General features: G+C 64.9%; 39 protein-coding genes, 1 other RNA gene and 2 pseudogenes. 18 read left to right on the top strand and 24 right to left on the bottom strand.

Annotated features, from left to right (window positions below):
* From sucB to HMPREF3067_RS00255, 7 genes are all read left to right on the top strand, one after another.
* Positions 1 to 1,047: 2-oxoglutarate dehydrogenase, E2 component, dihydrolipoamide succinyltransferase (gene sucB / locus HMPREF3067_RS00285; protein ID WP_070767754.1), on the top strand; the 1,047-nt coding region annotated here is incomplete at its 5' end.
* A 330-nt stretch (positions 1,048 to 1,377) separates the two neighbouring features.
* The gene (gene gcvP / locus HMPREF3067_RS00280; RefSeq protein ID WP_070767753.1) at positions 1,378 to 4,233 is read left to right on the top strand and encodes an aminomethyl-transferring glycine dehydrogenase; all 2,856 of its coding nucleotides are present in this window, start codon (positions 1,378 to 1,380) and stop codon (positions 4,231 to 4,233) included.
* The gene (gcvT, locus tag HMPREF3067_RS00275) at positions 4,234 to 5,346 is read left to right on the top strand and encodes a glycine cleavage system aminomethyltransferase GcvT (protein ID WP_070767752.1); all 1,113 of its coding nucleotides are present in this window, start codon (positions 4,234 to 4,236) and stop codon (positions 5,344 to 5,346) included.
* A gap of 57 nt (positions 5,347 to 5,403) precedes the next feature.
* A complete protein-coding gene (gene gcvH / locus HMPREF3067_RS00270) occupies positions 5,404 to 5,793 on the top strand; it encodes a glycine cleavage system protein GcvH (protein ID WP_070767751.1) in 390 nt (129 codons plus the stop codon).
* Between the two features lie 173 nt (positions 5,794 to 5,966).
* Positions 5,967 to 6,803 carry a lipoyl(octanoyl) transferase LipB gene (gene lipB / locus HMPREF3067_RS00265; protein WP_070767750.1) on the top strand — a complete coding sequence of 279 codons (837 nt, stop codon included), beginning with the start codon at positions 5,967 to 5,969 and terminating at the stop codon, positions 6,801 to 6,803.
* 105 nt (positions 6,804 to 6,908) lie between these two features.
* Entirely contained in the window at positions 6,909 to 7,961 is a 1,053-nt protein-coding gene (lipA, locus tag HMPREF3067_RS00260) for a lipoyl synthase (RefSeq protein ID WP_070767749.1), read from the top strand.
* A gap of 114 nt (positions 7,962 to 8,075) precedes the next feature.
* Entirely contained in the window at positions 8,076 to 8,861 is a 786-nt protein-coding gene (locus HMPREF3067_RS00255) for a DUF4191 domain-containing protein (protein ID WP_070767748.1), read from the top strand.
* Positions 8,862 to 8,958: 97 nt separating this feature from the next.
* Here HMPREF3067_RS00255 and HMPREF3067_RS00250 read toward each other — a convergent pair whose 3' ends face one another.
* Positions 8,959 to 9,432: an RDD family protein gene (locus tag HMPREF3067_RS00250; protein WP_070767747.1), complete on the bottom strand. Its 474-nt coding sequence runs from the start codon at positions 9,430 to 9,432 to the stop codon at positions 8,959 to 8,961.
* Positions 9,433 to 9,607: 175 nt separating this feature from the next.
* Here HMPREF3067_RS00250 and glnA point away from each other — a divergent pair, with 175 nt between their 5' ends.
* Complete coding sequence (gene glnA, locus HMPREF3067_RS00245) at positions 9,608 to 11,044, top strand: type I glutamate--ammonia ligase (RefSeq protein ID WP_070767758.1); 1,437 nt, start codon at positions 9,608 to 9,610, stop codon at positions 11,042 to 11,044.
* Between the two features lie 279 nt (positions 11,045 to 11,323).
* Here the strand turns inward: glnA and HMPREF3067_RS00240 are convergent, their stop codons facing one another.
* The 4 genes from HMPREF3067_RS00240 to HMPREF3067_RS00230 form a co-directional block, all read right to left on the bottom strand.
* A complete protein-coding gene (locus HMPREF3067_RS00240) occupies positions 11,324 to 12,091 on the bottom strand; it encodes an NAD-dependent deacylase (protein ID WP_070767746.1) in 768 nt (255 codons plus the stop codon).
* A gap of 366 nt (positions 12,092 to 12,457) precedes the next feature.
* On the bottom strand, positions 12,458 to 13,072 hold the full coding sequence (locus HMPREF3067_RS11190) for a hypothetical protein (RefSeq protein WP_141759290.1): 615 nt from the start codon (positions 13,070 to 13,072) through the stop codon (positions 12,458 to 12,460).
* Positions 13,069 to 14,436, bottom strand: a complete 1,368-nt coding sequence (locus tag HMPREF3067_RS00235) for an AAA family ATPase (protein WP_070767757.1) — start codon at positions 14,434 to 14,436, stop codon at positions 13,069 to 13,071. Before HMPREF3067_RS00235 ends, HMPREF3067_RS11190 begins: the two co-directional genes overlap by 4 nt.
* A gap of 75 nt (positions 14,437 to 14,511) precedes the next feature.
* Positions 14,512 to 15,730, bottom strand: a protein-coding gene (locus HMPREF3067_RS00230; protein WP_141759289.1) for an IS3 family transposase whose coding sequence is annotated in 2 segments (ribosomal slippage) — positions 14,512 to 15,454 and positions 15,453 to 15,730 — 1,221 coding nt in all. Because the reading frame shifts where the segments join, the coding sequence is not laid out codon by codon here.
* A gap of 770 nt (positions 15,731 to 16,500) precedes the next feature.
* On the opposite strand from HMPREF3067_RS00230, the gene HMPREF3067_RS00225 reads away from it, so the two are divergent.
* Entirely contained in the window at positions 16,501 to 16,725 is a 225-nt protein-coding gene (locus HMPREF3067_RS00225) for a DUF2188 domain-containing protein (protein ID WP_070767744.1), read from the top strand.
* A 61-nt stretch (positions 16,726 to 16,786) separates the two neighbouring features.
* Complete coding sequence (locus HMPREF3067_RS00220; protein WP_070767743.1) at positions 16,787 to 17,050, top strand: hypothetical protein; 264 nt, start codon at positions 16,787 to 16,789, stop codon at positions 17,048 to 17,050.
* Between the two features lie 96 nt (positions 17,051 to 17,146).
* On the opposite strand, the pseudogene HMPREF3067_RS00215 reads toward HMPREF3067_RS00220, so the two are convergent.
* A pseudogene (locus tag HMPREF3067_RS00215) lies at positions 17,147 to 18,158 on the bottom strand (IS256 family transposase); the annotation flags it as partial.
* 72 nt (positions 18,159 to 18,230) lie between these two features.
* Here HMPREF3067_RS00215 and HMPREF3067_RS10865 point away from each other — a divergent pair.
* Positions 18,231 to 19,425 (top strand): annotated as a pseudogene (locus HMPREF3067_RS10865) (IS3 family transposase).
* A 158-nt stretch (positions 19,426 to 19,583) separates the two neighbouring features.
* Here HMPREF3067_RS10865 and HMPREF3067_RS00210 read toward each other — a convergent pair.
* Positions 19,584 to 21,230, bottom strand: coding sequence for an ABC-F family ATP-binding cassette domain-containing protein (locus tag HMPREF3067_RS00210; protein WP_246819176.1), 1,647 nt, complete (start codon positions 21,228 to 21,230; stop codon positions 19,584 to 19,586).
* Positions 21,231 to 21,532: 302 nt separating this feature from the next.
* Positions 21,533 to 24,304: an exonuclease domain-containing protein gene (locus HMPREF3067_RS00205; RefSeq protein WP_070767742.1), complete on the bottom strand. Its 2,772-nt coding sequence runs from the start codon at positions 24,302 to 24,304 to the stop codon at positions 21,533 to 21,535.
* A gap of 323 nt (positions 24,305 to 24,627) precedes the next feature.
* Between HMPREF3067_RS00205 and HMPREF3067_RS11300 the strand changes: the two genes are divergently transcribed.
* Positions 24,628 to 24,774, top strand: a complete 147-nt coding sequence (locus HMPREF3067_RS11300) for a hypothetical protein (protein WP_168166930.1) — start codon at positions 24,628 to 24,630, stop codon at positions 24,772 to 24,774.
* On the opposite strand, the gene HMPREF3067_RS00200 is transcribed toward HMPREF3067_RS11300, so the two are convergent.
* Genes HMPREF3067_RS00200 through thrC form a run of 4 tightly spaced genes read right to left on the bottom strand, consistent with a single transcriptional unit; the run spans position 24,761 to position 27,790 of the window.
* A complete protein-coding gene (locus HMPREF3067_RS00200; protein ID WP_070767741.1) occupies positions 24,761 to 25,291 on the bottom strand; it encodes an NUDIX hydrolase in 531 nt (176 codons plus the stop codon). The genes HMPREF3067_RS11300 and HMPREF3067_RS00200 overlap by 14 nt on opposite strands.
* A gap of 27 nt (positions 25,292 to 25,318) precedes the next feature.
* A complete protein-coding gene (locus HMPREF3067_RS00195) occupies positions 25,319 to 26,230 on the bottom strand; it encodes a trypsin-like serine protease (protein WP_141759288.1) in 912 nt (303 codons plus the stop codon).
* Positions 26,211 to 26,345: a hypothetical protein gene (locus HMPREF3067_RS11590; protein ID WP_256381260.1), complete on the bottom strand. Its 135-nt coding sequence runs from the start codon at positions 26,343 to 26,345 to the stop codon at positions 26,211 to 26,213. Before HMPREF3067_RS11590 ends, HMPREF3067_RS00195 begins: the two co-directional genes overlap by 20 nt.
* A gap of 2 nt (positions 26,346 to 26,347) precedes the next feature.
* Positions 26,348 to 27,790 (bottom strand): threonine synthase, encoded by a 1,443-nt coding sequence (thrC, locus tag HMPREF3067_RS00190; protein ID WP_070767740.1) that lies wholly within the window; start codon positions 27,788 to 27,790, stop codon positions 26,348 to 26,350.
* 130 nt (positions 27,791 to 27,920) lie between these two features.
* Here thrC and HMPREF3067_RS00185 point away from each other — a divergent pair, with 130 nt between their 5' ends.
* A complete protein-coding gene (locus tag HMPREF3067_RS00185) occupies positions 27,921 to 29,252 on the top strand; it encodes an MFS transporter (RefSeq protein WP_070767739.1) in 1,332 nt (443 codons plus the stop codon).
* A gap of 48 nt (positions 29,253 to 29,300) precedes the next feature.
* Here HMPREF3067_RS00185 and HMPREF3067_RS00180 read toward each other — a convergent pair whose 3' ends face one another.
* From HMPREF3067_RS00180 to HMPREF3067_RS00155, 6 genes are all read right to left on the bottom strand, one after another.
* Positions 29,301 to 30,056 carry an AAA family ATPase gene (locus tag HMPREF3067_RS00180; RefSeq protein ID WP_070767738.1) on the bottom strand — a complete coding sequence of 252 codons (756 nt, stop codon included), beginning with the start codon at positions 30,054 to 30,056 and terminating at the stop codon, positions 29,301 to 29,303.
* Positions 30,057 to 30,074: 18 nt separating this feature from the next.
* The gene (locus HMPREF3067_RS00175) at positions 30,075 to 30,344 is read right to left on the bottom strand and encodes a hypothetical protein (protein WP_070767737.1); all 270 of its coding nucleotides are present in this window, start codon (positions 30,342 to 30,344) and stop codon (positions 30,075 to 30,077) included.
* A 128-nt stretch (positions 30,345 to 30,472) separates the two neighbouring features.
* Positions 30,473 to 30,997 (bottom strand): hypothetical protein, encoded by a 525-nt coding sequence (locus HMPREF3067_RS00170; RefSeq protein WP_070767736.1) that lies wholly within the window; start codon positions 30,995 to 30,997, stop codon positions 30,473 to 30,475.
* A gap of 74 nt (positions 30,998 to 31,071) precedes the next feature.
* Positions 31,072 to 31,395 carry a hypothetical protein gene (locus tag HMPREF3067_RS00165; RefSeq protein ID WP_070767735.1) on the bottom strand — a complete coding sequence of 108 codons (324 nt, stop codon included), beginning with the start codon at positions 31,393 to 31,395 and terminating at the stop codon, positions 31,072 to 31,074.
* A 210-nt stretch (positions 31,396 to 31,605) separates the two neighbouring features.
* Positions 31,606 to 34,779: a bifunctional [glutamine synthetase] adenylyltransferase/[glutamine synthetase]-adenylyl-L-tyrosine phosphorylase gene (locus HMPREF3067_RS00160; RefSeq protein WP_070767734.1), complete on the bottom strand. Its 3,174-nt coding sequence runs from the start codon at positions 34,777 to 34,779 to the stop codon at positions 31,606 to 31,608.
* A gap of 34 nt (positions 34,780 to 34,813) precedes the next feature.
* Positions 34,814 to 36,151, bottom strand: coding sequence for a glutamine synthetase family protein (locus tag HMPREF3067_RS00155; RefSeq protein ID WP_070767733.1), 1,338 nt, complete (start codon positions 36,149 to 36,151; stop codon positions 34,814 to 34,816).
* 228 nt (positions 36,152 to 36,379) lie between these two features.
* On the opposite strand from HMPREF3067_RS00155, the gene HMPREF3067_RS00150 reads away from it, so the two are divergent.
* Together HMPREF3067_RS00150 and HMPREF3067_RS00145 are read left to right on the top strand one after the other, a co-directional pair.
* The gene (locus tag HMPREF3067_RS00150) at positions 36,380 to 37,417 is read left to right on the top strand and encodes a DUF2786 domain-containing protein (protein WP_070767732.1); all 1,038 of its coding nucleotides are present in this window, start codon (positions 36,380 to 36,382) and stop codon (positions 37,415 to 37,417) included.
* 149 nt (positions 37,418 to 37,566) lie between these two features.
* Positions 37,567 to 39,303 (top strand): CYTH and CHAD domain-containing protein, encoded by a 1,737-nt coding sequence (locus tag HMPREF3067_RS00145; RefSeq protein ID WP_070767731.1) that lies wholly within the window; start codon positions 37,567 to 37,569, stop codon positions 39,301 to 39,303.
* Between the two features lies 1 nt (position 39,304).
* Here the strand turns inward: HMPREF3067_RS00145 and HMPREF3067_RS00140 are convergent, their stop codons facing one another.
* Positions 39,305 to 39,517 (bottom strand): hypothetical protein, encoded by a 213-nt coding sequence (locus HMPREF3067_RS00140; protein ID WP_070767730.1) that lies wholly within the window; start codon positions 39,515 to 39,517, stop codon positions 39,305 to 39,307.
* A gap of 218 nt (positions 39,518 to 39,735) precedes the next feature.
* On the opposite strand from HMPREF3067_RS00140, the gene HMPREF3067_RS00135 reads away from it, so the two are divergent.
* On the top strand, positions 39,736 to 41,007 hold the full coding sequence (locus HMPREF3067_RS00135) for a galactokinase family protein (RefSeq protein ID WP_070767729.1): 1,272 nt from the start codon (positions 39,736 to 39,738) through the stop codon (positions 41,005 to 41,007).
* A 24-nt stretch (positions 41,008 to 41,031) separates the two neighbouring features.
* On the opposite strand, the gene HMPREF3067_RS00130 is transcribed toward HMPREF3067_RS00135, so the two are convergent.
* The 5 genes from HMPREF3067_RS00130 to HMPREF3067_RS00110 all read right to left on the bottom strand — a co-directional run bounded on the left by HMPREF3067_RS00130 (position 41,032) and on the right by HMPREF3067_RS00110 (position 46,045).
* A complete protein-coding gene (locus HMPREF3067_RS00130) occupies positions 41,032 to 42,444 on the bottom strand; it encodes an RNB domain-containing ribonuclease (RefSeq protein WP_070767728.1) in 1,413 nt (470 codons plus the stop codon).
* A gap of 73 nt (positions 42,445 to 42,517) precedes the next feature.
* An RNA gene (gene rnpB / locus HMPREF3067_RS00125) (RNase P RNA component class A) lies at positions 42,518 to 42,934 on the bottom strand.
* Positions 42,935 to 42,977: 43 nt separating this feature from the next.
* Entirely contained in the window at positions 42,978 to 44,162 is a 1,185-nt protein-coding gene (locus tag HMPREF3067_RS00120; protein WP_070767727.1) for a bifunctional RNase H/acid phosphatase, read from the bottom strand.
* A 12-nt stretch (positions 44,163 to 44,174) separates the two neighbouring features.
* On the bottom strand, positions 44,175 to 44,894 hold the full coding sequence (locus HMPREF3067_RS00115) for a zinc ribbon domain-containing protein (protein WP_070767726.1): 720 nt from the start codon (positions 44,892 to 44,894) through the stop codon (positions 44,175 to 44,177).
* A 5-nt stretch (positions 44,895 to 44,899) separates the two neighbouring features.
* Entirely contained in the window at positions 44,900 to 46,045 is a 1,146-nt protein-coding gene (locus HMPREF3067_RS00110) for a Nif3-like dinuclear metal center hexameric protein (protein WP_070767725.1), read from the bottom strand.
* A gap of 111 nt (positions 46,046 to 46,156) precedes the next feature.
* On the opposite strand from HMPREF3067_RS00110, the gene HMPREF3067_RS00105 reads away from it, so the two are divergent.
* Both HMPREF3067_RS00105 and HMPREF3067_RS00100 read left to right on the top strand, forming a co-directional pair.
* On the top strand, positions 46,157 to 46,651 hold the full coding sequence (locus HMPREF3067_RS00105; protein ID WP_070767724.1) for a low molecular weight protein-tyrosine-phosphatase: 495 nt from the start codon (positions 46,157 to 46,159) through the stop codon (positions 46,649 to 46,651).
* Between the two features lie 53 nt (positions 46,652 to 46,704).
* On the top strand, positions 46,705 to 47,664 hold the full coding sequence (locus HMPREF3067_RS00100) for an SURF1 family cytochrome oxidase biogenesis protein (RefSeq protein WP_070767723.1): 960 nt from the start codon (positions 46,705 to 46,707) through the stop codon (positions 47,662 to 47,664).
* Positions 47,665 to 47,756: the final 92 nt, after the last annotated feature.

Here is a 47,756-nt window from a genome sequence, read left to right as displayed (position 1 = left end):
AAGGCCGAAGAGCCGAAGAAGGAAGAAAAGAAGGAAGAGTCCCCGAAGAAGGACGAGTCCGCGGCTAAGAACACCTCCGCGAAGGTCAACAACGGCGACAACGTCCCGTACGTGACCCCGCTGGTGCGCAAGCTGGCTGACAAGCACGGCGTTGACCTGAACTCCGTGGAAGGCACCGGCGTCGGCGGCCGCATCCGCAAGCAGGACGTGCTGGCTGCTGCCGGCGAGGGCGAGGCCCCGAAGTCCGGCTCCGACAAGGCTGCCTCCGGCAAGTCCGGCGAGCGCGCCAACTGGTCCACCAAGTCCGTGGATCCGGAGAAGCAGGAGCTCATCGGCACCACCCAGAAGGTCAACCGCATCCGCGAGATCACCGCCTCCAAGATGGTCGAGGCCCTGCAGATTTCCGCGCAGCTGACCCACGTGCAGGAAGTCGACGTCACCGCGGTGGCCGACATGCGCAAGAAGAACAAGCAGGCGTTCATCGACAAGTACGGCGCCAACCTGTCCTACCTGCCGTTCATCGTGAAGGCCACCGTCGAGGCGCTGGTCTCCCACCCGAACGTCAACGCCTCCTATAACCCGGAGACCAAGGAGATGACCTACCACGCGGACGTGAACGTGGCCATCGCCGTGGACACCCCGCGCGGCCTGCTCACCCCGGTCATCCACAAGGCGCAGGACAAGACCCTGCCGGAGATCGCCCAGGCTATCGCCGAGCTGGCCGACAAGGCCCGCAACAACAAGCTGAAGCCGAACGATCTGACCGGTGCTACCTTCACCGTGACCAACATCGGCTCCGAGGGCGCCCTACTGGACACCCCGATCCTGGTTCCGCCGCAGGCCGGCATCCTGGGCACCGCGGCCATCACCAAGCGCCCGGTAGTCGTCAATGACGACGGCCAGGACGCCATCGCCATCCGCCAGATGTGCTACCTGCCGTTCACCTACGACCACCAGGTGGTCGACGGTGCTGACGCGGGCCGCTTCATCACCACCATCAAGGACCGCCTGGAGACCGCGGACTTCGAGTCTGACCTGGCTCTCTAAGCCAGCTAAGACGTGGCCTTGAGTCGCCGGCCTTACCGGGCCGGCCCGAGCCCCCGTTGTCTTTTCCTATGACTTTAGGGAAAGGCAACGGGGGCTTCGTCTTTGGCCAACTACCCCCGCGACCCCCTTGTGGGGCAGATTTGGTCACAGTGTTTTGGTCCAGTTGGAGATGTCACTAACCCCCGCACGCGGGGCCGACGTCCCCGAGGCGTGGCGAGGCGTATTTAACGCGCTGTGGTTGGGGGTGAAAAAGGCCCGGGGGTGCGGCGCGCAACAATATACTGGTGTTCCGTATGGCCGTTTTGCCTACCCAATCAAGGAGTAACGCTAATGGAATTCATCTCCCGTCACCTCGGGCCAGATGCCACCGAACAATCTAGGATGCTGGAGGCGGTGGGTTATTCCACCGTTGAAGACTTGGTCGACGCCGCTATCCCGGCCAAAATTCGGGCCGACCAGCGGCCGGAGCTGCCGGGCCTGCCGGAACCGCTCAGCGAGCACGACGCCCAGGAACGCCTGCGCGAGCTGGCTGGCAAGAACCACCTGCTAAAGTCCTTCTACGGTCAGGGCTACAGCGACACCATTACCCCGCCGGTCATCCGCCGCGGCCTCCTCGAGGACGCCGGGTGGTACACCGCTTATACCCCGTACCAGCCGGAGATTTCCCAGGGCCGCCTGGAAGCGCTCCTCAACTTCCAGACTATGATCCAGGACCTGACCGGCCTGCCGATCGCGAACGCCTCTCTGCTGGATGAGGCCTCCGCCGTGGCCGAGGCCGTCGGCCTGATGTCCCGCGCGGTCAAGAAGGGCCGCCGCGTGGTCCTGGACGAGCGCCTCCACCCGCAGGTGCTCAACGTCGCCGCCGAGCGCGCCCGCGCCATCGAACTGGAGGTCATCGTCGCGGACCTGACCGACGGCCTGGCCGGCGAGGACATCGTCGGCGTGGTCGCGGCCTACACCGGCACCGAGGGCGATATCTTCGACCCGCGCTCGGTCATCGAGGAGGCCCACTCCCGCGGCGCCCTGGCCGCCGTGGTCGCCGACCCGCTCTCCCTGACGCTGTTGGAGGCCCCGGGCGAGATGGGTGCCGACATCGTCACGGGCAGCTCCCAGCGCTTCGGCGTGCCGCTGTTCTTCGGCGGCCCGCACGCCGCGTTTATCTCCGTCACTGACAAGCTCAAGCGCCAGATCCCGGGCCGCATCGTGGGCGTGTCCAAGGACGCCGAGGGCCGCCCGGCCTACCGCCTAGCCCTGCAGACCCGCGAGCAGCACATCCGCCGCGAGCGCGCCACCTCCAATATCTGCACCGCCCAGGCGCTGCTGGCCAACGTCGCCTCCATGTACGCGGTCTACCACGGCCCGCGGGGACTGAAGGCAATCGGCGAGCGCGTGCACGGCCTGGCCTCTACCTTCGCCGCCGCCGTCAAGGGCGAGGGCCTGGATCTGGCCGCCGAGGACTTTTTCGACACCGTCACCATCACCGGCGTGGACGCCGCCGCCATCAAGTCCTCCCTGCAGGAGGCCGGCTATCTGGTCCGCGCCATCGGCAGCGACAAGGTCTCGGTCTCCTTCGGCGAATCCGCTACCCATGCCGACGTCGAGGCCCTCGCCAAGGCCTTCGGCGGCGAGGTCGCGGACACCGAACCCTTCGCCCTGCCGGAAGCCCTCCAGCGCTCCACCCCGTTCCTGGAGCACGAGATCTTCAACTCCCTGCACTCCGAGACCCAGATGATGCGCTCCCTGCGCGAGCTGGCCGACAAGGACCTAGCACTCGACCGCAGCATGATCCCGCTGGGCTCGTGCACCATGAAGCTGAACCCGACCGCGGCGATGGAGCCCATCTCTTGGCCGGAGTTCGCGGGTATCCACCCTTACGCCCCGGAGGAGACCACCGCCGGCTGGCGCGAGCTCATCACCCAGACGGAGGACTGGCTGGCTGCGCTTACCGGTTACGCCAAGGTCTCCATCCAGCCGAACGCGGGCTCCCAGGGCGAGCTCGCCGGCCTGCTGGCCATCCGCCGCTACCACGTGGCCAACGGCGACAATGGCCGCGACGTCGTGCTCATTCCGGCGTCTGCCCACGGCACCAACGCCGCCTCGGCGACCCTTGCCAACCTGCGCGTTAGCGTGGTCAAGACCGCCGACGACGGCTCGATTGACCTGGCGGACCTGGACAAGAAGATCGAACAACACGGCGAGCACATCGCCGGCATCATGATCACCTACCCGTCCACCCACGGCGTCTTTGACCCCGAGGTCCGCGAGGTCTGCGACAAGATCCACGCCGCCGGCGGCCAGGTCTACATCGACGGCGCGAATATGAACGCCCTGACCGGCTGGGCCCAGCCGGGCCAGTTCGGCGGCGACGTCAGCCACCTGAACCTGCACAAGACCTTCACCATCCCGCACGGCGGTGGCGGCCCGGGTATCGGCCCGGTGGCCGTAGCCGAGCACCTCATCCCGTTCCTGCCGTCCAACGCCGCCGACCCGGCTCACGATGCCACCGAGGCCACCCCGGTCGGCGAGGGCGTGCCGATCACAGCCAGCCAGTACGGCTCCGCCGGCGTGCTGCCCATTTCCTGGGCCTACCTGGCCATGGCCGGCTCCCAGGGCCTGCAGCAGGCCTCCGCGCACGCCATTCTGGGCGCGAACTACCTGGCCCACGAGCTGCACGATTCCTTCCCGATCCTCTACACCGGCAACGCCGGCCTGGTCGCGCACGAGTGCATCCTGGACCTGCGCGAGCTGACCGACAAGTCCGGCGTGACCGCCGCGGATGTGGCCAAGCGCCTCATCGACTTCGGCTTCCACGCCCCCACCCTGGCCTTCCCGGTCGCCGGCACCCTGATGGTCGAGCCGACCGAGTCCGAGGACAAGGGCGAGCTGGATCGCTTCATCGAGGCCATGCGCACCATCCGCGCCGAAATCCAGGAGATCATCGACGGCAAGGTCGCCTACGAGGATTCCGTCATCGCCCACGCCCCGTTCACGGCGCTGTCCGTGTCCAGCAACGACTGGGCTTACGGCTTTAGCCGCGAGCAGGCCGCCTGGCCGGTGGACACGCTGCGCCGCGGCAAGTACTTCGCCCCGGTCCGCCGCCTGGACGAAGCCTACGGCGACCGCAACCTCGTCTGCTCCTGCCCGCCGCCGGAGGCTTTCGAGATGACCAACGAAAAGGAGAGCTAAATGTCCGAACTAAGCAATTCCCCGCTGCATGCTGAGCACGAGAAGCTCGGCGCCACCTTCACCGCCTTCGGACCGTGGAACATGCCGCTGAAGTACGCCAACGAGCTGGACGAGCACCGCGCCGTGCGCGAGGCCGCCGGGCTGTTCGACCTGTCGCACATGGGCGAAATCTGGGTCACCGGCCCGGACGCGGCCAAGTTCCTGTCCTACGCGCTCATCTCCAACCTGGAAACCGTCAAAGTGGGCAAGGCCAAGTACTCCATGGTCGCCGCCGAAGACGGCGGCATCATCGACGACCTCATCTCCTACCGCTTCGAGGAGGAGAAATTCCTGGTGGTGCCGAACGCCGGCAACACCCAGGCCGTCTGGGAGGCCTTCCAGGAGCGCGCGAAAGACTTCGACGTGCAACTCAAAAACGAGTCTCAGGACGTGGCGATGATCGCCGTCCAGGGCCCGAAGGCTGCCGAGATCCTCGTCCCGCTGGTCGAGGACAATAAGCAGGACGCTGTCTATGAGCTCGGCTACTACGCCGCCACCATGGGCAAGGTGGCCCGCAAGTTCGCCATCGTCGCCCGCACCGGCTACACCGGCGAGGACGGCTTCGAGCTCATCGTCTACAACGCGGACGCCCCGGAGCTGTGGAACGAGCTCCTGCGCGCCGGCGAGGAATACGGCATCAAGCCCTGCGGCCTGGCTGCGCGCGACTCCCTGCGCCTGGAGGCCGGCATGCCGCTCTACGGCAACGAGCTGTCCCGGGATATCACCCCGGTCGAGGCCGGCATGTCCCGCGCCTTCGCCAAAAAGGAAGCGGACTTCGTGGGCGCGAAAACCATGCGGGCGCGCGCCGCCGAGGGCCCGCAGCAGGTCATCACCGGCCTGGAGTCTTCCCAGCGCCGCGCGGCCCGCTCCGGCGCCGAGGTCTACGTGGGAGATACCCACGTGGGCACCGTGACCTCCGGCCAGCCCTCCCCCACGCTGGGCCACCCGGTCGCCCTGGCGCTGCTGGATACCTCCGCGGGCCTGGAGCCCGGCGCCGAGGTCGAGGTCGACATCCGCGGCAAGCGCTACCCATTCACCGTAACGGCCTTGCCGTTTTACAAGCGGGACAAGTAAAACCGTTCTAAGATAAAGCTCGATAACGCCCGATCCTTTCAGAAAGGACTTTTACCCATGGCCAACCTGCCTGATAACTACTCCTACTCCGAGGACCACGAGTGGCTGGCTGCCGCTCCGGACGACGTCGTGGGCAAGACCGTCCGCGTGGGCATCACCTCGGTCGCCACTGAGCGCCTGGGCGAGGTCGTCTTCGCCGAGCTGCCTGCCGTCGGCGACTCCATCACTGCGGGCGACTCCTGCGGCGAGGTCGAGTCCACCAAGTCCGTCTCCGACCTGTTCGCTCCGGTCACCGGCACCGTGACCGCCGTGAATGAGGGCGTGCACGATGACTACTCCGTCATCAACAACGATCCCTTCGGCGACGGCTGGCTCTTCGAGGTCGAGGTCTCCGAGGCCGGCGAGCTGATGAGCGCCGCCGACTACGCCGCCGCCAACGGTATCTAAGACCCATCTCAGCCGCGCGCTGGCCCCTGCCAGCGTCCCGCGCCCCCGGCAAGACCCGGTAGCCCGCCCGTGGATGTACACGGACGCGCTTCCGCGTGCTGGGGGTGCTTTTGTATACCCAGTTGGGCATCCGCCCGCGACCTAGCGGCCGAGGCGAATTACAATGGGTATCTATGACTGCACCGCGCGATCCTTTCTTCCCCGCCGACCGCTCCATTCGCGCCGACAACGCGCCCTTGGACATCCGCCACCTGGGGCGGATGGACTACCAGGAAGCTTGGGACCTGCAGGCCGATCTGGCCAAGCAGCGCGCCCAGGGGGATATCGGGGACACAGTGCTGGTGGTCGAGCACCCCAGCGTTTACACGGCCGGCAAGCGCACCATGGAATCCGACATGCCGGATAACGGCCAGCCCGTCATCACTGTCGACCGCGGCGGCCGGATCACCTGGCACGGGGAAGGCCAGCTCGTGGTCTACCCCATCATCCGCCTGGCCGAGCCCGTCGACGTGGTCGACTACGTCCGCCGTCTGGAGGAGGCCACCATCCAGGCCGTGCGGCAGATGGGGGTCACCACCGCCGGGCGCATCGACGGCCGCTCCGGGGTCTGGGTGCCGTCCACCACGGAGCCGAAGGACCCGCAGGCCCCGCACCGCGACCGCAAGATCGCCGCGCTGGGCATCCGCATTACCCGCGGGGTGACCATGCACGGCCTAGCCCTGAACTGCTGCAACACGCTCGAGTTCTACGAGCACATCGTGGCCTGCGGCATCGACGACGCCGACGTGACCACGTTGTCTCTTGAGCTCGGCCGCCACGTCGGCCTAGAGGAAGCCACCGAGCCGTTGCTGGGTGCGCTTGACGATGCCCTCTCGGGCCGCCTCGTCGTCGCCGACCACACCTTCGGTTCCGCGCCGGATCCGACCAAGCTAGCCAACGAGGCCCGCCGGCGCGCCCGCCAGCAGGCCGCCACCCCCGAACGAACGACCCCGGAAGCCAACCAGGAATGATCACACCGCTTTCGTGGTTGTGACTGAGACATCCCCGGAGTGCCGGACGCCCCGAAAAACCGGACATTTTCCACTTCGCCAACTCAACGACGTAGGGTAGACAACGTGACTATTAAGCCTGAAGGACGCAAGCTGCTACGCATCGAGAAAAAGAATGCGGAATCTCCGATCGAGCAGAAACCCCGATGGATCCGTAACCAGGTGCGCACCGGCCCTGGCTACGAAGATATGCGCAACCGCGTCGCCGGCGCCTCCCTGCACACGGTCTGCCAGGAGGCCGGTTGCCCCAACATCCACGAATGCTGGGAATCCCGCGAGGCCACCTTCCTCATCGGCGGCGACTCCTGTACCCGCCGCTGCGATTTCTGCGATATCAAGACTGGCAAGCCGGACGCCTTGGACACGGACGAGCCGCGCCGCGTGGCCGAAAACATCCGGGAGATGGACCTGAACTACACGACCATCACCGGCGTGACCCGCGACGACCTGCCGGACGAGGGCGCGTGGCTCTACGCCGAGGTGGTGCGCAAGATCCACGAGCTGAACCCGCACACCGGCGTGGAAACCCTCACCCCGGATTTCTCCGGCAAGCCGGACCTGTTGCAGGAAGTCTTCGAGGCCGAGCCGGAGGTCTTCGCCCACAACCTGGAGACGGTCCCGCGCATCTTCCGCCGCATCCGACCGGCCTTCCGCTACGAACGCTCCCTGGACGTTATCCGCCAGGCGCACGACTACGGGCTTATCACCAAGTCCAACCTCATCCTCGGCATGGGCGAGACCGCCGAGGAGATCGAGGAGGCCCTGCGCGACCTGCGCTCGGCCGGCTGCGACATCATCACCATTACCCAGTACCTGCGTCCCGGCCCGCGCTTCCACCCCATCGAGCGCTGGGTCCGCCCGGAGGAGTTCGTCTCCCACTCGAAGCTCGCTAAGTCCTTGGGCTTCGGCGGCGTCATGTCCGGCCCGCTGGTGCGCTCCTCCTACCGCGCCGGCCGCCTGTATGTTCAGGCCATGGAGGCCCGCGGCCGCGAGCTGCCCGCCCACCTGTCCCACCTGGCCGAGACCTCGAAGGGCGCTACCGCCCAGGAGGCCTCCACGTTGCTGGACAAGTACGGCCCGTCCGAGGAGACCCCGGTGACCGCTCGCGTCAAGAGCTAAGCCACTGCCAGGCACTCACCTGTCTACCTTTAGCTGACTTCGTACTGTTGCGGGGCCGCGCCACAGCGCGGCCCCGTTTCCAGTTTGCGGGCACAACCCTTTAGAGTAGAGGGCATGGCACAGGGAAATACTAAGGCCGATCTCAAGGCCGCAAAGAAGGCAGAGAAGAAAGCCAAGCGCGAAAAGGGCAAGCAGACGCGCCGCCAGATGTGGCAGGCGTTCCAGATGCAGCGCAAGCAGGATAAGGCGCTTATCCCGCTGATGCTGCTGGCCTTCTTGGGGCTGGGCCTGCTCTTCTTCCTCATCGGCATGCTCTTCAACGGGCAGTGGTTCATGCTGCCCATCGGCCTGGCGCTGGGCGCGCTTTTGGCCATGTTCATCTTCACTCGCCGCCTCGAGCGCGACATGTACAAAAAGGTCGAGGACCAGAAGGGCGTGGCCGGCTACGCGCTGGAGAACCAGCTGCGCAACACCGTCGGCATCGCCTGGAAGGTCGAGCAGGGCGTCGCGGTCACCCGCCACCAGGACCTGGTCCACCGGGTCATCGGTAACCCGGGCGTCGTGCTGGTCTGCGAGGGCGACAAGAAGCGCCTGTCCGCTACCGTGGGGCAGCTGAAAAAGCGCATCGACAAGCTCGCCGCCGGCGTGCCGGTCTACGAGGTCTACGTCGGTGAAGGCGAGGGCGAGGTGCCGCTGGCCAAGCTGCGCAGCCACATCATGCGCCTGCCGCGTAACTACAACAAGAACGAGGTCTACGCCAACGCCCGCCGCATCGAGGCCATGGATTCCCTGCCGGGCCAGATGCCGGGCGTGCCCAAGGGCCCCATGCCCCAGCAGGCCCGCAACATGTCCGGCATGAACCGCCGCATGCGCCGCGCCGCCGGCCGCAAGAAGAAATAAGGTTCCCGCGCCAGATAAAAACGGCGCCCGCCTCCTACCCCAAACTTTCTCGGGCTGGGAGGCGGGCGCCGTTGTTTTTGCGGGCCGGGGCTGGAAATTAAGCCATGATGACCGTGGTGCCGGTGCCGCGGTCGTGCATTCCGCGCCCGTCGGCGTCGACCATGGCGGCCGGGAAGAAGACGGCCGTGAGCAACGTGCGCACGGCCGCGCGCCAGAAGCCCACGCGGGTGCCGGGGGCGTCGACGCGGGCCACGCCCATGCCCAGCACCGCCATTCCGGGGGTACGGGCAAAGAGCCAGCCGCAGACGATGCCCAGGATGATCCAGATGCCGTACCCCAGGGTAGCGGCCGCGCCGAGGGCGTCGGTGAACTGGGTGATGATGATGGCCAGGACCATGCTAATGCCCCAGTCGATCAGCACCCCGCCGGCGCGGCGCATGACCGAAGCCTGCGCGCCGGAGCCGCTTTTCGGCAGTCCAAGCAGCTCCCCGGGCCACCGGGAGACTGCCTCGGCGGAATCATATTCACCGGGGATGCTGGGGCCGTCCAGCCACGTTTTCTTTTCAGCCATGCCCACTAATTTAGCGGGGTTGGAAGGCAGAGGAAAACCCCGCCCGGAAATCCCAAAATCTATCAGGTAATAGGTGATTTGTTAAAGTAGTAAGGCAATCTCTCATATGTCTCAAGGCAGCGCGTAAAATCTTTGCCTAGAGCCCATTTTTATCTCAATATTCAGGAGCATGACCATGGCTTTCGAGACCGTTCAGGACATCGTAAAGTTTATTCAGGACGAAGACGTCCGCTTTGTCGATATCCGCTTTACCGATGTCCCGGGCATCGAGCACCACTTCAGCATCCCCGCCTCCGAGTTCGACGAGGACGCCGCCGCCGAGGGTCTAGCCTTCGATGGCTCTTCCATCCGCGGGTTCACCTCCATCGACGAATCCGACATGACCCTGCTGCCGGATCCGTCCTCCGCCATGATCGACCCGTTCCGCACCGAGAAGACCCTGAACATCAAGTGCTTCGTGCACGACCCGTTCACCCTCGAGCCCTTCTCCCGCGACCCGCGCAACATCGCCCGCAAGGCCGAGGAGTACCTCAACTCCACCGGTATCGCCGACACCTGCTTCTTCGGCGCGGAGGCCGAGTTCTACATCTTCGACTCGGTGCGCTACTCCACCGACGTCCACGAGGGCTTCTTCAAGGTCGACTCCGACGAGGGCTGGTGGAACCGCAGCGCCGAAACCAACATCGACGGCACCCCGAACACCGGCTACAAGACCCGCGTGAAGGGCGGCTACTTCCCCACCGCGCCGTACGACAAAACCGGCGAAGTCCGCGACGCCATGGTCCGCAACCTGCAGGACGCCGGCTTCGACGTCGAGCGCTTCCACCACGAGGTCGGCACCGGCGGTCAGAACGAGATCAACTACCGCTTCAACTCCATGCTGCACGCGGCTGACGATGTCCAGACCTTCAAGTACATCATCAAAAACACCGCCGCGGCCTTCGGCAAGACCGCTACCTTCATGCCGAAGCCGCTGGCCGGCGACAACGGCTCCGGCATGCACGCCCACATGTCCCTGTGGAAGGACGGCACCCCGCTCTTCCACGACGAGTCCGGCTACGGCGGCCTGTCCGACACCGCCCGCTACTACATCGGCGGCATCCTGCACCACGCCGGCGCGGTTTTGGCCTTTACCAACCCGACGCTGAACTCCTACCACCGCCTGGTGCCGGGCTTCGAGGCCCCCATCAACCTAGTCTACTCGCAGCGTAACCGCTCCGCGGCCATCCGCATCCCGATTACCGGCTCCAACCCGAAGGCCAAGCGCATCGAGTTCCGCGCCCCGGACCCCTCCGGCAACCCGTACCTGGGCTTCGCCGCCATGATGCTGGCCGGCATCGACGGCGTGAAGAACCGCCTGGAGCCGCACGCCCCGGTCGACAAGGACCTCTACGAGCTCCCGCCGGAGGAGGCCGCCTCCATCCCGCAGGCCCCGACCTCCCTGGAGGCCTCCCTGGAAGCCCTACGCAACGACATGGACTTCCTGACCGAAGGCGACGTCTTCACCGAGGACCTCATCGAGTCCTACATCAAGCTCAAGGAAGACGAGGAAATCACCCCGGCCCGCCTGCGCCCGACCCCGCTCGAGTACGAAATGTACTTCGACTGCTAAGCCCTTGGGCTAGCAGGTCCGCGCGCTGGGCCCTGCGGCCGGCGCACAAGCCCCAAGCGCTCCACCGACATCCCGCATGAACCCGCCTTAAACTGGGCGCTTCATGCGGGATCTGGTTTTCCCACTCCCCAAGTCCCCTGTGCGATCCAGGAAATTTGTTGGGCCAACCCGCGACCGTACGCTGGCCTGCACACAGGCGCGCAACATGGTTCTAGGCCGCGGGCCCAGTAATTAGTCCCGGACACATCAGGACGATGCTTCTAGTTGCAGACGGTGATCCTAGGCTCCTGCAGGTGCGCTGTCACTTGTGATTCGCCCCGCGAGGATGCGCGGCAGCGCCTGTGCTGCTGTGGCGGTGACCACCACGGTGGCCAGCGGCGAGAGATCTGTGGGCTGCGGGGTGACTTCCACGATGGGGATGCCGCGAGCGTGCGCCAGTTGCGGCAGGCCGGCGGCGGGATAGACCACGCCGGAGGTTCCCACGATGAGCAGCGCGTCAGCGGTGGACATGCGGCGCTCGGCCTCCGTCCACTCATCGTTTGGCAGGACCTCGCCGAACCACACCACGCCCGGCCGCACGAGCCCGCCACACACAGGGCACTCCGGTGGCGTGATGGATTCGACAGGTGTGGCCGGGAGCGCAATGTCACCGTCATAAGGTGTCTCGCAGTCGGCGCAGCGGAAGGAAAACAAGGAGCCGTGCAGATGGACCACCCCCTCACTTCCGGCGCGCTCGTGGAGGTTGTCAATGTTTTGCGTGGTCACGGTCACGCCATGGGCGGCGGCGATGGCACGGTGCCCGGCGTTCGGCTCCGCCTGCTGCACCAGCTGGGCGCGCCACAGGTACCAGGCGAACATAGGCTCAGGGTCACTGCGCCATGCGCTGATCGAGGCCATCGCCACCGGGTCGACGTTCTCCCAGATGCCTGTCTGCGCGTCGCGGTAGGTAGCAATACCGCTGTCGGCGCTCATGCCGGCGCCGGTGAACACCTCGACGCAGGCGGCATCAGTAAGGATCGACCGTGCGCGGTCAAACAGGTTTTCCATACCCCTAGAATACGGCGATGAGCAGATAAAATGTCAGAGATACACTAGCCGGCAATGCCCCTGCACATCGGTCCCCTTAGACCGTTCCCAACAGCCTGCGGTTGCGTAGTCTGCGCCACAGATGGCGTCTGCCTGCGCAGACAGGATCTGGTTTATGCCGCTGCTCTCGGCCGTTTCCCGCGAAATGCAACCACGTAGCAGGTGCTAAACGTGGTACAGAAGATGAAGCAGACTGATGACCTCATCGATCCGAATTACCTGCACAAAAAGTTGTGTCCGGAATGCTGGCCGACTGGCTACGCCGGCTCGAGTAAGCGTCTGCGGAGCACGCCTTCCCGCAGCAGCTATGGGCGGGGGGAGCGGGGGCTAAAGATGGAGATCGCGGATGGCTTGTCTGACGCGTTCGAAGGAAGTACAGCCTTCAAGAAACGAAACGTCGGTAATCTGTTCCACCCAGCGGGACCGATCGGTGGTAAACCGATCCGGACTGGATCGCTTCCTCCGCCGACGCCCTTCCGATAATGCTGCGTGTATCTCATGTAGGCGATCTTTAGCGGCCACACCTGGAATATTGTCTTGCTTTGGCAACTTGTCCAATGGGCCCTTGAAATCAATCTTTCGTCGGTATTCTTTGTTGTGGAGCGCATGCAGCACCCACGCTTCCGTCATTTTCACCGGCACCACCGGAACCACCGCGAAAGTTGGCGCAACCTCCGCATAAGCGTCAGAAATCTCAGTTTCGCGCAATTCGTGGCCGTCGTTGTCCGCATCCCGATGCACAAACACAATGTCCGGTGTCTGTCCCTCATCACAAATGCGCCGAAGCACATCCACCGTACGCTTCGACCCCCCGTTGGCTTGCGGCAATATTTGACTGTTTGGGTTGTAACCTAGGTCGATAAGTAACGCGGTCAAAGGACTAACCAGCCCGTCATCACTTGTGCCTTCCCGCACCAATAAGCAATATAATTCTCTATTCATAACTTCCCCCTGTGCGATCGTCTCGGCGCAGCAAGTTCCTGAAAATCAACCTCCGGGAAGGCTTCCCGCAACAGCTCCGCAATGTTTTCAGTAGACAACTTGACCTTGGATGCCCGCCAAGAATCCTTCGCTACCACCGGCGTAAACACGAAGGAACCATCAACCGCGTTTAGCGAACCCAGCAACAACTCGTCAAAATCTTCGCTATGCAACGCAACAAAGGCAGGTGAGTGCGTATTCACGATAATCTGCCGCAGCGGGTTTTCAGGACCTACCCCCTCCTCGCCGCTTGCGCTCAAGTCATGCAAAAGAGCATACATAGCCTGGATCTTCAGCGGATGGATACCGTTTTCCGGTTCTTCGAAGCAGATAAGTCGGCTGCCCTGCGTATCGAGCATTAACGTTCCGAGAACCAAGAACCTCAAGGTACCGTCCGAGAGGGATCGTGCAGGTACTCTTCCAGCATTCCCCACACGAGCTTGCAGCGTGAACACTTGCCGGGCCTCATCGAAGTCAATGGTGATTTCGCGGACATCCACAAGGTCCCCGACCACATCAGCAAGTTCCCCCAGCACATCGTATTCAGGGCTTTCACCCACAAGGCGGTCCAGAGTTTTAGGAAGGTTCCCGCCCTTTGCATTGACAAAGCCAGGAGCGAGCGCTTCACTCGGAGCGCGCATCGCGCTCGGCTCTAGCGAAAGGTACATCCAAGATTCCAGCTCTCGCTGGACACCCATCACAACCGGATATTGATCCTGCTGGCCGTAGACCGACAACGTAGTGCGTGAAGGTCCCTGCCCCTTGAGGGAAACCACTGACGGCCTGCGTCCTGAGTACACTTCAATTTGCTGCTCCTCAGCAATAGTTGCAATAAACGGCTTGCCACGGCCTCCTAAGACGGCAGAATCCACAAATTTACCGCTCGCCCAACCGAGATTATCCTTGGCGTTACCCTTAGTAAGCTGCTTGAGCTCTTCTCGCACAACTACAATGCTGGGAATGTTGCGATTGTTCCCCACAGTAATTTCCCGCAACTCCAGGTCCAGTTCGTAGCGTAGGTAGGTACGTTCCAGTGAAATCGGCTTCCCTAAAGAATCCTCAAACTCCTTTTCCACGATCATCTCCGCCGCAAACTGCATCTTGCGATCCCCAGAGAAGATATCTCGCACATCCCCACCGTTGCCACGAATCTTAATCGCGGCCTCATTCAGCGTATGCGTGCCTGAAAGGGAAAGGAACTGGAGAGCATCGAAAAAGTTCGATTTTCCCACAGCGTTCGGACCAGCAATGCACGTGTACGGACCAAGGTCAATGGAGAGTTTACGCAGGTTTTTAAACCCGTTCACTTCAAAGCGGGTAAGCATGCCCCAGATCATACCCGGTAGCTCGAGGTTTTCGTAGAAGGAATCTGAAGCGTCCTGGGTTTAGTTCCGCTTCTTTTACGGCCCTGTGCTGATGGGCGCGGTGAGATAGTACTCGGTTTCGACTTCCTGTGGGGTGGCGTAGTCCAACGCCTCGTGAAGGCGTTTGGTGTTCCACCAGTGCACCCACCGCAGGGTGGCTAGCTCGACTTCGCCTACTGATGTCCACGGGCCTTGAGGATGGATAAGTTCAGCCTTGTAGAGACCATTGACTGTCTCGGCCAGCGCGTTGGCATAGGAATCGCCGACTGTGCCGACACTCGGCCGGATCTCGGCTTCGGCTAAAGCGGTGGAGTACTTCAGGGACACGTGCTGACTTCTCCGGTCACTGTGGTGTATCAGCTGGTCGCCGTGGATTCGATCGGCAGTCGTTAATGCATGTTCCAGTGCCTCCATCGGCAGCGCATCGGTGCGCATCGTAGAGCGGGTGGCAACACCGACTATTTTGCGACTGTAGACGTCAATGACAAACGCGGTGTACGCGAATCCTGACAGGGTGCGAACATAGGTAATGTCGGCGACCCAAAGTCGCCCAGGTGCTGTTGCCCGGAAGTTTCGCTGCACAAGATCCGGACGATGATCCGGCACTTTAGGGCTGATCGTGGTCACCGGGGTGCGTCCACGTCGTCGACCAGACACACCTGCAAGTTTCATCAGGCGTGCGGTTTTGTCGCTGCCGATATGAAACCCCTCACGGTTCATGGCGTGCCAAATCTTGCGGATGCCGTAGACCGAGAAGTTTTCCGCATGGACGCGCTGAATCTCTGGAATAAGCAGGCTATCGCTTAAGACCCTGGCGCTCGGGGCGCGGGTGGTGGCTTTACGGTAGCCGCGGGAGGTGATGAATCCACGGTCTGCTTGTTTCAGAACACGGCAGATGGCCTCGACTCCAAATTGCTCCTTGTACTCGTCGATATAGGAGATCATCTGGTCGTGGGTCGGTCGAGTTTCGCCGCGAAAAAGCCGAGGCAGTCTTGAGGATTCCGTTGGCTCGTTTTAGCTCGCGGTTTTCCCGGCGTAGCCGTTTGATCTCTTCTTCCATGGTTTCGCCATCTGTTGGTGCGGCCTGCTCATGGGCGGCGCTGTCGCGGTACCAGGCGCGTAACGTGTGGTGGGACACGCCAAGGAGCTCTCCGACTTCCTCGTACGCGTGCCGTGAGCAGGACTCCAGACGGACCATCTCTAGGACTTGATGGACCGCCTTCTCCTTGAATTCGGCGGAATACTTTCTGGGCATAGTGCCAATCCTTCCTTAGCAAAGGCAGGAACTAAACCCAGGACGCTTCAGTGATGAGACCGTCGAGGCAAAGCGACAGGCAGCTGAGCGTGTGATGCGGAAGTTGATTATTCACCCCGACTATGAGGACCAGTCATGGGGCTACCTCTTGCCTTCGAGTCGCAGATTAAGCAGGCCGATTCTTTAACCGCTTTGATCTCGATGTGTCACACGGAGCGGATGCCGAAACTGTAGTTCCCCGCTACGGGCACCCGGTTCGGCACCGTTACGCATTCCGGCACGGTCGCCGGCACGCCCCCGTGCCGAATACCTAAACGCCCCCGCTACGAGAATTCGTAGCGGGGGCGTTATGAATTACGTCACTATTTAGTCACAAAACTGCGCCACTAGACAAAGTTATCCACAGGGCCAAGTCTCATTCCGCTAAGCCCGTTTGCCTGATTCCAGTTACCATTTTGGCTCAAAATACGCAATTTTGACCTACTTTTACACCCCTTCCCTGTGGATACCATTTTATCCACAGGCTATCAACAAGTACATTCACAGATTTATCCACAGGGCGGGGGTGGAATCCCATCCGTGTAACTATGTCGACCATCTGTGCTAGGTTCATTCTTAGCGAGCAAAGCCCCTGCAACCGCAGGGGCGGCGCAGGGGCTTCACACGAAGAAAATTTGGCGATTCTCTCTTCGTGCGACAGTACCAGCGTTCCTTTCCGCTCGCGCCACATGGCACGCCGAATTCAGGCGTGCAGGAAGGATTGGTTTCAAATGGGAGCCAAGAATTACAACGTCTCTCCCAATGGGGACAAGTGGAAGTTCCAGCGTAAAGGCTCAAGTAAGCCCATCAAGAAGTTCGACACCCAAAAAGATGCAATCGAGTATGGGCGCCCCATCGCTCGAAACCAGAAGGCCGAATTCACAATCCATGGTCGCGACGGCCAGATCCGGTCCCGAGATAGCTACGGCGAGGACGACTTCCCTCCCCGTGGCTAGATCCACAGGGGAACATCTACAAGCGTTTTCATCCAGGCCGTGAAACGAAAGGAATCTAATCATGGCTAATTTCAAGTTCGAGCTACCAAAAAACTTTGCTCGACCCAGCACGTCCGCGGCAAACGCAGCAAACCGCAACATCAAGCGCATTGCCGAGTCGAACATGACTAGTGATTCGAAAGCTCGGAAAATTGCTCACGAGTTTGACCGCGCCTACAAAGGGACGGGGATAGAGAACTTCGGAACCGCAATTAGGCCAAAGCTCAAGGAGCTGTTGTCCAGCGGCGTCATTCCGAAGGTGAGCGACATGCAGCCACCAAGGTAGTCGGTCAAATCCGTGTGAGTGGCGTATCTGCCCTTCGGATAAAGCAAGCAGTGTGGCGGTGTCAGGGGCCGGCACGCCCCCGACACCGGGGCCGGCTCATGCGATCCCCTGATGCGTTTCGTCGGCGTCGATGATACTGGCGCTCATCATCGCCCTGGTTTTCTCCAGACTCGTCAGCGACATGGAGCGCTTCTGCTGGGGCCAGTCCTCATGCTGCTCGGCGAGCGCCGCCCCGACCAGACGTACCACGGCATCGCGGTCCGGAAAGATCCCGACGACGTCGGCGCGCCGGCGGATCTCAGGATTCAGTCGTACGGTCGGGTTATTCGACCACACCTTCGTCCACACACTCTAGGGCGTGTTCGTACATGCCAGTAGCTCATCGGAGGATTCCTCCAGGTAGTCTGCGACGTGCGGGAACTTCTGTTCACAGTAGCTGCCCACCTCCCTCGCCTGGGTCTACACCGATGCCGCATCCGGTTGCCGAAAATGGTGTGAAACATCGCCGGTAACGTCGGCCGCTGCGTTTTCGGCACGAGGCCGGAGAAGTTCTTCGCGAAATGCCTGCGGCAGCGTTGCCAGGAGGCGTGGGGGCAAGACCTCGCCGATGGCGTGCTAGATGCCCAGGTGGGCGTCGCTGGTGACTAGGTAAACCTCATTCAGGCCGCGGGCTGTGAGGTCGCGGAAGAAGTCCATCCACGACGCGACAGACTCGCTCGTGGCGAACTGCATGCCTAACAACTCCCGATACCCTTCGGCGTTGACACCGGTGGCCAGCAGGACAGAAGTCTTGACCACTCGGCCTCCTTCGCGAACCTTCATGGTCAACGTCTTGCAGGAAACATAGAGGTAGGCGCCGGTATCTAGGGGGCGGGCGCGGAAATCCTCGACCATGGCGTCGAGGTCTTCGGCCATCTCGGGGACCTTCAACTTCGACAGGTTGGTGATCCCCAGGCTGGCGACCAGGTCGTTTCTCCTGCGCGTCGACACCCCCCTTTGAGGTAGCAGGTGGCGATCACCGTCGTCAGCGCGCTCGGCCCGTGTGCGCCCAGTCGGGGAAGAAGGCGCCGTGTCGCAATTTCGGTATGGCCAACTCGATGCTACCCACGGGGCCTGACCCCTGTTTGGTGGACACCTGATATCCAGCCCAGTCGGGCTGGAAGAAAGGTAATCTACCACCATGTCCAGGTACTCCGAACAGTTCAAACGCGATGCTGTGGCTCTCTATGAAAACAATGAGGACCTCTCGCTGAACTCAGCATCAGCAGAGCTCGGTATCAACCGTGCCTCGCTGCATTCTTGGGTCAAGAAGTACGGCACCGGAAAACGTGCCCGCATTAAAGCCGTGCAGGATAAAGCCCAAGCGGCGAATGATTCCGAACGGATTCGCCAGCTAGACAAAAGAAAACGCAAAACTGCGCGAAGAACGCGACATCCTGCGCAAGGCCGCCAAATATTTTGCTTAAAGAGACTCACTGGTGATCCGCTTCCAGTTTGTCTATGACCACCGAACCGAATACTCGGTTAAGCGGATGTGCCACGTATTAAAGCTGAATCGTTCCTCGTTTTATAAATGGGCCCAGACCCGTGAAAAGCGCAGGTTAAAGATGTATTCTGACGCCGCCATTGGTGCAAGGATCACAACCATCTTCGATGATGAGCATGGTCTTTACGGGGCTAAGCGCATCGCTGCAAGCCTTAAAGCCGATACGAGCTTTGGCCCGATAAATCACAAGAAGGTCGCACGCATCATGAAAGCCATGGGACTTAAAGGTTTTACCACACGTCGCCGATGCATCACTACCAGGCGTAAGCCTGGCCACCGCGTCATGCCAGATTTACTAGGCCGCAAATTCACAGCCAACGAGCCGAACCGCGTCTATGTCGGCGATATTACCTACCTGCCGTGTAGGGGAGGCACAAACATGTATTTGGCCACAGTTATTGACACATATTCACGCAAACTTGCAGGTTATGCACTCGCAGACCACATGCGAGTCTCACTGGTCACCGATGCTCTATCCCACGCGCATGGTGTGCGTGGCAGTCTTAACGGGGCTATATTCCATTCCGATCACGGCAGTGTGTACACCTCACAAGCCTTCAGAAATTACTGTTCGTCGCTGGGTGTGCGCCAGCCCATGGGAGCGGTAGGAACGAGTGCGGATAACGCCCTAGCAGAATCATTTAACGCCACCTTAAAGCGGGAAGTACTGCGAGAGCGGAAAGTCTTTGACAATCCGATCTCCTGCCGCCAAGAAGTCTTCCGGTGGTGCATGCGCTATAACACACGCCGGCGGCACTCCTGGTGCAATCTTGTAGCTCCTGACGTCTTTGAAGCCGAGACTTCAGCTACACTGGCCAAAGCAGCATAACTAACCCCCGACGTGTCCACTTTCCGGGGGCCAGGCCCAAACACTGGCGAGACGATATGAACAATGGTGTTTACTCGGGCCGCAGGCGTGGGCATGAATTGTCCGGTTTTCATCTCTGTCTTTTAATCACTAGCGCTCCCGTGTGTGCACGCATTCCTCTACAGCCTCGGCAGTACGATTTTTTGAGAGAATCCGATCTCGGCACAAAACTCTTCGTCATGGCTGACTACAACTAACGCTCCTTGGTAAGACTGCAGCACTTCAGCTAACCAATTTACGGTCGGAATATCCAAGTTGTTTGTCGGTTCATCGAGGATCAATAGCTTTGGAGGAGGATCTCTCAAGAGCTCGTAAGCAAAAGCCACCCTAAAACGCTCGCCTCCGGACAATGCGTTGACGTGAGCGTGGACATCGTCATCGCGGAACAACAACTCAGCCAATTTATTCCGCAGCCGTTGCGGTTCAACTCGCCGGTTGGCCTCCGTGACAACCTCCCAAACGGTCTTGTCTTCTGGGAGGGATATTGCCTGAGGCAAATAGCCAAATTCCCCCAACACATAATCAACGCTATAACGTCCGGCAAGCTTCGGCTCTTGACCTACGATGCTCCGGAGAAGAGTAGTCTTACCAGCTCCATTAGCACCTGCGATGCGCAGCTTCTCCGGCCCCGTGATCGTCACCATGGCCGGGCAGGTCTCAGTAGCCAACGCTGGATCGTTTAGACTGAGTTGCAATACTTTCGTCCCATAAGCTAGGACAGTATCCTCGAGGTCAATATAGACCTTTTCTTCCTCTCTCAGGTGCAACTGCGCCTTTTGCACGTTTCGCCTCGAACGTTCCAGCGCCTGCTTCTGCCCCGCTTTTCGCTTCGCAGACTTCTTTTCGTGACGATTTTTGTCATTTCCCAGCGCCATTCCAGGTTTCCGTTTACTCTTCGAGAACTGCCGGCCACGGCGGGCGTCCCGTGCAAGGCGGGTCTGTAAAGCCTGTTGCTCCCGTATCTGTCGCCGCTCTTCTTGACGCGCATCCTTGAGGTCGTGAGCAGCATGCTCTTGCTCCTGCCGAACAACCTCTTGATACGCCTCGTAGTTTCCCTCAAAAACTCGCAACTGTCCGTCGTAAAGCTCTGCTATTCGATCGACGGAATGGAGGAGTTGCCGGTCATGACTCGCAACCAATGCGGAAACATTGGCGGTTTGAAGCATAGCCATGAGTCGTTTACGTGCACCCGTGTCTAAATTGTTCGTAGGCTCATCCAACAAGAGATAGTCGGGGCCACCAAGCAATACAGCGCACAGAGCAATCTGCATTGTTTCACCCCCAGACAAAGAAGTAACCGGTCGTCGAAAAAACTCCAATGGCGACGTCCCTTCCCCGTCGTCCGAATCCAATAAATAACTCAAACCATAGCGAGAAAGCTCCGCTAGGATCTGCTCCGGCACATCCCAATCATCCCCGACGCGCTCGAACAGAGCTTCATCATAAGCTCCGGATTCCAACGCACTCAGTGCATCGATTAAGTCCCTTATCCCGAACATATCCGCGATCGTTTTCGCATCAGCTATGTCCAACTTTTGCGGCAAGTACGCGACTGAGTCGGGGACTTGAAAGTTGCCCGAGGAAGCATTGAGGTTACCGTTGAGTACACGCAAGAGGCTCGTTTTGCCCGATCCGTTGGTTCCGATTAAGCCGGTCACGCCGCGGCCAAGATGGCCCGTAACATGCGAAAAACAAGGGGTCCCGTTGGACCAAGTCAACCCCAAGTCTTGAAAAGAAATTGATGATTGTGAATCAGAAAATCGCACAGGAAGATGCCCTTTCTACAAGCCGATAGCCCAGCTGAGGACACAAGCTGTGCCCTCAGCAATTGCGGAAAAGGCTTAAATCTTCACTGGCATAGCTTCCGTAGGAAATAGTTACTACCCCACTTTACAACACGCGCTGCCGGTCTGCCATCACCTTGACACTGATTTGGGCTCTTGAGGCTCGGCCGAAGGCCCTTCCTTGCGGAAGCCAACGAAGAGGAAGAAGTAGTCTAGAGGCACCATCACGAGCACGGCGGACAGCATGATGTCCGCCAATAGTCCGATGTACTGGCCCAGGGCGTTTAGGGCCGGCTGGTGCGGATGAGATCCGCCAGTTCGTCCTGACACCGGTGTCCGAAAATGGCCACGGAACGCCGCACCGGCACGTCCGGGCGGCACCCCAGGGCGGAGTTGATGACGGCCATCTTGTCCTGATGACCGCCGCCGACAGGCGCCAGCCCCATCGCGTTTAGCACCTCGTCAAGGCCTTCCAGCCCCGCCCGGCGCGGCTCGGCCGGGGTTACCTCGAAGCCGTCGCCAAGCCGCAGCCACACGCGCTGCCCGGGCTCGGCGCCCAGCTCCTCGAGGAAACGCCGGATGGCCGACAGGGACGCCTGCCGCAGGCGGTTTACGCGCAGGCTGACCTCGCCCAGGTGGCTAGACCACTGCTGCTCACCTCCTATGGGCACGCCGAATTCCGCGGCGATGCCGGCCGGGACGCCGAATCCAGAGCCGCGCAGGTGGTCGCTGGTCACCTCCAGCAGCAGGTGCCACGCGCCGTCGAAGTGTGCCAGCCCGCGCGATTCCTGGATGTCTGCATCCAGCATCTCCTCGCCGCTCACCTCGTCCCCGCAGCCGGCCCCGGCCAGCAACTGGCCGTCCGTTTCCCACAGGCCGAAGACGGCGCGCAGCACCTCCTCAGGGCTGCCCCCGAGTGTCGTGTGGCCGTCCCGGAACCCCGGCCACTGCTTGTCGAGTTCGGCTGCGTCCCGGATTGTCCCGAGGTTTTCGGCCAGGCGCTGCGCGGTGGCGCGTGCCAGCTCGCAATCGCTGTCGATGGCCTCCCGCAGCGCCTTTTCGATCTGTCGCACGCGCTCGCGGGACAGGCCCAGGGTCTGGCCCACCTCATCGAGAGTGGCCCCGCCGACCCAGCGGTCGCGCACGATGGCCAGTTTTCGCTTGTCCGTGCCGCACGCGGCGGCGATGTCCTCCATGCAGTCGTCCCACAAACGCTGCAGGCTGCGGGCATGATCGTAGTCCGGGTAGACCCCGGCGGGCAGCTCCAGCGGGCCGTTAAGTCCCAGCCAGGCCAACGCGCGCTCCGCGAGGCCGTTCGTGGCAACGGCGTCCTCGTCGGCGTAGACGCTGGGGGCTACCTCCGCCCCGCCCGTGGCCTCGCTTTCCGCCGCGGCGGCGGTGGCTGCTTCCGGGGTATCGAGGGCGGCGAGGACGACGGTCTCGACGAGCTTGTGGAGCTTGACCTTGCCGACGCCGGGCAGATCGCCCAGGTCGTGCACAGTGGCCTCCAGCATGACCGGGAAACGGCGCTGCCACAACGCCGAGGCCTTGCGCACCGAGGAGTTGTTGAACTCCAGCGGGGCATTCATCGCCAGTACCGGCGACAGCTCCACCAGCGGGGTGCTGGCATGGGAGCGCACCCACCCGCGGGCGATGGCGGCGGTAATCGCCTCGGCCTGGCTGCCCAGGTAGTCCAGCTGGTCCCCGAACCAGGGAAAGAGCGCATTCGCCGCCCCGCCCGGCGTTGCTGCCGGCTCCGTGGGATCCTCGGTGGCGGGCGCGGCTGGGCTAGGTGATGCCGACGGCGCCACCGCCTCATCCGCCTCTGGGGCGGGAACCGCCACGGGGACCGCCCCCAGGGCCTTGAGCAGCTGTCCGAAGGTCTTCTCGTCGACGATGGGAACGCCCAGGCTGCGCGCCTTTTTCGCCTTGCCGCTCATCGAGTCTGGGTTGGCCGAGACCACGAGCACCGAGCGCTTGGTCACACCGCCGACGTCCAGGCCGGCGGCGCGGGCGCGCGACTCCCAGGTCTCGCGGGGTAGATCCAGCGCGCCGGTGAAGGTCACCCGGTCGCCCGGGGCAAGGTGGACGCCCACGGTGGCTTCCCCGGTTACGGGGCGGGCGAGCAATTCGCCCACGAGCTCGTCCGGCAGGCCTAGCTGCGCGGCGAGTTCGTTGAGGACTTGTTGCTCGGCGGGCGTGACCACGCCGTCCAGCCAGGCCTCGACGGCAAGCTGGCGCAGGAAGTCCTCGTGGATATCGAGCACGTCCTGCAAGCCCAGGCCCGCCTCCAGGGCGGAGGCCTCCAGGGTTTTAAGCTCCGAGGCCGACAGCTTCTTATCGGCCAGTGCCGCGGCTAGGTGGCCGCGGTAGGTCTCCTCCTCCGCGCCGCCGGCCGGCGGTAGCAGCTGAGCTAGGCGCGCCAGCCAGGCCTGGGGCTCCTCGGTGGCCTTCGCGGCATCGTCGCGCGTAAGCAACGCCGCCGGTTGCGCTGCCCCGACCTGGCCGGGTGCAGCGATGACCAACCCCGCGCCCGCGGGAACGGGCACGCCGTAATCACGGACCAGGCACCGCAGCAAGGCGGCGGTGGCCTCCGCGTCCGCTAGGGCAGAGTGCGCCCGGCGGTTGGAAATGCCCACCGCGTCCAGCGCCTCGGCCAGCTTGCGCTTACCCGTTGCCTGGTGGCTCAGGGTCTGGGTGTCCACGACGCTGGATTTACTTATTGCCAGCGGGGTCCCCAGGCGCGCGAACTCGTAGCCCAGGAAGCGAACCTCGAAAGGCGCGTTGTGGGCCACCAGCACGCGGCCGCTCAGCGCCGCCGCGAACCGGCCGGCGATGTCCGCGAACCGCGGCGCCGCCACCAGATCGGAGGCGGACAGCTGGTGGACGAAGCTATTGGGGACGTCCCGGTCCGGCTGGACGAGGGTTTCGAAGGCGCCCTCGACGCGGAAGTTATGGTCCAAGAGCACGGCCCCGATTTCAATGATCCGGTCGGTCGCCCCGAAGCCGGTTGTCTCAAAGTCAACGACCGCGTATCCCGGTAAAGACACTGCCATGTTCGCACCACCTATAGTTCGTATATCCAACGGCCGGCCCTGATTGACGCCAAAGCCACCACTTTAGTATTCCACGGTCGTGCTAGGTTCGTTTCCATGTTCAACCCCCTAACCTTCGTCGCCCTGGACACCGCCGACGTGGCGGCGGTGCGGCGGGTGCTGGGTTCTTTAAAGCGGGACGGGATTTACCTCACCCGCCCGGGCTTGGTGCTGGAGACGTCCTGGCTGGGGCGAGGCGCCGGGATGTCTACGCGACGGCCTGGGAGTGGGGCGCGGACGATGCCGACCTGTTCTACGCGCTGGCCGCCCGCGGCCGGCTGCTGGTGGCCCCGGCGCGCGGGGCCGTCGACATCATCGTCTGCGGGCGCATCCACGGCCGCGAGGAGATCGACGACGGCATCGACAGCTTCGCCTTCGCGGACAGCCCCGAGCAGCTGCGGGGGCTAGTCGGGCCGCCTAGTTGCGCTTAGCGTAGCCGATCCGGGGCCGGAAGCCGGCGGGGTGCTTCATCTGCGCCACGGCGTCCGCAATCACCATGCGGTGGCGGGCGTTGAGCGACTGCGGCAACTGCGCCACGGAGAACCAGCCGACCTCGGTGTTTTCGTCGTCGGCGAGGTGCGGGACGGCATCGTCAGCCACGCTGAGCCGCAGGGTGGTGTCCATGAACAAGCACTTGTCGCCGTTGCCGTACTCCACGGGGCCGACCTGGCCAACCCCCAAGAGCGCCTCGACGCGGGCCTCAAGGCCGACTTCCTCGGCCACCTCCCGGATGGCGGTGGTGCTGATTTCCTCGCCCGGCTCAGCGATGCCGGCCACCGGGGCCCACTTATCATTGTCCGCCCGGCGGGCCAGCAACACCGTGGGCACCTCCCACAGCGGGGCGCCGTCCGGTACGCCGCGCACGATGACGGCGGTCGCGGCGGGCAGGAAGAGCTGGTCGTGGCCGATCTTTTCACGCAGGGACACAATGAAATCCGGGGTTGCCATACCCCTAGCCTACGGCACGCAGCGGCCTTAAGGGGTAGCGGCGTCGGCGCGGGCCGCCTCGCCCCACAGGCCGTCGGCCAGCCGTTGGACCTCCACCGCCGGGGTGAAGGAGACCTCCATGTCTGGGTAGTCCTCGCAGGTCGTTCCCCCATCCATGCGCTCGGTGGTGCCGGAGACCAAGCCGATGATGACGGGCCGGCCGTCGCGTAAGGCGTAGACGGGCCCGCCGGAATCGCCCGTGCGCGCACACATGCGGGCCCGCGCGGATTCGGATTCGAGCTGCTCGCCGTCGGCATTGAGCTTGCTCAGCTCCGGCAGGTGGGTGACCTCCCCGCAGGTCTTATGGGTGGATCCGCCCAGCTTGCAGGCATGTTCGGGAAGCTGCGCCAGCTGCGTGGCGACGTTGGTCTCCAAAGACTCCGCGCTGTGGAAAGGAATCTGCCCGGAGGTTCCCACCTCGTTGAGCTCGATAAACGCCACGTCCAGGTGATGGGTATCCGCGGCGTAGAAATCCGAGTAGACCACCTGGCCCACCGGCTCCGCGGGGTAGGAAAACTCGCCGTACTCGTCCGCCGCCCAGACCTGGTCGCCGACCTTGCCGCAGTGCGATGCCGTCACGGCAATGCTCCGGCCGTCGGGCAGGCTGAAGGAGTAGGCGACGGTGCACAGCTGGTAGCTGAAGTACTCCCCCGGCTGCGGCGTCTGCGCGGACAGGTGGATGGCCGCGCCCGGTGGCACGGGTGCGAACTGTGGGGTCAGGATCTCGTCCTCGCGCGGCGGGATGTCCGTCTGCTCCGCCGCCGCGCCCAGATCCGTCGCGGGCGCGGTACGCTGGCTGCTCTCCTCCAGCGGGTCTACCGCGGGCAGACTGCACGCGCTGCTAAGCCCCACGACCGCGGCGGCCGCGAGGGCCACGCGGCTAGCTTCGCGATGCACCATCGTCCGGGGTGGTCTCATCCTCTTCCTCGGCGGCCTGGGCGCGCAGGTCGCGCAGGAACTTCTCCGGATCGAATTCCGTGTGGTACTCGGGCCCAGCGAACTGTTCCTGTGCCATGGTTATACCTCCGTGGTGTCAATCGAGCGCGTGATGTAGTCCTTGACCGCGGCGGCGTCGTTCGGCAGGTCCGCCACGGTACATTCGGCATCTAGGATACCGGCAAAGCGCTCCGGCACCTCCGGTTCCCGGCCGGTGGCCTCCCGGATGGTGTCGGCGAACTTGACCGGCAGGGCCGTCTCCAGGCAGACGATCGGGGTCTCCACGCCGGCTGCCTGGGCCGCGCGGGCGGCCTTGACGCCGTCGGCGGTGTGCGGGTCGATGAGCACGCCGTAGCGCTTATCCACGTCCGCGATGGTGGCCAGCCGGTCCGCGTGCGTGGAGCTGGCGGAGGTAAAGCCGAACTTGTCCCGGGCGTCCTCTAGTAGCTCCGGGGGCACGGAGAACCCGCCCTCCTTGACCTTGGTGCCGAACCAGTCGGCCACCTGGGCGGCGTTACGGCCAGTCAGGTCGAAGACGAAGCGCTCGAAGTTGGAAGCGCGGGAGATATCCATCGACGGCGAGGAGGTCTTGAACGTCTCGGCGGCCGGGCGCGGGCGGTAGTTGCCCGTGCGGAAGAACTCGTCCAGCACGTCGTTCTCGTTGGTCGCCACCACCAGGGTGTCGATGGGCAGACCCATTTGGCGGGCGATGTGGCCGGCGCAGATGTCACCGAAGTTACCCGTCGGCACGGAAAAAGAGACCTTCTGCTGGTTGTTATCGGTCACCCGCAGCCAGCAGGAGACGTAATAGACCACCTGGGCCAGAAGCCGCGCCCAGTTGATGGAGTTGACCGCACCGATCCGGTAGTCGCGCTTGAACTGCGCGTCCGCGGAGACGGCCTTGACCACGTCCTGGCAGTCGTCGAAGACGCCGTCCAGCGCGATGTTGAAGATATTGGGGTCATCCAGCCCGAACATCTGCGCCTGCTGGAACGGGGTCATGCGCCCGGCCGGGGTCAGCATGAAGACCCGGATGCCGGGGCGGCCGCGCATGGCGTATTCCGCCGAGGATCCCGTGTCACCGGAGGTCGCGCCCAGGATGTTCAGCGTCTCTTCCCGGCGCGCCAACTCGAACTCGAAGAGCTCGCCGAGCAGCTGCATGGCCATGTCCTTAAACGCGGCCGTCGGGCCCTCCGACAGGTGGCCGATGAAAAGACCGTCGCCCAGCTCGGTGACCGGCACGATCTCCTCGGAAGCGAACTTCGGGTAGGTATAAGCACGCGCGGCGATCTGCTCCAGGTCTGCCGGGTCGATATCGTCGATATAAAGCTTCAGGACCTCGGCGGCGACCGCGGCGTAGCCTTTCTTATCGGCCAGGGCGCGCCAGCTGCTCAGCAGCTCATCATCTAGCTGCGGGTAATGCTCCGGGAGGTACAAACCGCCATCCGGGGCGAGCCCGCCTAGCAGAATGTCGGTAAATTTGGCCGGAACCTGGTCCACATCACGCGTCGAAATATAATCCACGCGGCTAAGTCTAGCGGTTAACGGTGTGCTCGGGCCCCTTTTTATCCCCCGCTTTGAGCGCGCCCACAGCCGCGGCTTCCGCGCCGGTGCCCAGTCGACAAAATTTCACTCGGTAGTAGACTAAGCGGCCATGTCGACTCCTGAGAATCACCGCCCCAACCCGCGGGAAGTCATCACCACCAAGGCGCTGTATGTCTGGGTGGCCGCGGTGCTGGTCTACATCGTGGCGATTACCGGGCGCACCTCCTTCGGCGTGGCCGGCGTCGACGCCATCGAGCGCTTCGGGGTTGATGCCTCCCGGATCGCGGTGTTTACCTCCGTGCAGGTCGGCGTCTACGCCCTGGCCCAGATCCCCACCGGCATTGCCATCGACCGCTTCGGACCCCGCAACATGCTGGTCGTCGGCGCGGTGGTCATGGGTATTGGCCAAATCATTTTGGGCTTTACCACCAACTACTGGGTGGCCATTGGCGCCCGCGTCCTCATCGGCGGCGGGGATGCAACCGCGTTCCTATCGGTCATGCGCATCCTGCCCTACTGGTTCCCGCTGCACCGCACGCCAATGCTCACTCAGGTCACCGGCTCCATGGGCCAGCTGGGCCAGTTCACCTCCGCGGTCCCCTTCCTCTGGTTGCTGGGCGCCACCGGCTGGACGGCGGCGTTCGTCAGCCTGGGCGCGGTGGGCATCATCATCGCGCTGGCCGCGGCCGTCGCGGTGGCCGATTCCCCGGAAAAGGCCGGCGTCTACGAGGAACAGGTAGTGGAGGTCAAGCCCAACTCCCAGGCGCTGTCCATCCCCCAGCGCCTGAAGTCCGTGGTGACCTCCCCGGTGGCCTGGCAAGCGTTTTTCATCCACTACTCCAACATGTTCTTTCAGATCGTCGTGGTGATGATGTGGGGCGTGCCGCTGATGACGCTGGGCATGGACCTGTCGGAGGCCTCCGCCGGCCTGGTCCTCACTATTAACTCCGTCTTCCTCGTGCTCATCGGTCCGCTGCACGGCAAGATCTCCGCGCGCACGGGCAATGCCCGCGACCTGATCGCCGTCGGCTTTTCCACGCTGCACGTGCTGTTCTGGGCGTGGTTCTTTTCCGCTTCGGAACCGCGCGGTTTGGCCGCCGCCTTAGGCTTCGCCTTCTTCATCGCCCTGTGCTGCCCGTCCGCGAACTACGGCTTCGACCTGGTCCGCGAGCACCTGGGCCGCGACGTGGTTGCCACCGCCACCGGCCTCGGCAACATGGGCGGATTTATCGCCGGCATGCTGGGCGCGCAGTCCTTCGCCTTCCTGCTGGATTCCCATTCCCAGGGCGCGGCCTACGAGTGGGGCGACTTCCGCTACGCCGCGTGGGCCATCCTGGCGGTGTGGTCAGTCGGCGTTATTGGCATTCTGGTCACCCGCTGGCTGCGCCGCGGCGAAGAAGAACCCGGCCCGCGCATCCGCATCACCCGCCTGCCGGAATAACCGCTTCCGGCGGCAGGCCGCGCGGTTTAAGCCGCGCGCCGAGTCTGGTCAGTTGTCCTCTTCGTCTAGCTCCGGGCGGGTCAGAAACTCCGCGACCGCTTCCGGGGCCTCGATGAATTCCTGGGTGGCCCGGTACGCGTCGGTGTCGCGGTAGGCCACGTCCTGCACGCCGAAGTCGTCGAACTGGAGGATCTGCGCCCCGGGTGTGCCCAGCAGGATGGGCGAGTGCGTGGCGATGAGGAACTGGGCGCCGCGCTGGACGGCCTGGTCGATTTCTGCGAGCAGCGCCATCTGGCGGATGACCGACAAGCCCGCCTCCGGCTCGTCCATGAGGTAGAGCCCGCGGCCGTCGACGTATTCGCCGAGGACGTCGAAGACGGATTCGCCGTGGGAGCGTTTCATCAGGTCCACGCCCCGGGCGAGGTTGTTGCGCCCGGCGGCCCGCGTGGCCTCGTCGCGCAGCAGCTCGAAGTGGGTCTCGTTGCGCAGGTAGTACCCGCGCAGGAGCGTCTCGTCGAAGCGCAGGGTCAGCCAGTGGGACAGCTCCGACTCCGTGTTGGTCCCCCTCACCTCTTCGGGCTGCAGCGGGCCGCCCCGCCCGCTGAAACCGGCACTCAGGGCGATAGCCTCCAGCAAGGTCGACTTGCCGGCGCCGTTTTCGCCGGCGAAGAACGTCACCGGGCTGCGAAAATCGATTTTGCCGAACTCCTGCAGGTAGCGGGTTATCGGCAGCTGCCAGACATAGGCGCTGGTGGGCCGGTGCCGGCGTTGCTCGAAAGTCCGGAACGCTACCGTTGTCAGCATCTCGAGCCACGACCTTCCCTAGTAGAGTCCGCGCAGCCGGGCAGGCAGCGCGTTTGCCATCCGTTCAGCCAGCCCAGTCTCGGCGCCGCCAGGGGGCAGCGCGCTGGCTGGGTGCAGCCCTACTCTACTGGTAAAAGGCAGGTACGTTTCGACGTTTCCGGCCTCAGCCACCACGAAGTCGTTGACCGCGGCCGCCATGGCCACGCCACCCAAGATGGGCACTCCCAGCGCGATTGCCAGCATGCCGAGCGTCTGCCAGCGCCTGCGGACGGTGTAAGAACAGGGCATAAAACGTTACCTTTCCGTTATCTTCTAGGGGAAAGAATAAGCGTCGCGTCTGTGTAGGCGGTGGCGGCTTCCTGCTATCTCGCTGCCGGTTGCCCGGCCCTGCCCCGCAGGGCCGGATGCAGCCCGCGCTACTGGTCGTCGTTGCTGGCCACTAGCGGGCCGGACTGGCCCTCGATGAGTCCCTCGTCGAAGGCCTTGAGCACCGCTTGGGCCTCGCCGTCGTTCAGGCGGCCCTCGCTAACGGCGGCGTCCATAACCGCCTCGAGCTCCTCCCGGGACTGCTCCCGGCTATCGCCTGCCTCGAAGGCCTGCTTGGGCATGGCGGCCTCCGGGATCCCTAAGGCTTCGGCCAGCTCGACCAAGCGGTAGCCCGGGCGCGGTTCCTCGTCGTCGGCGTCCTCGGGCGCGGTGGTCTCCGGCCCGGTGACCTGCGAGGCGGCATCGCCGACCGTGCGCCCCTGGTGCGTGGTGTTCAGCGGCCACATGAACCAGGCCGCCACCAGGGCGAAAATCAGGGCCAGGACGACCACGGCGCCGGTGACGACCCACTGCTGACGATGCGCGTCCGCCTGCCCGCTGACCGCCCGCGCGGCCCCGGCCGGCTCCTCTGCCCGGGTGAGCTGAGAGGGCGCGGTGGGTTCTGTGCCTGCCATGCTGGCCCCTTGCCTGAACTAATAGAAAACCGAATGAACAAATACTAGTGCTGAACTCTCGGGAATTCTAGCGCTTAGAAGTGCCCGAAGCTATCACCGCGGCGCGGCGGTTCCTGCCGGCCGCTCAAGATATCGATCACGCTGCGGATGGCCTGCTCGCCTACCGGGCCGAAGCTGGGCTTGCGCTCGTCGACGCCGCGGCCGTCCTCGTCGACCACCTGGTGGGGCGCGTCAGGACGGTTGTTCCCGGCCGGGCCCTCGACGGTGATCACGAGCTTGTCGTTGTCGACTTTCAGCTCGGTGTCCGCGCCCGCGCCGGCCGCGCGCGCCGAATCCATAAACCCGCTCAGATCGCGAAACGTCGCCGCCGAAAGATCTAAAGAAATCTGCAGTGCCATGGTGTTTTCTCCTCTACTCCTGGTCCGCTGTTTGTGGGGCTAGGTCGCTGTGCTGCCGCGTCCGCGGTGGGGCCACGTGCTGGGCCAGCCACCGTGGACGGCACATCCCAGTCTAGGAAGACGAACACGGCTTGCCTAGGAAAAAGCCGACTTTGCCAGCAAAATCAGGGCGAAATCCGGGCGACCCCCTAGGGGCATTGCTGCCGCTTGCTAGTCGTGCTCGAAGGATTCAGCCTCGCCCCAGAAAACCTCGTCGACCACCCGCCGGGCGTGCCGGGTCAGCTTCAGGTAGGCCTCCAGGAATTCCTGGTTGTCCTCCGGCGACCAGCCGGCCGCACCGGCCACCTGGGCCAGCTGCGGGCCCGGCTGCGGGAGCTGGTCCACGCGCTTGCCGCGGACCAGGACCAGGGCGTTGCGGGCATCGGTAGCCATCAGCCACGCCTCCCGCAGGCTGGAGACCTGCTCGGAGTCAAGCACCTCGCACTCCTCCAACGCGTCGAGTCCCCGCAGCGTCGACGGGTCGTGCAGCTGGGTGAATTCGTGTGCGTGCATCATGGTCAGCAGCTGGACTGTCCACTCGATGTCGGTCAGCGCGCCGCGGCCCAGCTTGGTGTGGGTGTTGCGGTCCGCCCCGCGCGGCAGGCGCTCGTTGTCCACGCGCGCCTTCATCCGCCGGATGGCGCGGATGGTGGCCTGACTCACTCCCTCGCTGGGGTACCGGAAGCGGTCGATGACCTCCAGGAACCTCTCCCCTACGTCCTTGTCGCCGGCCACGAAGGCCGCGCGCAGCAGCGCCTGCATCTCCCAGGGCTCGCCCCACTGGTCGTAGTAGCGCTCGTAGGAGGCGATGGTGCGCACCACCGCCCCGGATCGGCCCTCGGGGCGCAGTCCCAGGTCTACCTCCAGGGGCGGATCGCCCGAGGGCTTGGACAGCCGGCGGCGCATTTTGTCCACGATCCCGATCGCCCACTTGATGGCGGCGGTCTCGTCCACGCCCGGCGCGGGTTCGGCCACTATCATCACGTCCGCGTCCGAGCCGAAGCCGAGCTCCATACCTCCCAGCCGGCCCATGCCGATAACGGCGATCCGCGCCGGCGGGCGCACCGGCTGCGTGGCCGTTGCCCCGTCGGCATCGTCAGCACCTTCCGTGCCGTCGGGGTCTTCGGCGGTGTCGGCCACTGCTTCTTCCTGAGCGCGCAGCCAGGCGCGGATCTCGGCGCGCAGAGCGGCTTCCAACACCGCGTCCCAGACCAGGGACAGGTCCCGGCAGACCTGCTCGACCGGCATGAAGCTCAGCAGGTCCGCGGCGGCGATGCGGGCCAGCTCCACCCGGCGCAGGGAACGCGCCACGGCCACCGCCTTGTCCGGGTCGGCGTGCCGCTTGGTGGAGTTGACCAGGGCCTTGAAGGCCTGCTCCGGCTGGGCGTCCATGAGCTTCGGCCCGGCGGCGCCGTCGGAGAGCAGCTTGACGGTATCCGGCGCGGCGATGATGAGGTCCGCGGTGTACGGCGAGGTACCCAGGATCTTCATCAGCCGCTGGCCGACGATGCCCTCGTCCCGCAGCATCCGCAAAAACCAGGTGCGGTCAAAGGCCGCCTCCGACAGCTTGCGGTAGTTGAGCAGACCCATGTCCGGATCGGCGGTAGCAGACAGCCACTCCATCAGCGTCGGCAGCAAGATCGCCTGGATCTTGGCCTTGCGGGAGCTGCCCGCCGCCAGCGAGGTCAGGTGCTCGAAGGCACGATCCGGGTAGTTGTACCCCAGGGCGGCCAGCTGCAGCTTCGCGGCCTCGGGCGAGAGCTTGAGCTCCGCGGAACTCATGGAGACCACCGAGTGCAGCAGCGGGCGGTAGAACAGGCGCGAGTGCAGCTGCGAAATCCGGTGGCGGATGGTGCGCAGCGTCGCCGCCATCATCTGGGCGGCGGAACGCTGGCCCGTGGGCGTGAAACCTGAGATCTTGGCCAGCCACTTCCACGCGTCCGCGTCATCGTTAGGCGGCATGGTGTGGGTGCGGCGGAAACGCTCCAGCTGCAGGCGGTGCTCGAGCAGCCGCAAGAACTCATAGGCCTCGATGAGCTGGTTGCCGTCCTCGCGGCCCACGTACCCGGCGCTGACCAGGGCGGCCAAGGCATCGACGGTAGACAGCACGCGCAGGCTCTCGTCGGAGCGGCCGTGGACCAGCTGCAGCAGCTGGATGGCAAACTCCACGTCCCGCAGGCCGCCCGAGCCCAGCTTCAGCTCCCGGGCACGTAGGTCATCGGGCACGTTGTCGAGCACGCGCCTGCGCATGGCCTGCACGTCCTCCACGAAGGACTCGCGCTGGGACGCCGACCAGACCATCGGCCCGATGCGCTCCAGGTAGTCCTGGCCCAGCGGCAGGTAGCCGGTCTGCGGGCGGGCCTTGAGCAGCGCCTGGAACTCCCAGGTGTGCGCCCAGCGCTGGTAGTACTTCACGTGCGAGTCCAGCGTACGCACCAGGGCCCCGGACTTGCCCTCCGGGCGGAGGTTCGCGTCCACCTCGAAAAAGCACTTGGTGCCGATCTGGATGAACTTCGAGGCCACCCGCGTGGCCTTGCTCAGCCTGGCGTCGCCGTCCTCGCTCAAGGGCTCGGCCACGAAGATGACGTCGACGTCGGAGATGTAATTAAGCTCCCCGGCCCCGCACTTGCCCATCGCGATGACGGCCAGCTGGCTATCCAGCGGCTCCTCGCCGTAGACCGTTACTGTGGCCACCGCCAGCGCCGCGGTCAGCCCCGCATCCGCCAGCGCCGTGGTCAGCCGGGTGACCGTGGAGTATTCGATGCGCGGCTGCGGGCGGGATTGCCCCTTGCGCGAATAGAACGTGCCCGCTAGGTCGTGGCTGGCCACGCGCATCATCAGCGTCCGGTACGTCGACTTCAGCGCCCGCGCGGCGTCCTGGCCCGTCGTGCCCGCAACGTAGCTGCCCGGGGTGGTCAGCTGCGCACTCGCCGTGTCCGGCCGGTCGAGTTCGGTCACAAACTGCGCGGGGCGGGCATCCACCGCGCCCAAAAGCTGCGCGAGCATCTCCTCCGGCTCCGGCAAGGGCTCGGCCAGCTGGCGCCACAGTTCCGGCTCGGCGGCCAGGTGATCCCCCAGCGCCGTCGATGCCCCCAGCAGCGCCAGCAGCCGGACCCGCAGCGCCTCGTTCGCGCGCATCTGCTGGTCCAGCTCACGACCGGAATCATCCAGGCCCTGATAAAGGCGCATCACTGTGTTCAGCGCCAGATCTGGGTCCCCGGCCGCGGCCAGGCACCAGAGCAGCTCGGTGGATTCGGCGTTGCTCCAGCCCAACCACTCCAGGTCGGCAGCCGCGTTCGCCCGCGTCAGCCCCAGGGTGGCCGGGGAAGGTACCGTCGCGCGCACAGTCAATTGCCCCTTTCGCTTGGTTGTTAAAGACTTAGTAGTTCAGGTTGTGGCGCAGCTCGAAGGAGGTGATCTGGCGCTGGTAGGCGTGCCACTCATCCCACTTCGAGCGCAGGAAGAACTCGAAGACGTGCTCGCCCATGACCTCGGCCATGAAATCGGACTTTTCCAGGTGACGCAGCGCCTGATCCAGCGACATGGGCAGGTCCTTGTAGCCCATCGCCCGGCGTTCCCGGCGCGTCAGCTGGTGCACGTCGTCCTCGGCCGGGTCGCCTAGCTCGTAGCCCTCCCGGATGCCCTTGAGCCCGGCGGCCAGCAGGACGGCGTACCCCAGGTAAGGGTTCATCGCGGAATCCACCGATCGAATCTCCACCCGGCGCGACTCCTCCTTGGTCAGCCGGTAGGTCGGCACGCGCACCAGCGCCGAGCGGTTGGACACGCCCCAGGTCGCCGAGCCCGGGGCCTCCGAGCCGAACATCAGGCGCTTATACGAGTTGACCCACTGGTTCGTCACCGCGGACATCTCATTGGCGTGCTCCAGGATGCCGGCGATGAACTGCTTGGCCGTCGTCGACAGCGAAAACTCATCGTCCGGGTCGTGGAAGGCGTTGGACTCGCCCTCGAACAGGGAAAGGTGGGTGTGCATTCCGGAGCCGGAGTATTCCTCGAAGGGCTTGGGCATGAACGTGCCGCGCACACCCAGGTCGGCGGCGACCTTCTTGATGACGTAGCGGAAAGTCATGATGGAATCCGCCATGGTGATAACGTCCGCGTGCCGCAGGTCGATCTCCTGCTGGCCCGGCGCGGTCTCGTGGTGGCTAAACTCCGTGGCGATGCCGAGTTCCTCCAGGTACAACATGGCCTGGCGGCGGAAGCGCGGGGCGGCGTCCTGGGTGGCTTGGTCGAAATAGCCGCCGTTATCGGTCGGCAGCAGGTCTTCTGCCTCGGGACGCTGCTGCAGTAGGTAGAACTCGATTTCCGGCGAGGCCATGCAGGTAAAACCCTCGTTGGCCGCCGCGGTGACCTGCCGGCGCAGGATGTGGCGCGGGTCCACCATCGACGGCTGCCCATCGGGCTGGGCGATGTCGCAGAACATCCGCGCGGACTGCAGCTCCGGCTCGTCGCGGTCGAAGGGCATGATCTGGAACGTCGACGGATCCGGCAGCGCGATTGTGTCGGATTCCGAGATGCGCGAAAAACCTTCCACGGAAGATCCGTCGAAGCCCACGCCTTCCTCGAAGGCAGATTCCAGCTCGGACGGGCTCATCACCACGGACTTGAGCGCGCCCAGGATATCAGTGAACCACAGGCGAATAAACCGGATATCCCGCTCTTCGACGGTACGCAGCACGAATTCATGTTGGCTGTTCATGGACCCCACCTTAGTAGGCCGGGCTCACCAAGGCGGGCTTTGTCGCGGACCAATCCGGTGGGCCATTGCAGGGTGGTCACATTGCCCGCCTGCGGCCAGTAAGCGGGGGTGGCCAGCAGGGGAAGCGGCTGCCAGTGCCCCTTGGCCCGCGTGGTCGGATAAGGCCACCGCAGCACCTACTGAATTTGGGAATTTTAGACCCTAAACAACGAAAGGAACTTCTACCCCATGCGTTTTAGCTACCACCGCCGCCTTGAGCAATTAGCCGACTTCCTCATCCTCGTCGCCCGCGCCGGCTGGCGACCGGAGGATCTGATCCACATCTGCGGGCCATATACCCACCAGATGGTCTTTTACGCCGCCGCCCGCATCCCGGCACATGTGACCAGCCCGGCACTGCGGCACGCCTGGTTGACCATCGGCCCGCCGACCGATCCCACCGTCCCAGACAAAGCCATCGACCAGCTCTTTGAGGATTTTAAGTCCCTGCCCAGCCTGCCCGACTGGGAGCTTTTGGATCCTTCTCAGGCCGCCGAGGCCGCCATGACGTCGGCGCAACGCAAGGCCGCCGGCAAGGTGGACGCCCTGTTGCGCAAGGCCGAGTCCACCGAGTTTCTGGACGAGGCGGAAACGCTCATCGCCAAGGCACAGCAGCTGCGGCAGGAATACCGCCTAGCGGAGGCCTCCGCCGGCGCGGAGACGGAAATGCCTTGTATTGCCCACCGCGTGCACCTGCATGCGCCCTGGGTGGCCTACCAGGCCGTGCTGCTCAGCGTTATCGCCGCGGCGAACTCGGTCACTACCTTGCTGGTGGACAAGCGCGGCCTGGCCGTGCTGGTGGGCGCTCCCGACGACTGCGCGCACACCATGGACCTGTTTGCCAACCTCAACCGCCAGTGCGATTGGCACATGCGCAACGGCGCGGACGCGGAAATGGCCAAGTACTTCAGCCAGACCGCCTCCTACCGCCGCAGCTTCCGCTTGTCCTATGCCGCGCGCATTTCCGAGCTCCTCGAGGAGGCCAACCGCGTCGGTGCGGCCAACGCCGACGGGGGCGCGGAGGGCGACGGCCTCCTGCCCGTTTTGGCCGAGCGCATGGCCGCCGCCCAGGACGCACTGCAGCAGGTCTACCCGCACACCAGCCAGTCGAGCCTGTCGATGAACAACCCGCTGGGCGCCGGCGCCGGGGCCAGCGCCGCGGAACGCTCCCACTTAAGCGGCGACTCCGCCGGACTCGCGCCCCACCAGCGCGCGCTGAGCGCCTAGCCCCCGTTGTGGGGCCTCAGGCGGGCCCGGTGGTTGCCCACGTTTTCCGGATTCCGCGCCGGCGGGTGATGGCTCCGGTACGGAGCAAAATTCAGCCGGGTATGATCGCAGCTAATAGGCACAGCAGTCTTTACAAGGAAAGGGCACCCATGGCAACCAGCAGTTTCCTCGAGATCGAGGCGAAGTTCGCAGTCGCGGAATCCACCCCCACCCCGGATCTGACGCGCCTGGCCCACGTCGCCGGGTATGGGGAATCCACGGAACAGTCCCTATCCGCCATCTACTACGACACCGAGGACCTGCGGCTGACCCGCAACAAGATCACCCTGCGGCGCCGCACCGGCGGCAAGGACGACGGCTGGCACATCAAGCTGCCCGGCTCGACCGGCCGCACCGAGGTCCGCGCCGAGCTCGGCGAGCCCGTCGACGGCGAATACCGCGTCCCGGCGGAACTGCTCAGCCATGTCCGCGCCATCGTGCGCAACCACCCGGTCTCCCCCATCGCCCAGGTTGATAACAACCGCACCGAGACCCTGCTGCTGGGCGACGACGGCCGCCCGGTCGCTGAGTTCTGCGACGACCACGTCACCGCCTGGAGCTTCCTGCCCGGCGGCCAGCAGTCCACCTGGCGCGAGTGGGAGCTGGAGCTGGCCGCGGAAACCGCCGGCACCGACCGCGGCAGCGAGATCATCCGCTCTGCTACCTCCCTGCTCATCGGCGCCGGGGCCCGGGTGTCTGCCTCCCCGTCGAAGCTGTCGTCTGCCCTCGGCCGCTCCAAGGACCAGGCTCCGCTTCCCCCGGCCCTGCGCACCCCGGACGTGGAGGAAGACTCCCCGGCCGCCGCCGTCGTCGAGGCCCTGCAGGCCAACCGCGACAAGCTGGTCGAATACGACCCGAAGGTCCGTGCCGACGAGTGGGATTCCGTCCACCAGATGCGCGTGGCCACCCGCGAGCTGCGCAGCCACCTGCAGACCTTCCACGGGATCGTGGCCGGCCCAGAGATCGAAAAGATCGAGGCCAACCTGAAGGAGCTGGCCGGAATGCTGGGCGTTGCCCGCGACGCCGAGGTCGTCGAGGAACGCTGGCAGTCCCTGCTGGAGGAGGAAGACTCCGACACTCTAGATGAGACCACCCGCCGGCACATCGCCCACGACATGGGCACCGCCTACCGCCGCGCCCACCGTCGCGTCATTGGCGCCCTCAACTCCGACCGCTATCTCGAGCTGCTCGACTCCCTCGACCAGCTGCTGGCCCACCCGCCCGTCGTGGAGGCCCAGCCGGCCGAAACCGAGCCGGAGGCGGCCGCCGATGCCCCCGCCCCGGCCGGCGGTGAGGACACCACCTCCGCCGCGCCCGCGGAAATTGCCCCTGCCGAGGCGGAGTCCGACAAGCCGGAACAGGCCGAGCAGACCAAGCAGGCCGAGCAGGCCGAGCCCGAGGACATGGAAACCGTCATGGCGCGGCACCTGGCCAAGGCCTACCGCAAGCTGGTCAAGCGCCACGAAAAGGCGGTTGTCAACTGGGATAATGAAGAGCTCAGTCTGCACGAGCGCGAAGATTACTTCCACGACATGCGCAAGGCCGCCAAGAAGCTGCGCTACGCCGCTGAGGCGGCGGGCTCGGCGACCAAGCTCAAGACCAAGCGCCTGTACAAGGCCTGCAAGCAGATGCAGTCGGTGCTGGGCGACTTCCAGGACTCGGTGACTTCCCGTGACAAGCTGCTAGAGCTCGCGCAAGCAGCCCGCAGCCGAGGCGAGGACACCTTCGGCTACGGGCTGCTGTACCAGCGCGAACGCCAGATTGGCCTGGAGGCATTGGAGGACTACTCCGAGTCCTTCGACCAGATTAAGGCGGCGTTCAAGCCGCTGAAGAAGAAGCTGAAGTAGATTACTTATCCCACTGGGCGGGCTTGCCCCAGTCGTCTTCTGCTTCCTCGGCTTCATCGGCCGCGGCGTTGCGCTCCGCCGCGGTCTTGAGCGCGTTGCGGGCCTCTTCCTCGGACGAGTACGGCCCCATCCGGTTGTCCCAGGAATCCTGCGGCCCCTGGGTGACTTCACCGGTAGACGGGTTGAAATACCATTGCGAATCCTGCTCGGCCATGGGCTAATCCTCCTTGGTTGACGGGGTTTATTAAGCGATTTAGCGCGGGTTATCGCCCGCGGGATCCCACAGTACTCATCGGGAGTTGTCCGCGCCGCTAGAATGTTTCTGTTAGGACTTCTCGCCCGCCCGCGCCTCATCCCCGCTGAATCTTCGTCACCGACGTCGCTGGCGCCGGACCGGCGAGTGCGACCGCTAATGAAGGAGTATCCCCCGCAATGCCATTTTGGCCCGCCCCGACCGACCACGTCGTCGACAAAGCCCGCGCCGCCCACCACCAACGCGTGGGTGTAGAAGCCGCCCACGTGGCGAGCGCACCGGCGACCTGGTTGCTCATCGGTGAGCACGTTGACCACTACGGGGGCATCGTTGCCGCAGGGCTTTCCGATCTGCGCGCCGCCGCGGCGGTTAGCCCGCGCGAGGATTCAACCATCACCGTGACCTACCGCGTCGACGGCCCCGGCGAACCCCAGGTGCGCGAGGAATCGACGACGCTCGACACCCTGTCCCAGCTGGCTGCGGCGCAGCAGCCCGGCGTCGACGAGGCCGGCCAGCCGGTCCCGCCGCCGTTCCCGACGGGTGGGCTGGCCGAGCGCTTCGGCGGCGTGGTCAGCACGATGGTCTCCCGGCAGTTGCTCTCCCGCGAGACCACCGGAGTGGACATCACCGTGGTCACTGACATCCCTACTTACTCCGGCCTAGGTGGACTGGCGGCCGCCGATGTCGCCGTGGCCCTAGCCATGCTGGGCGGCAACGAGGATCCCCACGATGCCCCGCTGCGCGCCCGCGTAGCCGAGGTCTGCTCCCAGGCCGTCAATTCCTTCGCCGCCCTGCCGGCGCTGCGCGCCCGCCACACCGCGGCCCTGCGCGGCAACGGCCGGCAAGTTTCTATCATCGATTACGCCGACGGTTCCGTAACCCAGGCCCCGCACCCGCTGGGCGACAAGCTGCACGCCTTCGTCGTCGCAGTCCCGGACTCCACCCCGGGCCCGCAGATTGGGGTTGACCTACGCATCCGCCAGCGCTTCGTCGACAACGCCTGCCACGCCTTCGGCACGGAGAGCCTGCGCCTGCTGCCGGACGCGTCCTCGCGCGTTCTGGACTGGTTGGACGCGGTCCACGAGGTGCACCCGGAACAGGACCACCCCGAGCACGCCGATGCCGCCAGCTGGCTCGGTTTCTACGCCGCCGAGACCGACCGCGCCCTGGGCATCGCGCGCTCGCTGCGCTCCCGCCGCGGCGCGGACTTGCTGCCGCTCCTCCACCAGTCGCAATCGGCGCTGGGCAGCATCTACCACCTGCCGGTGGCTGCCGAGGTCGCCGAGCTGGTCACGGCCCGCGGCGCGGTGGCAGCCCGCGCGGCCGCGGCCGGCGTGGCCAACTCGGTCATCGCCTACGTGCCCGCCGAACGCGCGCAGAATTTCTCTCAGGATCTCGCCGACGACGGCCTGCTCGTCGTCCCGGTCAACCCCGGCGAGCCCGCCGCCTAATCGACCGGTCCTAGTCGGCCGGTTCTAGTCAGCCGGCCAGGCGAATTTCACTGCGCGCTCTTCCGGCTCCGCGGTGACCAGGGAAACCGAGGTCTCGCTGCCCGGCTCGGGCGCGCCCACGCACTGCCCGATGACCGGTGGCTCGTTGACCAAAAGGCGGGCGGTCTCGCGCTCGGCGTTCCTGGAGAGCACCACCGCCGAGAAATTCGTGCCCACCCACGGCTCCAGGACCGTGGCCTCGGTCAGCTGCAGGCACGCCTTGTCCACCTGGGAGGCCAACTGGGAGCTCCGCCGCATCGATGCCACCGCCTCCTCACCGTCCGCCTGCACCCACTCGGGGACGTCGGTGCCGGCGCAGATAGCCAGGCAGACTTCCAACCCAAACCGGTCGATGAGCCGGCGCAGCGGCGCGGTCACGTGCGCGTAATAGCCGCCGATGCCCGCGTGGATCTGCCCCTCGTCGCGCCCCAACAGGGCGTAGTCCGCCCCGCGCAGTAGCCGCAGAGCCTCGCGCATGACCGCCATCCCCCGAGGTGAGCTGGCATCCACCCTGCGCAGGAACTCGGAGATGCTAAGCTCACCCAACTCGAAGCCCAGGGCGCGGGCCTCGGCACGGAACTCCTCCTCGGCCTCGGGGCTGGCACCTGGCAGGGTGCGCAGGAAACCCACGCCGTGGCTGTGCATGAGCTGGCCCGCGCACATGCCGGCCATCAGGGAAATCTCGGAGTTATAGTCCATGACCTCGTGGCGCGGCTCGATCTCTAGCTCGAAGCGCCCGTCGGCGTCTTCGACGACCCGCTGCGACGGGATGCGCAGCGAAATCGCCTCGCGCCGCAGCGCGGAGGCCTGCCGCAGCTGGCCTACCTCCGGCAGCAGGCGGATGGCCGAGTTCATTCGCCCGTGTACTAGGTCCTCGTGGACGCCGTCGTAGTCCAGCCGCGCCCGGGAGCGTACGAGGGCGCGCTCGACGAAGAAGTCGGTCACCTCCCCGTCCGTGTCCAGGTCGAAGCTAAAGAGCACGGCCGGCCTGTCCACGCCTTCCAGCAAGGACGCGCGGTCCTCGGACAGCACGGGTGGGTGCAGGCGGGCTGGCGAATCCGGCAGGTAGATGGTCTGGCCGCGGGCCATGGACTCCGCGTGCACGGCCGCCGGTGCCTCTTCGCCGGTCCCGCCCAGCCAGGCGCCCACGTCGGCAATGGCGTAGTAGACGCGGTAGCCGCCCGCGGTCCCGCTGGTGATGTAGACGGCCTGGTCCAGGTCCTTGGAGCCCGGCGGGTCGATGGTGACCAACGGCAGATCGCGGGCGTCTCGGCGGCTGGCGGCAAATTGATCGACCGCCGCGCGGGCCTGATCGGTGACGTGTTCGTCGAAGTCACGGGAGACCTGGAATTCCGCGGCGACGTTATCAAAGTCCAGCGGCGCAGCATACAGCTTCATACCGGCTCATTGTTCCACAGGCGCCCCACTCCCGCGCGCCAGTGTGAGCAACGGAAAATGAAAAGGTGCGGGGCGAATGAGCCGGCCTGTGAGCCGGATTCTGTCCGCGCGGGGCGGTTGCCCGTCCCCGGCGTGGTAAACATCCATCTGGGTCGACCATTGCTGGCCGCCTCAAGCAGCTACCTTCAGGCTCGGGTGAGCAGCCCTCAAACACCTGATCGGGCCTGCCCAAAAGGCAGGCCGTGATGCCTTGCTCCCGGTGGGGTTTACCCAGCCACCCCAGTCACCTGGGGTGCTGGTGCGCTCTTAACGCACCGTTTCACCCTTACCTGGATTGCTCCAGGCGGTCTACTTTCTGTTGCACTTGCCCGCGGGTTGCCCCGGGTTGCTGTTAGCAACCACCGTGCTCTGTGGAGTCCGGACTTTCCTCGGCGCCTGCCTGCCCCAACACGTGGGGCGGTTCATTTGCCGCGTTTACCCGGCCGACTCACTCGCGCGCTTTAGTCTAGTCCGCGCGCGGGCCGGCGTGAAAATTAGCTCTGGCCCGCATCTAGCCCGGACAGGTGGCCGGCGTCGTTGACGCAGCGCACCAGCGCGCCGTCGTCCCAGAACTCCACCTCGGACAGCGAGGCAAGATCCAAAAAGAAGCGATCGAACAGGCTGGGCCCGCCGCCCAGGCCCTGCGCGACAAGCGACTTGATCGGGTTAACGTGGCTCACCAGCAGGATGGTCTTGCCCGCATAGCGCTTGACTAGCTTCTCCCGCGCCTGGCGCACCCGGCGGTGCAGCTGCTGCAGGGACTCCCCGCCCGGCGTGGATACCGCGGTGTCTTCCAGCCACTTAGCGTGCAGTTGCGGGTCGCGCTCGTGGGCCTGGTTAAAGGTCAGCTTCTCCCAGGCGCCGAAGTCGAGCTCGATGAGCCCGTCGTCGGTGCCCACGTCCAGGCCTAGGACCTCGCCGACGGCCCGCGCGGTTTCTTGGCACCGGCCCAACGGGGAGGCCACCACCGCCGCGACCTGGCCGTCCTCGCCCGTACCGAAGCGGCTGGCTAGGGCCTGCGCGGCGGCTAGGGCCTGACGGCGGCCGAGCTCGGTCAGCGGCGGGTTGGAGTGTCCGGAGTACTGGCGCTGCGCCGACATCTTGGTTTGCCCGTGGCGCAGCAGCACCATCCGCGTGGTTTCCCCGCGCTCGCCCAGCCAGTCGTTGGGCGCCGGCCCGCCGTGCTCGGTCGTGCCTACGGCGTCGTCGTCCGTACCCGCATCGTCCTCGATGCCGCCCTCGATACCGCCGACGATGCCGACCGCGTGGCCGGCGGCCGCCGCGTCCATGGCGTCGTTGGACAGGGCGTCGGCGACCTTGTTCTTGGCGCGCGGCACCCAGGCCAGCTGGAAGTCGCCCAGGCCGGCTACCAGCTTGTGCGCCTGCATGGCCAGCTTCTGCATGTCGGGGTGCTTGATCTTCCAGCGCCCGTTCATCTGCTCGACGACGAGCTTGGAGTCCATGTAGAACTCGACCTCGGTGGCGCCCAGCTCGCGGGCGGCTTCGAGCCCGCGCAGCAGGCCGTTGTACTCGGCGACGTTATTGGTCGACTGCGTGCCGACCACGTAGGCAATGGTGCGCAGCACCTCGCGGCCGTCGGCGGCGTAGACCACCGTGCCGGAGCCGGCCACCCCGGGATTGCCGCGGGATCCGCCGTCGGCGTAGATGATTACCTTCATGGCGCCGGCCGCCTAGGACTGTCGGATGAGGTAGGTGCCGCACTCGGGGCACTGCGGGACTTCGTCGTCCGGCGCGTTGCGCACCGCGGACTGGTCCGCCGGCGGGAGCACGATGAAGCAGCCGCCGCAGGACTTCTGCGCCTTAAACTCGGCGGCACCGACGCTGTTTTCGGCGCGCTGGTCGTCGAAGATCCGCAGCGCCTCGCCCGGCAGCTGACCGCGCAGCTGCTCGATTTCCACGCGCGGGTCCGGCTGGTTGGCGGTCGCGGCCTGGGCCGCCTCCGCGGCGCGGCGGGCCACGTCGAGCTTGCGGGCGGCCTCGTCGCGCTGCGCGCCCTGGGAGTCGCGGTTGTTGCGCAGGGCGTGGATCTCGTTGTGGGCTTCCTGCAGTTCGCTCATCAGGTCAGCGATGCGCGACTTCGCCGCGTAGCGGTCGTGCTCCAAGTCGCGGCGCTTGTCCGGATCCAGCTCGGCGGACAGCTGCTTGCGGTCGTCGCGCTCGCGGGCGCGCAGCTTGCGCTCGTCGGCCTGGATGCGCAGGATCTCGTTTTCCATATCGTCCACAGCCATTTGGGCGGATCCGGCGGAATCCACCAGGCGGGCGTACTCGCGCTCGGCGCTAGCCAGCTCCTCCTGCTCCGGGCTCTGGCGCTCCTCGGCGCCGAAGTCGACGGCGCGCTGCAGATTGGCCAGCTTCAGCAGCACGGCCTGGCTCTCAGGTAGCAGCTTCATGTCCTTTATTCTCCTTCCGAATGTAGCGACACGGTCCACGGATCGGTGCGAATTTCTAGGACTTCGCAGTCTAGCCCGGTCTTGCCGGCGACCACGTCGCGGGCCTGGTAAGTCCAGGGGAACTCGCTGGCCCAGTGCGCGGTGTCGATGACCGCGGGGCCGCCGGCGCGCAAGTGCTCGTCGACGGGGTGGTGCCGCAGATCCGAGGTCACGTAAACGTCGACACCTAGTTTAGCCGCCTGGTCCAGGAAGCTATCGCCGGCACCGGAGCTAACAGCCACGGTCTGGATGAGCTGTTCCGGATCCCCGGCCGCGCGCACGCCCCAGACGGTCTCCGGCAGGGCGTTGGCCACCTGCTGGGTAAATTCCCGCAGTGTCATCGGCTCCGGCAGGCGGCCCACCCGCCCCAGGCCGCAGGCCTGATCCAGGTCCACGGGGTTGGCGGTCTCCATGACGTCGTAGGCGGGGACCTCGTAGGGGTGGGCATCGATAAGCGCGGCCCGGATGGCGCTGCGCCGGGACGAAGGTGCGACAAATTCCACGCGGGTCTCGGCCCCTCGGTGGAGGGTGCCGATCTCGCCCTCGGTGGGGTTGGCCCCCGGCAGAGGCTCGAACTGGCCGGTGCCGGCGATGTCGAATGAGCAGGCGCGGTAGTTGCCAATCTGGCCGCCCCCGGTGGCGAAGAGGGCCTCCTTGACCCGGTCGGCAGCGTCGGTCGGCACGTGCACGCCCCACTTGTCCATCACGTCTGGGTCCTTGACCACGATGGGCCGGCCCGGGGTGATGCCGACCAGCTCGGCCAGCTTGTCGTTGACGCCGGGCCGGGCGGAGTCGGCGTTGGTGTGGGCGGCATACAAAGCCACGCCCCCGCTGAGCAGGGTGTGGACGACCTTGCCCTTCGGCGTGTTCGCGGCCACCGAGGTCACCCCGCGCAGCAGCAGCGGGTGGTGGACGACGAGCAGCTGCGCACCGGCATCGACCGCCGCCTGGGCGACCTCAAGCGTGCAGTCCAAGGCGAAGGCCACCTTGGTGACCGGGGCGTCCGGGTCGCCGCAGACCAGGCCGACGGCGTCCCATTTTTCCGCCAGCGCCGGCGGGTAGGCCGAATCCAGGTGGTGACAGACTTCTCCCACGGTGGCCGTAGTGGTCATACTTTTTATGCTCCTTTAGCGTTGGCAGGTCCTAACGGTATATCCTAACTGCGTTCTCCGGTTGTGTAAGCAGCCCCCACTAATCGAGCTAAAGGTGAGAATTCCCCGCTGATGGTTGTTTCTGAGACTGATCCCCGCCTCCACATCGTCTTCGTCTGCACGGGCAATATCTGCCGCTCCCCCATGGCCGAGGTCATCATCCACGACGCCGTGGAGTCCGCTGGGCTTGACGATGCCGCGCGCATCACCTCCTGCGGCCTCGGCGGCTGGCACGTCGGCCAGGGCGCCGACAAGCGCGCCATCGCCGAGCTGCGCCGCGGCGGCTACGACGGCAGCGCCCACCGCGCCAGCCAGCTGGCCGCCGAGGACCTAGACGCCGACCTCATCGTCGCCCTGGATACCGGCCACTTGGCCACCCTGCGCGAGCAGGCCCCGGCGCCGGACAAGGTCGTCCTGCTGCGCGACTTCGACCCGGATTCCGCCCCGGGGTCCTCGGTGGAGGATCCCTTCTACGGCGACGAGGAGGATTTCGCCCGCACCCGCCAAGCCATCGAGGCCGCCGCCGACGGGCTCTTGGCTTGGATTCGCGACCATGCCCGTGACTAGACTGGGCATTCGTGGGTACTCGGACTAAGCAGACGGCGCCGGACAGCGAGCCGGTGCGCGCGCGGCAGCAGACGGCGTGGTGGAAGACTTTCCTCAAGCCCAGCTGGGTTTTCCTGCTGCTGTTCGTGATCGTGTTTTCCTACCTAGCCTTCACGGTGCTAGCACCCTGGCAGCTGGGTAAGGACGACGACATCGTCGAGCGCAATGAGCACATCACCGCCGCCTATGAGAAAGATCCTGTCCCGGCGGACGAGATCCTGGGTGATAACGGCGCGATCGAAGGCGGCGAGGAGTGGTCGCGCGTTATCCTGCGCGGGCAGTACCTGCCGGACGATGAGGTGCTGGTGCGCCTGCGGCCGGTGGCCTCCGGGCCGTCCTACCAGTCCCTGATCCCCTTCCGCACCGACGGCGGCCAGACCATCCTGGTCAACCGCGGCTGGGCGCCGGCCGGCGAGGCCAACGCCGTGCCGGAAATCGCCCCCGCCCCCAGCGGGCCGCAGGAGATCATCGGCATGGTCCGCCAGCACGAGGCCGAGCATTCCTCCGCCCCCGTCGAGCGCGACGGCTACCCCCAGGTCTATTCCATCAATCCGCCCCAGGTCGGCAAGCTCATCGATGCCGACCTCGGGCTCGACTACGTCCAGCTCACCGAGGATCAGCCGGGCGTGCTCAACCCCATCCCGATCCCGCAGATGGACCGCGGCAACCACCTGTCCTACGGCTTCCAGTGGATAGCCTTCGGCATCATGGCCCCGCTGGGCCTGGGCTATTTCGTCTGGGCCGAGATCCGCGAGCGGCGCCGCGTCCGCGACGAAGAAGCCGAGATGGCCCAGCTGGACGCCGCCGACGCGCAAGGTGGCCCGGCCACTGACCCGGCCGCAGCCGCTGGTTCGACCGCGGACGCCAAGGCCGCGGCCGCCGAGGCCCACGAGCGCCGCATGCGCGCCCGCTACGGCGAGTCCAAGCCGGACTTCTACTCGAAGTTCGCCAAGCGGAACAAGGAACGCTTCTAGCGGCGCTGATAGCGCGCAGTTAGCACTGCTGTCCAGACACGAGAAAGGCCCTGCCCGGATAATGAACTGCTCCCCATTAGTTGGACTGAGAA

This window comes from Corynebacterium sp. HMSC04H06, assembly GCF_001815935.1.
Lineage (GTDB): Bacteria > Actinomycetota > Actinomycetes > Mycobacteriales > Mycobacteriaceae > Corynebacterium.
This window is presented reverse-complemented; position numbering and strand designations above follow the sequence as displayed.

Bases quoted from the DNA above. Each gene is read 5' to 3' on its own strand.
- gcvH (WP_070767751.1), top strand. From the start codon at position 5,404: ATGGCCAACCTGCCTGATAACTACTCCTACTCCGAGGACCACGAGTGG.
- HMPREF3067_RS11590 (WP_256381260.1), bottom strand. From the start codon at position 26,345: ATGGCACAGGAACAGTTCGCTGGGCCCGAGTACCACACGGAATTCGAT.
- HMPREF3067_RS00175 (WP_070767737.1), bottom strand. From the start codon at position 30,344: ATGCCCTGTTCTTACACCGTCCGCAGGCGCTGGCAGACGCTCGGCATG.
- lipB (WP_070767750.1), top strand. From the start codon at position 5,967: ATGACTGCACCGCGCGATCCTTTCTTCCCCGCCGACCGCTCCATTCGC.
- HMPREF3067_RS00205 (WP_070767742.1), bottom strand. From the start codon at position 24,304: ATGGCAGTGTCTTTACCGGGATACGCGGTCGTTGACTTTGAGACAACC.
- HMPREF3067_RS00135 (WP_070767729.1), top strand. From the start codon at position 39,736: ATGCCATTTTGGCCCGCCCCGACCGACCACGTCGTCGACAAAGCCCGC.
- HMPREF3067_RS00110 (WP_070767725.1), bottom strand. From the start codon at position 46,045: ATGACCACTACGGCCACCGTGGGAGAAGTCTGTCACCACCTGGATTCG.
- glnA (WP_070767758.1), top strand. From the start codon at position 9,608: ATGGCTTTCGAGACCGTTCAGGACATCGTAAAGTTTATTCAGGACGAA.
- HMPREF3067_RS00240 (WP_070767746.1), bottom strand. From the start codon at position 12,091: ATGGAAAACCTGTTTGACCGCGCACGGTCGATCCTTACTGATGCCGCC.
- HMPREF3067_RS00180 (WP_070767738.1), bottom strand. From the start codon at position 30,056: ATGCTGACAACGGTAGCGTTCCGGACTTTCGAGCAACGCCGGCACCGG.
- HMPREF3067_RS00255 (WP_070767748.1), top strand. From the start codon at position 8,076: ATGGCACAGGGAAATACTAAGGCCGATCTCAAGGCCGCAAAGAAGGCA.
- HMPREF3067_RS00220 (WP_070767743.1), top strand. From the start codon at position 16,787: ATGGCTAATTTCAAGTTCGAGCTACCAAAAAACTTTGCTCGACCCAGC.
- HMPREF3067_RS00150 (WP_070767732.1), top strand. From the start codon at position 36,380: ATGCGTTTTAGCTACCACCGCCGCCTTGAGCAATTAGCCGACTTCCTC.
- HMPREF3067_RS00225 (WP_070767744.1), top strand. From the start codon at position 16,501: ATGGGAGCCAAGAATTACAACGTCTCTCCCAATGGGGACAAGTGGAAG.
- HMPREF3067_RS00200 (WP_070767741.1), bottom strand. From the start codon at position 25,291: ATGGCAACCCCGGATTTCATTGTGTCCCTGCGTGAAAAGATCGGCCAC.
- HMPREF3067_RS00165 (WP_070767735.1), bottom strand. From the start codon at position 31,395: ATGGCACTGCAGATTTCTTTAGATCTTTCGGCGGCGACGTTTCGCGAT.
- HMPREF3067_RS00250 (WP_070767747.1), bottom strand. From the start codon at position 9,432: ATGGCTGAAAAGAAAACGTGGCTGGACGGCCCCAGCATCCCCGGTGAA.
- gcvP (WP_070767753.1), top strand. From the start codon at position 1,378: ATGGAATTCATCTCCCGTCACCTCGGGCCAGATGCCACCGAACAATCT.
- HMPREF3067_RS11190 (WP_141759290.1), bottom strand. From the start codon at position 13,072: ATGAATAGAGAATTATATTGCTTATTGGTGCGGGAAGGCACAAGTGAT.
- gcvT (WP_070767752.1), top strand. From the start codon at position 4,234: ATGTCCGAACTAAGCAATTCCCCGCTGCATGCTGAGCACGAGAAGCTC.
- HMPREF3067_RS00120 (WP_070767727.1), bottom strand. From the start codon at position 44,162: ATGAAGGTAATCATCTACGCCGACGGCGGATCCCGCGGCAATCCCGGG.
- HMPREF3067_RS00115 (WP_070767726.1), bottom strand. From the start codon at position 44,894: ATGAAGCTGCTACCTGAGAGCCAGGCCGTGCTGCTGAAGCTGGCCAAT.
- HMPREF3067_RS00170 (WP_070767736.1), bottom strand. From the start codon at position 30,997: ATGGCAGGCACAGAACCCACCGCGCCCTCTCAGCTCACCCGGGCAGAG.
- HMPREF3067_RS00140 (WP_070767730.1), bottom strand. From the start codon at position 39,517: ATGGCCGAGCAGGATTCGCAATGGTATTTCAACCCGTCTACCGGTGAA.
- HMPREF3067_RS00130 (WP_070767728.1), bottom strand. From the start codon at position 42,444: ATGAAGCTGTATGCTGCGCCGCTGGACTTTGATAACGTCGCCGCGGAA.
- HMPREF3067_RS00195 (WP_141759288.1), bottom strand. From the start codon at position 26,230: ATGGTGCATCGCGAAGCTAGCCGCGTGGCCCTCGCGGCCGCCGCGGTC.
- HMPREF3067_RS00105 (WP_070767724.1), top strand. From the start codon at position 46,157: ATGGTTGTTTCTGAGACTGATCCCCGCCTCCACATCGTCTTCGTCTGC.
- HMPREF3067_RS00155 (WP_070767733.1), bottom strand. From the start codon at position 36,151: ATGAACAGCCAACATGAATTCGTGCTGCGTACCGTCGAAGAGCGGGAT.
- HMPREF3067_RS00145 (WP_070767731.1), top strand. From the start codon at position 37,567: ATGGCAACCAGCAGTTTCCTCGAGATCGAGGCGAAGTTCGCAGTCGCG.
- HMPREF3067_RS00235 (WP_070767757.1), bottom strand. From the start codon at position 14,436: ATGCTTACCCGCTTTGAAGTGAACGGGTTTAAAAACCTGCGTAAACTC.
- HMPREF3067_RS00185 (WP_070767739.1), top strand. From the start codon at position 27,921: ATGTCGACTCCTGAGAATCACCGCCCCAACCCGCGGGAAGTCATCACC.